This is a genomic window from Streptomyces sp. NPDC001599, assembly GCF_042893535.1.
Classification (GTDB): Bacteria; Actinomycetota; Actinomycetes; order Streptomycetales; family Streptomycetaceae; genus Streptomyces.
This window is the reverse complement of record NZ_JBIAVA010000002.1, coordinates 751,867-806,912: the sequence shown is the minus strand read 5'-3', so window position 1 is coordinate 806,912 and position 55,046 is coordinate 751,867. Positions and strand designations below refer to the sequence as shown.

General features: G+C 72.4%; 55 protein-coding genes (1 of these 55 running past the window's edge). 18 read left to right on the top strand and 37 right to left on the bottom strand.

The window, feature by feature from the left end:
* On the bottom strand, window positions 1–78 hold the start of the coding sequence (locus ACFYZ3_RS08405; protein WP_388514765.1) for an ABC transporter family substrate-binding protein. Its footprint begins 2,175 nt before the window's first position; the window shows 78 of its 2,253 coding nt (coding positions 1–78); it begins with the start codon at window positions 76–78; the stop codon falls past the left edge of the window.
* A gap of 323 nt (window positions 79–401) precedes the next feature.
* Here ACFYZ3_RS08405 and ACFYZ3_RS08400 point away from each other — a divergent pair, with 323 nt between their 5' ends.
* Genes ACFYZ3_RS08400 through ACFYZ3_RS08385 form a run of 4 tightly spaced genes read left to right on the top strand, consistent with a single transcriptional unit; the run spans window position 402 to window position 4,331 of the window.
* Window positions 402–692, top strand: coding sequence for a hypothetical protein (locus tag ACFYZ3_RS08400; protein WP_361003874.1), 291 nt, complete (start codon window positions 402–404; stop codon window positions 690–692).
* Between the two features lie 60 nt (window positions 693–752).
* Entirely contained in the window at window positions 753–1,589 is an 837-nt protein-coding gene (locus ACFYZ3_RS08395) for a hypothetical protein (RefSeq protein WP_388514764.1), read from the top strand.
* Window positions 1,590–1,605: 16 nt separating this feature from the next.
* Window positions 1,606–3,555: a fumarate reductase/succinate dehydrogenase flavoprotein subunit gene (locus ACFYZ3_RS08390; RefSeq protein ID WP_388514762.1), complete on the top strand. Its 1,950-nt coding sequence runs from the start codon at window positions 1,606–1,608 to the stop codon at window positions 3,553–3,555.
* Window positions 3,552–4,331: a succinate dehydrogenase/fumarate reductase iron-sulfur subunit gene (locus tag ACFYZ3_RS08385; protein ID WP_388514761.1), complete on the top strand. Its 780-nt coding sequence runs from the start codon at window positions 3,552–3,554 to the stop codon at window positions 4,329–4,331. Before ACFYZ3_RS08390 ends, ACFYZ3_RS08385 begins: the two co-directional genes overlap by 4 nt.
* Here the strand turns inward: ACFYZ3_RS08385 and ACFYZ3_RS08380 are convergent.
* From ACFYZ3_RS08380 to ACFYZ3_RS08340, 9 genes are all read right to left on the bottom strand, one after another.
* Window positions 4,328–5,494, bottom strand: a complete 1,167-nt coding sequence (locus ACFYZ3_RS08380; protein WP_388514759.1) for a glycosyl hydrolase family 18 protein — start codon at window positions 5,492–5,494, stop codon at window positions 4,328–4,330. The genes ACFYZ3_RS08385 and ACFYZ3_RS08380 overlap by 4 nt on opposite strands.
* Window positions 5,495–5,735: 241 nt before the next feature.
* Complete coding sequence (locus tag ACFYZ3_RS08375) at window positions 5,736–8,363, bottom strand: SpoIIE family protein phosphatase (RefSeq protein ID WP_388514758.1); 2,628 nt, start codon at window positions 8,361–8,363, stop codon at window positions 5,736–5,738.
* A gap of 299 nt (window positions 8,364–8,662) precedes the next feature.
* On the bottom strand, window positions 8,663–9,112 hold the full coding sequence (locus tag ACFYZ3_RS08370) for an ATP-binding protein (protein WP_388514757.1): 450 nt from the start codon (window positions 9,110–9,112) through the stop codon (window positions 8,663–8,665).
* A 38-nt stretch (window positions 9,113–9,150) separates the two neighbouring features.
* Complete coding sequence (locus ACFYZ3_RS08365) at window positions 9,151–9,585, bottom strand: (deoxy)nucleoside triphosphate pyrophosphohydrolase (RefSeq protein ID WP_388514755.1); 435 nt, start codon at window positions 9,583–9,585, stop codon at window positions 9,151–9,153.
* A 39-nt stretch (window positions 9,586–9,624) separates the two neighbouring features.
* Window positions 9,625–9,816 (bottom strand): SPOR domain-containing protein, encoded by a 192-nt coding sequence (locus ACFYZ3_RS08360; protein ID WP_356856442.1) that lies wholly within the window; start codon window positions 9,814–9,816, stop codon window positions 9,625–9,627.
* 456 nt (window positions 9,817–10,272) lie between these two features.
* Complete coding sequence (locus ACFYZ3_RS08355; protein WP_003973878.1) at window positions 10,273–11,025, bottom strand: GntR family transcriptional regulator; 753 nt, start codon at window positions 11,023–11,025, stop codon at window positions 10,273–10,275.
* Between the two features lie 147 nt (window positions 11,026–11,172).
* Entirely contained in the window at window positions 11,173–12,318 is a 1,146-nt protein-coding gene (locus tag ACFYZ3_RS08350; protein ID WP_388514754.1) for a DUF4190 domain-containing protein, read from the bottom strand.
* 108 nt (window positions 12,319–12,426) lie between these two features.
* A complete protein-coding gene (locus tag ACFYZ3_RS08345) occupies window positions 12,427–12,768 on the bottom strand; it encodes a YrdB family protein (RefSeq protein ID WP_388514753.1) in 342 nt (113 codons plus the stop codon).
* Between the two features lie 76 nt (window positions 12,769–12,844).
* Entirely contained in the window at window positions 12,845–13,675 is an 831-nt protein-coding gene (locus ACFYZ3_RS08340) for an oxidoreductase (RefSeq protein WP_388514752.1), read from the bottom strand.
* A 95-nt stretch (window positions 13,676–13,770) separates the two neighbouring features.
* Here ACFYZ3_RS08340 and ACFYZ3_RS08335 point away from each other — a divergent pair, with 95 nt between their 5' ends.
* On the top strand, window positions 13,771–14,700 hold the full coding sequence (locus ACFYZ3_RS08335; protein ID WP_388514750.1) for a LysR substrate-binding domain-containing protein: 930 nt from the start codon (window positions 13,771–13,773) through the stop codon (window positions 14,698–14,700).
* A 38-nt stretch (window positions 14,701–14,738) separates the two neighbouring features.
* Here ACFYZ3_RS08335 and ACFYZ3_RS08330 read toward each other — a convergent pair whose 3' ends face one another.
* Window positions 14,739–15,314: a helix-turn-helix domain-containing protein gene (locus ACFYZ3_RS08330; RefSeq protein WP_388514748.1), complete on the bottom strand. Its 576-nt coding sequence runs from the start codon at window positions 15,312–15,314 to the stop codon at window positions 14,739–14,741.
* A 135-nt stretch (window positions 15,315–15,449) separates the two neighbouring features.
* Here ACFYZ3_RS08330 and ACFYZ3_RS08325 point away from each other — a divergent pair, with 135 nt between their 5' ends.
* Window positions 15,450–16,076 (top strand): class I SAM-dependent methyltransferase, encoded by a 627-nt coding sequence (locus ACFYZ3_RS08325; protein ID WP_388514746.1) that lies wholly within the window; start codon window positions 15,450–15,452, stop codon window positions 16,074–16,076.
* Window positions 16,077–16,129: 53 nt separating this feature from the next.
* Window positions 16,130–16,627: a DinB family protein gene (locus ACFYZ3_RS08320; protein WP_388514745.1), complete on the top strand. Its 498-nt coding sequence runs from the start codon at window positions 16,130–16,132 to the stop codon at window positions 16,625–16,627.
* Window positions 16,628–16,645: 18 nt separating this feature from the next.
* On the opposite strand, the gene actVB is transcribed toward ACFYZ3_RS08320, so the two are convergent.
* From actVB to ACFYZ3_RS08290, 6 genes are read right to left on the bottom strand one after another with little or no spacing between them, the layout of a single operon-like run.
* Window positions 16,646–17,179, bottom strand: coding sequence for an actinorhodin polyketide dimerase ActVB (gene actVB, locus ACFYZ3_RS08315; RefSeq protein WP_388514744.1), 534 nt, complete (start codon window positions 17,177–17,179; stop codon window positions 16,646–16,648).
* A 10-nt stretch (window positions 17,180–17,189) separates the two neighbouring features.
* Complete coding sequence (locus ACFYZ3_RS08310) at window positions 17,190–18,083, bottom strand: MBL fold metallo-hydrolase (RefSeq protein ID WP_388514743.1); 894 nt, start codon at window positions 18,081–18,083, stop codon at window positions 17,190–17,192.
* Window positions 18,080–19,030: an SRPBCC family protein gene (locus ACFYZ3_RS08305; protein ID WP_388514741.1), complete on the bottom strand. Its 951-nt coding sequence runs from the start codon at window positions 19,028–19,030 to the stop codon at window positions 18,080–18,082. The genes ACFYZ3_RS08310 and ACFYZ3_RS08305 overlap by 4 nt, the downstream gene beginning before the upstream one ends.
* Window positions 19,027–19,287: an acyl carrier protein gene (locus ACFYZ3_RS08300; protein ID WP_361003820.1), complete on the bottom strand. Its 261-nt coding sequence runs from the start codon at window positions 19,285–19,287 to the stop codon at window positions 19,027–19,029. Before ACFYZ3_RS08300 ends, ACFYZ3_RS08305 begins: the two co-directional genes overlap by 4 nt.
* Before the next feature lie 24 nt (window positions 19,288–19,311).
* Window positions 19,312–20,535: a ketosynthase chain-length factor gene (locus ACFYZ3_RS08295; RefSeq protein ID WP_388514739.1), complete on the bottom strand. Its 1,224-nt coding sequence runs from the start codon at window positions 20,533–20,535 to the stop codon at window positions 19,312–19,314.
* Entirely contained in the window at window positions 20,532–21,935 is a 1,404-nt protein-coding gene (locus ACFYZ3_RS08290) for a beta-ketoacyl-[acyl-carrier-protein] synthase family protein (protein ID WP_388514738.1), read from the bottom strand. Before ACFYZ3_RS08290 ends, ACFYZ3_RS08295 begins: the two co-directional genes overlap by 4 nt.
* 80 nt (window positions 21,936–22,015) lie before the next feature.
* On the opposite strand from ACFYZ3_RS08290, the gene ACFYZ3_RS08285 reads away from it, so the two are divergent.
* Entirely contained in the window at window positions 22,016–22,810 is a 795-nt protein-coding gene (locus ACFYZ3_RS08285; protein ID WP_388514736.1) for a 3-oxoacyl-ACP reductase, read from the top strand.
* 74 nt (window positions 22,811–22,884) lie between these two features.
* On the opposite strand, the gene ACFYZ3_RS08280 is transcribed toward ACFYZ3_RS08285, so the two are convergent.
* From ACFYZ3_RS08280 to ACFYZ3_RS08270, 3 genes are all read right to left on the bottom strand, one after another.
* On the bottom strand, window positions 22,885–23,652 hold the full coding sequence (locus ACFYZ3_RS08280) for a BTAD domain-containing putative transcriptional regulator (RefSeq protein WP_388514734.1): 768 nt from the start codon (window positions 23,650–23,652) through the stop codon (window positions 22,885–22,887).
* 149 nt (window positions 23,653–23,801) lie between these two features.
* Window positions 23,802–25,937: an MMPL family transporter gene (locus ACFYZ3_RS08275; protein ID WP_388514733.1), complete on the bottom strand. Its 2,136-nt coding sequence runs from the start codon at window positions 25,935–25,937 to the stop codon at window positions 23,802–23,804.
* On the bottom strand, window positions 25,937–27,673 hold the full coding sequence (locus ACFYZ3_RS08270; RefSeq protein WP_388514732.1) for an MFS transporter: 1,737 nt from the start codon (window positions 27,671–27,673) through the stop codon (window positions 25,937–25,939). Before ACFYZ3_RS08270 ends, ACFYZ3_RS08275 begins: the two co-directional genes overlap by 1 nt.
* Window positions 27,674–27,783: 110 nt before the next feature.
* Here ACFYZ3_RS08270 and actII point away from each other — a divergent pair, with 110 nt between their 5' ends.
* The gene (actII, locus tag ACFYZ3_RS08265) at window positions 27,784–28,563 is read left to right on the top strand and encodes a TetR family transcriptional regulator ActII (RefSeq protein WP_361003802.1); all 780 of its coding nucleotides are present in this window, start codon (window positions 27,784–27,786) and stop codon (window positions 28,561–28,563) included.
* Here the strand turns inward: actII and ACFYZ3_RS08260 are convergent.
* The 10 genes from ACFYZ3_RS08260 to ACFYZ3_RS08215 form a co-directional block, all read right to left on the bottom strand.
* A complete protein-coding gene (locus ACFYZ3_RS08260) occupies window positions 28,529–28,870 on the bottom strand; it encodes an antibiotic biosynthesis monooxygenase (RefSeq protein ID WP_361003799.1) in 342 nt (113 codons plus the stop codon). The genes actII and ACFYZ3_RS08260 overlap by 35 nt on opposite strands.
* The gene (gene actVA / locus ACFYZ3_RS08255; protein WP_388514730.1) at window positions 28,863–30,008 is read right to left on the bottom strand and encodes an actinorhodin polyketide dimerase ActVA; all 1,146 of its coding nucleotides are present in this window, start codon (window positions 30,006–30,008) and stop codon (window positions 28,863–28,865) included. Before actVA ends, ACFYZ3_RS08260 begins: the two co-directional genes overlap by 8 nt.
* A complete protein-coding gene (locus ACFYZ3_RS08250; protein ID WP_388514728.1) occupies window positions 30,005–30,889 on the bottom strand; it encodes an NmrA/HSCARG family protein in 885 nt (294 codons plus the stop codon). Before ACFYZ3_RS08250 ends, actVA begins: the two co-directional genes overlap by 4 nt.
* 24 nt (window positions 30,890–30,913) lie before the next feature.
* Complete coding sequence (locus tag ACFYZ3_RS08245) at window positions 30,914–31,747, bottom strand: DUF6081 family protein (protein WP_388514727.1); 834 nt, start codon at window positions 31,745–31,747, stop codon at window positions 30,914–30,916.
* A gap of 94 nt (window positions 31,748–31,841) precedes the next feature.
* Window positions 31,842–32,237, bottom strand: a complete 396-nt coding sequence (locus tag ACFYZ3_RS08240; RefSeq protein ID WP_003973901.1) for a PPOX class F420-dependent oxidoreductase — start codon at window positions 32,235–32,237, stop codon at window positions 31,842–31,844.
* Window position 32,238: 1 nt separating this feature from the next.
* Window positions 32,239–33,840, bottom strand: coding sequence for an MFS transporter (locus tag ACFYZ3_RS08235; RefSeq protein ID WP_388514726.1), 1,602 nt, complete (start codon window positions 33,838–33,840; stop codon window positions 32,239–32,241).
* Window positions 33,837–34,757, bottom strand: coding sequence for an NADP-dependent oxidoreductase (locus ACFYZ3_RS08230; protein WP_388514725.1), 921 nt, complete (start codon window positions 34,755–34,757; stop codon window positions 33,837–33,839). Before ACFYZ3_RS08230 ends, ACFYZ3_RS08235 begins: the two co-directional genes overlap by 4 nt.
* Window positions 34,758–34,791: 34 nt before the next feature.
* Complete coding sequence (locus ACFYZ3_RS08225; RefSeq protein WP_388514724.1) at window positions 34,792–35,436, bottom strand: hypothetical protein; 645 nt, start codon at window positions 35,434–35,436, stop codon at window positions 34,792–34,794.
* 66 nt (window positions 35,437–35,502) lie between these two features.
* On the bottom strand, window positions 35,503–36,489 hold the full coding sequence (locus tag ACFYZ3_RS08220; protein WP_388514722.1) for a zinc-binding alcohol dehydrogenase family protein: 987 nt from the start codon (window positions 36,487–36,489) through the stop codon (window positions 35,503–35,505).
* On the bottom strand, window positions 36,489–37,412 hold the full coding sequence (locus ACFYZ3_RS08215) for a 3-hydroxyacyl-CoA dehydrogenase NAD-binding domain-containing protein (RefSeq protein WP_388514720.1): 924 nt from the start codon (window positions 37,410–37,412) through the stop codon (window positions 36,489–36,491). The genes ACFYZ3_RS08220 and ACFYZ3_RS08215 overlap by 1 nt, the downstream gene beginning before the upstream one ends.
* Window positions 37,413–37,485: 73 nt before the next feature.
* Between ACFYZ3_RS08215 and ACFYZ3_RS08210 the strand changes: the two genes are divergently transcribed.
* Entirely contained in the window at window positions 37,486–37,926 is a 441-nt protein-coding gene (locus ACFYZ3_RS08210) for a nuclear transport factor 2 family protein (protein WP_388514718.1), read from the top strand.
* Window positions 37,927–38,141: 215 nt separating this feature from the next.
* On the top strand, window positions 38,142–39,446 hold the full coding sequence (locus tag ACFYZ3_RS08205) for a M14 family zinc carboxypeptidase (RefSeq protein WP_388514717.1): 1,305 nt from the start codon (window positions 38,142–38,144) through the stop codon (window positions 39,444–39,446).
* Between the two features lie 29 nt (window positions 39,447–39,475).
* Here ACFYZ3_RS08205 and ACFYZ3_RS08200 read toward each other — a convergent pair whose 3' ends face one another.
* Window positions 39,476–40,966 carry a carboxylesterase/lipase family protein gene (locus ACFYZ3_RS08200; protein WP_388514716.1) on the bottom strand — a complete coding sequence of 497 codons (1,491 nt, stop codon included), beginning with the start codon at window positions 40,964–40,966 and terminating at the stop codon, window positions 39,476–39,478.
* A gap of 22 nt (window positions 40,967–40,988) precedes the next feature.
* Complete coding sequence (locus tag ACFYZ3_RS08195; RefSeq protein ID WP_388514714.1) at window positions 40,989–41,903, bottom strand: MBL fold metallo-hydrolase; 915 nt, start codon at window positions 41,901–41,903, stop codon at window positions 40,989–40,991.
* 207 nt (window positions 41,904–42,110) lie between these two features.
* Here ACFYZ3_RS08195 and ACFYZ3_RS08190 point away from each other — a divergent pair, with 207 nt between their 5' ends.
* On the top strand, window positions 42,111–44,927 hold the full coding sequence (locus ACFYZ3_RS08190; RefSeq protein ID WP_388514713.1) for an AAA family ATPase: 2,817 nt from the start codon (window positions 42,111–42,113) through the stop codon (window positions 44,925–44,927).
* On the opposite strand, the gene ychF is transcribed toward ACFYZ3_RS08190, so the two are convergent.
* The gene (gene ychF, locus ACFYZ3_RS08185) at window positions 44,917–46,005 is read right to left on the bottom strand and encodes a redox-regulated ATPase YchF (RefSeq protein ID WP_388514711.1); all 1,089 of its coding nucleotides are present in this window, start codon (window positions 46,003–46,005) and stop codon (window positions 44,917–44,919) included. The two genes, ACFYZ3_RS08190 and ychF, sit on opposite strands and share 11 nt — an antisense overlap.
* Before the next feature lie 185 nt (window positions 46,006–46,190).
* Between ychF and ACFYZ3_RS08180 the strand changes: the two genes are divergently transcribed.
* Window positions 46,191–46,793, top strand: a complete 603-nt coding sequence (locus ACFYZ3_RS08180; protein ID WP_388514710.1) for a DUF6542 domain-containing protein — start codon at window positions 46,191–46,193, stop codon at window positions 46,791–46,793.
* Between the two features lie 10 nt (window positions 46,794–46,803).
* Here ACFYZ3_RS08180 and ppgK read toward each other — a convergent pair whose 3' ends face one another.
* Window positions 46,804–47,544, bottom strand: coding sequence for a polyphosphate--glucose phosphotransferase (gene ppgK / locus ACFYZ3_RS08175; protein WP_388514708.1), 741 nt, complete (start codon window positions 47,542–47,544; stop codon window positions 46,804–46,806).
* 51 nt (window positions 47,545–47,595) lie between these two features.
* On the bottom strand, window positions 47,596–48,612 hold the full coding sequence (locus tag ACFYZ3_RS08170) for a 4-hydroxy-3-methylbut-2-enyl diphosphate reductase (RefSeq protein ID WP_388514706.1): 1,017 nt from the start codon (window positions 48,610–48,612) through the stop codon (window positions 47,596–47,598).
* Window positions 48,613–48,741: 129 nt separating this feature from the next.
* Here ACFYZ3_RS08170 and ACFYZ3_RS08165 point away from each other — a divergent pair, with 129 nt between their 5' ends.
* From ACFYZ3_RS08165 to ACFYZ3_RS08155, 3 genes are all read left to right on the top strand, one after another.
* Complete coding sequence (locus ACFYZ3_RS08165; RefSeq protein WP_388514704.1) at window positions 48,742–50,124, top strand: APC family permease; 1,383 nt, start codon at window positions 48,742–48,744, stop codon at window positions 50,122–50,124.
* A gap of 479 nt (window positions 50,125–50,603) precedes the next feature.
* Complete coding sequence (gene xseA, locus ACFYZ3_RS08160) at window positions 50,604–51,812, top strand: exodeoxyribonuclease VII large subunit (RefSeq protein WP_388514703.1); 1,209 nt, start codon at window positions 50,604–50,606, stop codon at window positions 51,810–51,812.
* A gap of 9 nt (window positions 51,813–51,821) precedes the next feature.
* Window positions 51,822–52,097 (top strand): exodeoxyribonuclease VII small subunit, encoded by a 276-nt coding sequence (locus ACFYZ3_RS08155; RefSeq protein ID WP_388514702.1) that lies wholly within the window; start codon window positions 51,822–51,824, stop codon window positions 52,095–52,097.
* On the opposite strand, the gene ACFYZ3_RS08150 is transcribed toward ACFYZ3_RS08155, so the two are convergent.
* Entirely contained in the window at window positions 52,098–52,316 is a 219-nt protein-coding gene (locus ACFYZ3_RS08150) for a DUF4287 domain-containing protein (RefSeq protein WP_361003701.1), read from the bottom strand.
* A 240-nt stretch (window positions 52,317–52,556) separates the two neighbouring features.
* On the opposite strand from ACFYZ3_RS08150, the gene ACFYZ3_RS08145 reads away from it, so the two are divergent.
* On the top strand, window positions 52,557–53,147 hold the full coding sequence (locus ACFYZ3_RS08145) for a malonic semialdehyde reductase (RefSeq protein ID WP_003973928.1): 591 nt from the start codon (window positions 52,557–52,559) through the stop codon (window positions 53,145–53,147).
* Window positions 53,148–53,242: 95 nt separating this feature from the next.
* On the opposite strand, the gene ACFYZ3_RS08140 is transcribed toward ACFYZ3_RS08145, so the two are convergent.
* Window positions 53,243–53,767, bottom strand: coding sequence for a DUF4245 domain-containing protein (locus ACFYZ3_RS08140; RefSeq protein WP_388514868.1), 525 nt, complete (start codon window positions 53,765–53,767; stop codon window positions 53,243–53,245).
* A gap of 135 nt (window positions 53,768–53,902) precedes the next feature.
* Here ACFYZ3_RS08140 and glpX point away from each other — a divergent pair, with 135 nt between their 5' ends.
* Window positions 53,903–54,934, top strand: coding sequence for a class II fructose-bisphosphatase (glpX, locus tag ACFYZ3_RS08135; RefSeq protein WP_087807460.1), 1,032 nt, complete (start codon window positions 53,903–53,905; stop codon window positions 54,932–54,934).
* Window positions 54,935–55,046 lie beyond the last annotated feature (112 nt).

Genomic DNA, 55,046 nt, shown 5'->3' with positions numbered 1-55,046 from the left:
GGGGACCGCGAGGACACCCGCGGTGAGGAAGGCGACCGAACGCATGACCGCGCGCGGTCCGACGCCGACGTGGGACATCTCTGCTACCTCCGGAAGGCCGCGTTCGCTGCGTTGTGCCGCATTTGCCGTATGTGCGGTATTCAAGTTGATCATTTGTAATCCGGACGGGGATGCGGCCACTGAAGGGGAAACGGTTCCGCCACGCTCGGAGACACGGCGACGACGGTGCGTAAGGTCACCCGTGCGGCGCAATGCCGCCCGCGGTGCACCGACGCGCCCCGGCCAATCGCTGCACATCCCTTCCCAGCGACTGGTGTGACGCGCGACACTCTCAGGCGCATGAACGTAACCCCCCAAGGCCGGCGGCCCCCTGCCGTGTCCGACGGAAGCGAGGTCACGTCTTGTCCGTGCACGACGATCTGTCATCGGTGCAGCGCAGCCTGGACGAGCTGTCCCGGACGGTGACCCGGCTGGAACAGCAGCTGGGCAGCGGTGACCTGGAAGTCCGCCGGGTCCGTACCGACGCCGACCACCTGCGCGAGAGCGTCGCGCTGCTGCGGGCGGCGGCCGCCGCGCCGGACGCGCCCAGGCGTCCGGACCTCGTCCCGATCCCCGACACGCCGTACGACGGCTCCCTGTGGACGGACTCGGACGACGAGGGTCTCGGCGCCCGCGACCGCCGCGCCCCCTAGGGCCTGTTCCGGGGACTCGAGAACGGCCCGCAACCCGACCCGACCGACCGGAGCCGCCCAGTGGCCACTGGTACCGAACCGCCAGCCACCGAAGACCGTCCCCCGGGCGGTGGCGTCCACACCCCGACGCGCGCCGCCATCCGCGCCCCGCACCTGCGCACCGACCGCTGGTGGCTGGCACCGGCCGCCACCGCCGCGGGCCTGCTGGCCTTCGTCGTCTACTCGACCTGGCGGGCCTTCGCGAACGCCGACTACTACGCGGCCCCCTACGTCTCGCCCTTCTACTCCCCCTGTCTGGCGGAGAACTGCGAGCCGATGCGCTCGGGACCCAACTGGGAACTCTTCGGCACCTGGTGGGGCATCTCCCCCGCGATCGTCATCCTGATCTTCCCGCTCGGCTTCCGCCTGACCTGCTACTACTACCGCAAGGCCTACTACCGGGGCTTCTGGGCCTCCCCACCGGCCTGCGCGGTGGCCGAGCCGCACCGGAAGTACACCGGCGAGACCCGCTTCCCGCTGATCCTCCAGAACGTCCACCGGTACTTCTTCTACGCGGCCCTCCTGGTCGCGCTGATCCTCACCTACGACACCGTGCTCGCCTTCCGCGACGAGCACTACGCGTGGGGCCACATGGGTCTCGGCACCCTGGTGTTCCTCGCCAACATCGCGCTGATCTGGGCGTACACCCTCTCCTGCCACTCCTGCCGGCACATCGTCGGCGGCAAGCTCAGGCACTTCTCCCGGCATCCCGTGCGCTACCGGATGTGGCAGTGGGTCGGGAAGCTCAACGCCCGCCACATGCAGCTGGCCTGGGCGTCGCTGGTGAGCGTGGCGCTCGCCGACTTCTACGTGTACCTGGTCGCGTCCGGTGTCTTCGACGATCCGCGCTTCTTCTGATGAGTGAGGCTTTCTGATGTCCGTGGTCGACCGGCAGGAATGGGACGTCGTCGTGGTGGGCGCGGGCGGTGCCGGGCTGCGCGCCGCCGTCGAGGCCCGAGAGCGCGGCGCCCGTACGGCCGTGATCTGCAAGTCGCTGTTCGGCAAGGCGCACACCGTGATGGCGGAGGGCGGGATCGCCGCCTCCATGGGCAACGTCAACTCGGGCGACAACTGGCAGGTCCACTTCCGCGACACCATGCGCGGCGGCAAGTTCCTCAACCAGTGGCGGATGGCCGAGCTGCACGCCCAGGAGGCCCCGCAGCGGGTGTGGGAGCTGGAGACCTGGGGCGCGCTGTTCGACCGGACGAAGGACGGCCGGATCTCGCAGCGCAACTTCGGCGGCCACGAGTACCCGCGCCTCGCCCACGTCGGCGACCGCACGGGTCTGGAGCTGATCCGCACCCTCCAGCAGAAGATCGTCTCGCTCCAGCAGGAGGACTTCCGCGAGACCGGGGACCACGAGTCCCGGCTGAAGGTCTTCCAGGAGTGCACGGTCACCCGCGTGCTCCAGGAGGGCCGGAAGGTCTCGGGCGTCTTCGGCTACGAGCGCGAGAGCGGCCGCTTCTTCGTCCTCCAGGCGCCCTCGGTGGTGATCGCCACCGGCGGCATCGGCAAGTCGTTCAAGGTGACCTCGAACTCGTGGGAGTACACCGGCGACGGCCACGCCCTGGCGCTGCTGGCCGGGGCGCCGCTGCTGAACATGGAGTTCGTGCAGTTCCACCCGACGGGCATGGTCTGGCCGCCGTCGGTGAAGGGCATCCTGGTCACCGAGTCGGTGCGCGGCGACGGCGGGGTGCTGAGGAACTCCGAGGGCAAGCGGTTCATGTTCGACTACGTCCCGGACGTCTTCAAGGAGAAGTACGCCGAGTCGGAGGCGGAGGGCGACCGCTGGTACGACGACCCGGACCACAACCGGCGTCCGCCCGAGCTGCTCCCCCGCGACGAGGTCGCCCGCGCGATCAACGCCGAGGTGAAGGAGGGCCGGGGCTCACCGCACGGCGGCGTCTTCCTCGACGTGTCGACCCGGATGTCCGCCGAGGTGATCAGGCGCCGGCTGCCCTCGATGTACCACCAGTTCAAGGAGCTGGCGGACGTGGACATCACGGCGGAGGCGATGGAGGTCGGGCCCACCTGCCACTACGTGATGGGCGGCATCGCCGTCGACTCCGACACCGCCGCCGCCCGCGGGGTGCCGGGGCTGTTCGCGGCCGGTGAGGTGGCCGGCGGCATGCACGGCTCCAACCGGCTGGGCGGCAACTCGCTGTCCGACCTGCTGGTGTTCGGGCGCCGGGCGGGCCGGTACGCGGCCGAGTACGCGGCGGGGCGGACGGACGACGGCGCCCGCGCCCGGGTCGACGACGCCCAGGTCGACGCGGCCGCCGCGGAGGCCCTGCGGCCCTTCTCCGCCGAGGCGCAGGAGCCCGACGCGGGCCCGCCGGAGAACCCGTACACCCTCCACCAGGAACTCCAGCAGACCATGAACGACCTGGTGGGGATCATCCGCCGGGAGGCGGAGATGAAGCAGGCCCTGGAGAAGCTGGCGGAGCTGCGGGTGCGCGCCCGCCGGGCCGGGGTGGAGGGGCACCGGCAGTTCAACCCGGGCTGGCACCTCGCCCTGGACCTGCGCAACATGCTGCTGGTCAGCGAGTGCGTGGCACGGGCCGCGCTGGAGCGCACCGAGTCGCGCGGCGGGCACACCCGCGAGGACCACCCGTCGATGGACCGGCGCTGGCGCCCGGCCAACCTGCTCTGCTCGCTGGCCGACCCGGCGGGCGACCTCGCGGCGACGGACCCGGAGCGCGGCCGGATCGCCCTGGAGCGGCAGACCACCGAGCCCATCCGGCCCGACCTGCTCGCCCTCTTCGACAAGGAGGAGCTGGTGAAGTACCTCGCCGACGAGGAACTGGAGGGCCGGTCCGAATGAGCGGCTACGAGGCCCGCTTCAAGGTGTGGCGCGGTGACGTGGAGGGCGGCGGCCTGGCGGACTTCACCGTCGAGGTGAACGAGGGCGAGGTGGTCCTCGACATCATCCACCGCCTCCAGGCCACCCAGGCCCCCGATCTCGCGGTGCGCTGGAACTGCAAGGCGGGCAAGTGCGGTTCGTGCTCGGCGGAGATCAACGGGCGGCCGCGGCTGCTGTGCATGACGCGCATGTCCGTGTTCACCCGCGAGGAGACGATCACCGTCACGCCGTTGCGCGCCTTCCCGGTGATCCGGGACCTGGTGACGGACGTCGGCTTCAACTACACCAAGGCCCGCGAGGTCCCGGCCTTCGTACCGCCCGCCGACCTCGGTCCCGGCGAGTACCGGATGATGCAGGAGGACGTGGACCGCTCGCAGGAGTTCCGCAAGTGCATCGAGTGCTTCCTGTGCCAGGACACCTGCCACGTGGTCCGCGACCACGAGGAGAACAAGCCCGCCTTCGCGGGCCCGCGCTTCCTCATGCGCGTCGCCGAGCTGGACATGCACCCGCTGGACGCCGCCGGTGACACCGGCCTGGACCGGTCACGCGCCGCCCAGGACGAGCACGGCCTCGGCTACTGCAACATCACCAAGTGCTGCACGGAGGTCTGCCCGGAGGGCATCAGGATCACGGACAACGCGCTGATCCCGCTGAAGGAACGGGCCGTGGACCGCAAGTACGACCCGCTGGTCTGGCTGGGTTCGAAGATCGGCCGCCGGTCCCGGGACGGGTCCTAGCGCACCCAGCCGTCCCGGTATTCCTTCCAGTTCGTGTCCGTCGCCGCGAAGTCGATGTACGGGGCGACGCCGAAGAGCTCGCGGTCGGCGTCCGTCCGGGACAGGCCGAGGCGGACGCCGCGCACGGCGGCTGCGACGGTCTCGGCGTGGCCCCAGTGGTCGAAGTTGCTCTCGTAGTAGAAGGGCAGGCCCATCAGCAGGTGGGTCGTGGGCGGGGTGACCTCGAGGGCGAGGGAGGTCTGCTGGGCCACGTAGCCGCCGTAGGTGCTCTCCAGCGGCTGCGCGGTGTCGTAGGACATCACGGCGATCTGGTCGACGCGGCGTGCGACCTGGCCGAAGAACTCCTGCGACCACCACTTGGGGTGCTTGGTGAAGAGACCGAAGACGGAGTGCAGGGCGGGCAGCGGGTCGATCTGGTGGGCGGCGACGGAGAGCTGCGCGTCCCGGGCGCGGGTGACGGCGCGTACGTCGTCCAGGAGCGAGAGGTAGTTCCGGTCGTCCGAGTGCAGCGGTTCCAGGTCCAGGTGGACTCCGTCGTAGCCCACGTCCAGGACCTGGCGGGCGGAGTCGACGACGGCGGCGCGGGTGGCGGCCTTGTCCAGCCGCATGCCGTCGGGGCCCTCCGTGGCGAGGACGTCGCCGAGGAAGGCCTGGACGCGGACGCCGGGGAGTTCCCGGTGCACGGCGTCGATCAGCCAGCGGGCCTTGGGGTAGAGCGACTCGGGCAGCGTGCCGTCGTGTTCCATCGGGCCGGTGTGGACGTACAGGTCGCGGATTCCGGTGGTCTTGAGGCTGCGGGCCAGGGCGGTGAGGTCCGCGTCCTTCTTCCGGCCGTCGACCCAGGCGTGGCCGAGCCACATCGCGTCGCGGTTCCTGGTGTAGGTGCCGTCGGCGGGGTCGCCCGTGTAGTTGATGCGGAGGGCCGTCTCGGCGGTGAGGAGGGGGAGGAGCAGGACGAGGAGCACGGCGAGGGCCGTCCGGCGGATGCGGCGGAGCCGCTTCTTCTTTTTTGTGTGCCCACCCGTACCACCCGTGCTGCTTTCGTCGTCGGGTGCGGGTGGCCCCTGCGGGGGCTGATCGCCGTCGGCGGCTGCCGGTCCGGCCGTCGATTCGGCCGTCGGAGCGGCTTTCGGTTCGGTGTTTCTCGGCTCCGTGTCCTCCACGGTGTCCCCTCCCTGTGGCCCGTTTCCGGTCGCGGTGGCCGGATTCCGTGCGTACGCTCCTCGCGTGTTGCCAGCGGGGACGACTCGAACCGGTGTTCCGGTTGCGGTCAGGGGTGCGTGGCGGTGATCTCCGTCGATCTGGTGCCGCCCCTGGTCACGGCCGGGGCAGCCCTGCTGCTGGCCGGGTACGGGCATGTGCGCCGCACCCGGCGGACCCGGACCCGTACGACGCCGGGCCGGGTCAGAACAGGCTCAGCAAGGCCTCCGCGGGGTCCGTGAGCTGGGTGTCGGCGCCCGGCAGGGGCAGTTCGAACCAGACCGTCTTGCCGCGCGGCGTACGGCGTGAGCCCCAGGCCGCGCTGAGCAGGCCGACCAGTTGCAGGCCGCGGCCGCCCTCGTCGGTGTCCCGGGCCCGGCGCCGGCGCGGCTGGACCAGGCCGGAGTCCCAGACCTCGCAGACCAGGGTGCGGTCGAGGAGGAGGCGGAGCCTGATCTCGCCCTCGCCGTACCTGAGCGCGTTGGTGACCAGTTCGCTGACGAGCAGTTCCGTGGTGTCGACCAGCGGCTCCATGTCCCAGGCCAGCAGCTGGGCGCGGGCGTACTCGCGGGCCCGGCCGACGCTGCGCGGCTCGCGCGGCAGGGTCCAGTCGCCGACGCTGTCGCTGGGCAGGCCCTGGACGCGGGCCATCAGCAGCGCGATGTCGTCCTCGCCGTGGTGGCTGTCGAGGGTGTTGAGGACCTGGTCGCAGACGTCCTCCAGGGGCTGGGTGGGGTCCGTGAGGGCGCCCACGAAGGCCTGGAGGCCCTCGTCGAGAGGGTGGTCGCGGCTCTCGACCAGTCCGTCGGTGTAGAGGGCGAGCAGGGCGCCCTCGGGCAGTTCGACCTCCACCTCCTCGAAGGGCTCCCCGCCGACGCCGAGCGGCAGACCGGGCGGCACGTCCAGCATCAGCGCGGACTCGCCGGGCTCGACCAGGACGGGCGGCAGGTGGCCCGCGTTGGCGAAGGTGCAGCGCCTGGTCACCGAGTCGTATACGGCGTACACGCAGGTCGCCAGGTAGACCTCGGACAGGTCGGCCTCGCGGGGGCGGCGGGCGGCCCGGGTGGCCTGCTGGACGCCCCCGGGAGCGCCGAGGCCGCACGCGATCTCGTCCAGTTGGGAGAGGACCTCGGCCGGTTCGATGTCGAGCTGGGCCAGGGTGCGTACGGCGGTGCGCAGTTCGCCCATCGCGACGGCGGCGCGCAGACCGCGGCCCATGACGTCGCCGACGACCAGCGCGGTGCGGTGCCCGGGGAGTTCGATCACGTCGAACCAGTCGCCGCCGACCTCGCTGGCCCGGCCGGTGGCCGCCTCGCCCGGCAGGTAGCGGCAGGCGATGTCGAGCCCGGAGGCCTCCGGGTCGCCGGGCGGGAGCAGGGAGCGTTGCAGTATCAGCGCGCGTTCGTGCTCGCGCCGGTAGAGCCGGGCGTTGTCGATGCAGACGGCGGCCCGTGCGGCCAGTTCCACGGCGAGGTCGCGGTCGCGGTCGCCGAACGGCTCGCTGCCCTTGGTGCGGGCGAACTGGACGAGTCCGACGACCGTGTCGTGGGCGACCATCGGCACGGCGAGCGTGGACTGCACGAGGCCCCCGTCCTCGGCGGGGACGCTGCGCGGCCGGGCGGTGCGCAGGGCGTCGGCGCAGGGCGAGTTGAACGGGTAGTGGTGGACGGCGCCGAGCTTGACCCGCTCGCCGGTGCCGAGGAACGGGGCGTCGGAGACGGCGCTGGAGAAGGCGACGCGGCGCAGTTCCGCGCTGCCGTCGGCGAGTCCCGGCGGGGTCTCGTCGCCGACCAGCAGACCCTGGTAGAGGTCGACGGTGGCCAGGTCGCAGAAGCCGGGGACGACGACGTCGAGGAGTTCGCGGGCGGTGGTCTCCAGGTCGAGGGAGTTGCCGATGCGGGCGCCGGCCTCGTTGAGGAGGGCGAGGTTGCGCCGGGCGTTGGCGGCCTCGCGGGCGGCCTGGCGGCGGGCGGTGATGTCGGTGCCGAGCCAGGCGACACCGATGGGCCGGCCGGAACCGCTGTGCACGCGGTAGAGGTTGACGGACCAGTGGCGGCGCTCCTCGGAGCCCGGCACGAAGCCCGTGACGTGCATGTCCGTGATGGAGTCGCCGGTCTCCAGGACCCGGCGCAGGGTCGCGGTGACCCGGTCGGCCTCGGCGCGCGGCAGGTAGTCGTGGACGCCCTTGCCGCGGTGGTCGTCGGGGCTGCCGCCGAAGATGGAGGCGAACCGCTGGTTGGCGCGACGCACCGTCAGGTCGGGGTCGATGAGCAGGAACCCGAACGGAGACTGGCCGAATATGGCCTGCGACGCGGCGAGATCGGTCTCGATGCTGCGCAGGACGCGGACGTCGACGACGATGCAGACGGCGGCCTTCTCCCCGTCCTCCGTGCGCGTCGGCATGACGTACACCTCGGCGAGTCCGCGCCGCCCGGGCCGGCCGCCGGTGTGCCGGCCGCCCGCCTGCCGTGCCGTCCCGTCGGCCTCGTCCGGTGCCCGGAAGGGGACCACTCCGGTCCATTCCCGGCCGTCGAGGATCTCGGTCATCTTGCGCTGGCCGCGCTCCCGCAGGTCGGGGTCGATGAAGGCCTCGATGGGGTCGGTGCCCACGGCGTCCTCGGCCCTGATGCCGAGCAGTTGCTCCGCACGCAGGCTCCACTGGTCGACGAGCCCGTCGGGGCCGATGGAGAAGGAGGCGACCTTGATGTAGTCGTAGATGGAGCCGGGCGGGCTGCTCTGCCACACCGCGTCACCGAGTGGCGCGTCTGCCGACGGGCCCTCGGACTCCGTGGACTCCGTGGGCTCCTTGGCCCTCGCTGGTATCTCGCTCACGCGAACCGTCCCCTCCAGCTCACCGCATCCGGCACCGGTCACCGGAGGCGGCTGCCCGCAGTATCCAGCACTACGGCGCCGCACGACACGGTGTTCACGATCACAGCACGGTCCCGATGGTTTTCGGTCCGGACCGCGACAACACTTCCAGTCTTCTAACCAGCGGACACGGCATCGAATCACGCAGTTCCACAACTGCCACTGGCCTGAACCTGTGGGCGACCCGAACCAGGGACGATACAAGGACATTTCGGGCGTCGTCCGACGGGTCGGCGACGGTGCGTCACGAGATCGTCGCGCTAGCGCGGCAGGGCCAGTTCGAACCACACGGTTTTGCCCGCCTCCCCGGGACGGGTGCCCCAGCGCCGCGCGGCGGAGGCCACCAACTGCAGACCCCGGCCGTCCTCGTCGTCGGGGCGGGCGACGCGCTCGCGGGGCGGGTCCGGCAGCGGGTCGGAGACCTCCACCAGCAGGACCCCGTCGACCCCGGCGGCTGCGGCGGCTGCGGCGGGGCTGCGCACCAGGCGGACGCCGATGGGGCCGGTGGCGTGCCGCAACGCGTTGGTGACCAGCTCGCTGACCAACAGGGCGGCGATGTCCGCGACGCCGTCGAGCCGCCACTCGCCCAGGGTGCGGCGGACCAGGGAGCGGGCGGTGCGCACGGCGTCCGGCGCCGCGGGAAAGACCCACTCGGCACAGTCGCCCTCGCCGTCACTCACGCCGATCACTTCCCCGGCCGACGACCCCACTGCTGTCCGGTTTCGTGGGGTTAATGGGCACATACCCTTTATCCGGGCCCGGTACCGTTCCTCGCGGTGTCCGCCTGGAGTCCCAGGTGTGCCAGCACCCGCTCGACGGCCGGCACGTCCTGGTCCAGCCAGGGCACGTCCCAGATCTGGCCGGGGGTCAGCCAGCGCAGCTCGTCGTGGTCCTCCAGGGGCGCGGGGGCCGCGGACCCGGGGCGCAGGCGGGCGGTCCACACCTGGAGGACGAAGGGGGCCCGCAGGGGCCACTGCCCCGGGACGCGCTCACCGGCCTCGGCCGCCACCCCGAGTTCCTCGCGCAGTTCGCGCACGAGCGCCGCCTCGGGCGTCTCGCCCGCCTCGATCTTGCCGCCGGGCAGCTCCCACCGTCCGGCCAGTTCGGCGGGTGCGCTGCGGCGCGCGGCGAGCAGGCGCCCGCCGTCGAGCAGGGCGGCGCCCACCACGATCCGTTCCGTCATGCGCCGGAGCCTACGGCCTGCCCGGCCCGCCGCCGTGGGTCAGTCCGCCGCGCCCGCGCCGGGCGCGGCGAGCTTCTCGACCCAGTAGAGCTGCTTGTGCCCGCGACCGTCGAGGGTGTCCGCGATCTGCTGGGCCTCCGCCCGCGTCGCGTACCTGCCCACGCGGTAGCGATTGCCGTTGTCGTCCTGCCGGAAGACCAGCCAGGGAAGAGTGACCGTGCTGTCGTTCATCGCGCCCCTCCACTTCCCGTTCCCGCCGCCCGCGGCACCCGCCGCGCCCCGCCCGCCAAGGAAACCGCAATCCGCATATGCCCGAGCCTACGCCCAACCTTCACGGAGCGAACACGGCTTTGCACAAAGAGGTACGCAACCAGCCAGAACGCAGGGGGCGCACGATGCGGAACGCGCCGTCTCCGCACACCGATGCCTCCGGTCACAGGCATGACGGGACCGGGGGAGGCGACCTGGGGGAACGACCGGATTCCGGCGCCGGGCGAAGGGCGCCGCCGGGCCCCGGCGGATGCGTGAGCGGGGGGACGGGACACGGGAGCGCACGACAGGCGTGCGCCATCTCACACCGCCATCTCGCACCGTCGGCTCACACCGCCGGCCAGCACCGTCGACGGCACCGCGGCAGGGCGCGCGAACTCGCCCGGCCACGGCGCTGCTTGAGGGCTGCCTGACGGGCTACCTGACAGGCAGGTGGTACGCCACCCGGTAGCGGTCGGCCGGGACGACCACGTCGGCGGTCTCCACGGCACGCCCCGAGGCGTAGAACGTGCGCTGGACGACCAGCACCACGTGCCCCGGAACACCGCCCAGGGCGAGCAACTCCTCGGCGAGGCCGGGGCGGGCGCCGACCTCCTCGGTGACGTTGTCGACGACGACGTCGATGGCGGCCATCCGCTCGACGACGCCCATGCCGCCGAGCGGCCCCTCCTCGGGCAGCATCACCGGGGTGCGGCCGGTCAGGTCCAGCGGCTCCCAGGAGGTGGAGAGCATGACCGCCTCACCGGCCTCCCGGAAGACGTACCGCGTGCACATCACCCGGTCACCGGGCTTGATCCCGAGCCGCTCGGCCACGGCACCGCTCGCCTCGGCCTGCTCGCTGCGCGACTCCCAGGTGCCGCGCGCGTCCCCGTCGGCCTGCTCCTGGCGGAACGGCGTGGCCCCGCCGGCCGGCCGGTATCCGGAGCGGGCGACGCGCCGCGGGACGGGCCGCTCGCGCACGTAGGTGCCGGAGCCGGAGCGGCCCTCGACCAGACCCTCGGCCATCAGCACCTTGCGGGCCTCCAGGGCGACGGTGTCCGAGACGCCGTACTCCTCGCGGATCCGCGCCTGGGACGGGAGGCGGGTATGGGGCGGCAGCAGGCCGTCGGCGATCTTCTTGCGGAGATCACCCGCGACACGCAGATACGCCGGCTGCTCACCGAATGTCACTGGCCGCTCCCATCAGGTTGTACAGACAGCAACAGCGTGGCAACCGTAGGTTGGCCCAGGCAAGCAAAGGCCAAAGAATCACTCGATGTGATGACTTGTGCCGCCCGAGGGCTTTACGCAGGCACTTTCTCCCCGCTATGGCCGCTCTCACACCTCCACGCCGGGGTCGTCTCCCCCGCCGTCGCCGCCCTCGTAGTCCGGCGGCGTGGTGGCCAGGCCCAGAGCCTTGCGGGCGGTGACCGTGCTGTCGGCGGCGACGAGGTCGTAGCCCTTGCCGTAATGCTCGTAGTACGCGTCGAGGTCGGCGGCCTTCGCCGCCAGGCCCCACTCCTCCTGCGCCGACCGCAGGTCGTCGGTCAGCGCGGCGACCGGGCGCTCGGCGCCGGCGGGCCAGTCGTGCCCGTCCAGCATCGCGACCTCGCCCCTGAGCGCCTCCGAGACCTGCCCGGCCCAGATCCGGTAGCCCGCGAGGTCGTCCTCGACCGCCTCCGCCGCGGGCACCTCGTCCATGGCCCGGTTCAGGTAGCCCTCCGCGAGCAGGTACGTGTGCTGGTCCGGGTCGAGCCGCGCGCCGTCGTTGCGCAGCGAGCCGGTCAGTGTGCCCCGCTCGTCCGTGTTGCCGAACAGGCAGGTGATCTCGCGGTCGCCGGTCCGCCAACTCGCCGAGGTCGGGGTCAGGTAGTACACGTCGACGTCGGTCGGCAGCGCCCACCGGTCCATCGCGTAGGCGTCCTGGAGGGCGTAGCACCGGTCGTCGGCGGCCCGCGTGATCTCCCCGTCGCCCGGGTAGGAACCGTCCGGCAGGTCGAAGGAGGCGAAGACCTCGCCGTCGTGCTCCCGCGCGCAGGGCACCTCGTCGACGTCGTACGTCACCCCCTGGAGGGAGCCGCTGGGGGTGGTGAAGCACTGGCCCTTCTCCAGGGAGTAGGCGGTGCCCTCGCCGCGCGCGGCGTCCCGGAAGCCGTCCCAGAAGTCGCCGGCGGCGCCCGTGGACAGCGTCAGCGTCCACAGGGCCAGTCCCACGGAGGACAGCACGCAGCCGGCCACCGCGAACCCCTTGCCGCGTTGGCCCCGCTTGCGGATCCGGGCCAGCGCGACCAGCCCGAGGACCAGTCCGACCGCCGGCACGAAGCACAGGACACCGAGCACGAACGCCGCGATGGCGAGCCCGCTGACGGGAGCCTGCCGGGGGTACGGCGCGAGGGGGTGCCCCCACTGCGGAGCGTACGGACCCTGGGGGTACTGCCCCTGGGGGTACTGCCCCTGGGGCCCCGGCGGTGGCGGTATCGACACGGGTACCGTGCTCCTGTTCGAGAGGGTGGTGCGGCGACGGTGCGGCCTCGCGCATCGTAAGCGCGGTCCGCGCGGGAGCCGGTGCGCGGGTCGCGGGCGCGCCGGGCGTCACTGCCTCCACAGCCGTCTGAGCGCCGCGTTGACCAGGTAGACGCCGGCCAGGACGGCCGCCCACCACGGTCTCCCGGAGGCGGCCAGGGCGGCGGCACCGGCACCGAACCACAGCACCTCCAGGACGACCCGCCGGCCGCCGCGCGCCGGGTGGCGGGCGCGCGGCGATCCGAACAGCGCCCACGCCGTCATCATCACGGCCGGCGCGCCCACCCCCAGGGCCACCGCGGCCGGCCACGCGTCGCCGACGGCCACCCCCCAGAGCACGACCGCGGCGTACACCGCGAGTTCCAGCAGGAACATCACCAGCAGGTTGAGGGCCTTCAGGGACGAGAGCATGACGGGACTCCTGGTTCGGCACGGGCACGGTCGGGTGCGCGAGCCAAAGGTGCCAGCAACGGCCCCGCGGCGCGCCTCAGTTGTCGAATGCGGTGGCCCGGGTCTGCTTCTCCCAGGCCTCGACCTCCTCGCGGACCCGGTCGAGGTGGCCGAGGACCGCGGTGACGCCGTCGTCGCCCAGCGGCAGATGCAGCGGGGTGTGCTCGGCCGCGAGTGCCGCACGGATGACGGCGGCCGCCTTGGCGGGGTCGCCGGGCTGGCTGCCGTCGCCCGCGGCGATCATCCCCCGGGTCTCGCCGACCTTGGCGTACACGCCGCTGTCCGCGCTGATCCCGGCGTTCCCGGCCTCGAACAGGCCGGTGCGGAAGGAGCCCGGCTCGACGATCAGCACCTTGATGCCGAAGTCCCGGACCTCGTCCGCGAGCCCCTCGGACATGCCCTCCAGGGCGAACTTCGTGCCGCTGTACGCCGAGAAGCCCGCGAAGGACATCTGCCCGCCCATGCTGCTCATCTGCACGATGGCGCCCGAACGCCGCTCCCGCATGGACGGCAGCACCGCGCGCGTCAGCGCGGCCGGGCCGAAGACGTGCACGTCGAACAGCGCGCGCAGTTCGTCCTCGCCGGTCTCCTCCAGGGCGCCCACGTGCGTGCGGCCCGCGTTGTTGACGAGCACGTCGATCCGCCCGTGCCGCGCCAGCACGTCCCGTACGGCGTCCCCGGCGGCGGTCGTGTCGGCGACGTCCAGGCGCAGCGCCTCCATCTGGTCCGGCTGCGCGGCCACGAGGTCGTCCAGCGCCTCGGGGCGCCGGGCCGCGCCGACCACGACGTCGCCGTCGGCCAGGGCCGCCTCGGCGATCGCCCGCCCGAAGCCGCTGCTCGCCCCGGTGATCAGCCACACCTTGTTCATCCCGACTCCCTCGGTTCCCTCGGTTTCCTTTGTTCCGACGCCAACCACCCTCGCCCGCAAGCCGGTTGCCGGTCCAAGACCCGCGGTGATAGCCAATGGGCATGACGACGGACGTGCATGTGCGGGAGCTGCGCTACTTCGCGACGGTGGCCGAGGAGCTGCACTTCACGCGGGCGGCCGAGCTTCTGTACGTGTCACAGCCCGCGCTGAGCAAGCAGATCCGGGCCCTGGAACGGCAGCTGGGCGCCGAGCTGTTCCACCGCGGTCCGCGGGGCGTGACCCTCACCGAGGCGGGCACGGCCCTGCTGCCGCACGCCCGGCGTGTGCTGGCCGACTGGACCGAGGGCGCGGCGGCGGTGGAGGCGGCCCGTGCGGCCCGGCGCGGCACCCTGGTCGTCGGCATGAGCACCAGCCCCGGCCGCGGCGGTCTGCTCCCGGCGATCCGCTCCCGCTTCACCGCGGCCCACCCGGAGGCGGTCCTGCGGCTGCGGCAGATGAGCTGGGAGGACCCGACCGCGGGCCTGGCCGACGGCACGGCCGACGTCGCGTACGTCTGGCTGCCGCTGCCCGACGCCGAGCGCTACGCCTGGACGGTGGTCGCCGAGGAGCCCCGCCTGGTCGCCCTCCCCGACTCCCACCCCCTCGCCGCCCGGGAGGAGATCGACTTCGCCGACCTGGCCGACGAGCCGTTCCTCGCCCTGCCCCCGGAGGCGGGGGTGCTGCGCGACTTCTGGCTGGCGCTGGACGAACGGCGCGCCCTCGACGGCCCCGCCGCCCGCCCGCCGCGCGTCGGCGCCGAGATCTCCGGCACGGAGGAGACGTACGAGGCCCTGGTCGCCGGGCTCGGCATCTGCCTGGTGGCCACGGGCAACGCCCCGCTGATCACCCTGGGCGGCGTCACCACCCGCCCGGTCCGCGGCCTGTCCCCCAGCCGCTACGCGCTGGCGCGGCGCCGCGAGGACGAGGGGCGGGCACTGGTGCGCGGGTACGTGGCGGCGTGCCGCAGGGTGACGGACCGGGCGTGACACTCCCTCAGGACGGCTGAGCGGGCGTCGAACGGCCCTCAGCCGCTGTGCACATGGGCCCGCACCCCCTGCAGTCCGAACAGGACGAGGAGTTCGACCGCGCCGCCGTCGGCGCTGCCCAGCCAGTGCGGCAGGGACGTGTCGAACTCGGCCGCCTCACCGGGCGACAGCGTCAGGTCGCGCTCGCCGACCAGCAACCGCAGACGGCCGCTGAGCACGTACAGCCACTCGGAGCCCTCGTGGGTCTGCGGGGTCGGTTCGAGCGGCGCCGGGCGGCTCGGGATGATCATTTTGAAGGCCTGGGTGCCGCCCGGCCGCCGGGACAACGGCACGAAGACCATCCCGAAGCGCTTGACCGGCTTGAGGTGGATGCGCGGGTCGCCCGTGCGCGGGGCGCCGACGAGGTCGTCCAGGGGGACGTCGTAGATCCGGGCGAGCGGCAGCAGCAGCTCCAGGGTCGCGCGGCGCTGCCCGCTCTCCAGCCGGGACAGGGTGCTCTCCGACACGCCGGTCGCCGCCGAGAGGTGGGCGAGGGTGATGCCGCGCTCGCGGCGCAGCGCGCGCAGGCGTGGGCCCACGGCGTCGAGTACGTCGTCGTCCGTTCCGGCATCCATCGGGCCACCTTGCCACAACCGCAAGTTTTCGTGCCGGTTCGGGCGGGGGTGCCGAGACTGGTCGCAGCGACGGCTCGCGGTGCGTTGTCCGCGATTCGTTGCCCGCCGCCGACCGAACCCACTGAAGGAGTTCCGATGAGCGCCACCGACGCGGTCACGTTCTGGGACGGCGTGTACGCCGCCCGCCCGGCGCCCGACGCGCCACGCCCGAACGTCCGTCTGGTCGAGACGGTCACCGGCCTGCCGCCCGGCGACGCGCTCGACCTGGGGTGCGGCAGCGGCGGCGACGCGCTGTGGCTCGCCCGGCGGGGCTGGCGGGTCACGGCCGTGGACATCTCCGCTGTCGCGGCCGAGCGGCTCGCGGAACACGCCCGGACCCACGGCCTCGGCGACCGGGTCGACGCCGTACGGCACGACCTGCGCGCGTCCTTCCCCGGGGGCCGGTTCGACCTGGTCTGCGCGCACTACCTCCACACGCCCTTCGACCTGGACCGCGCGTCGGTCCTGCGCGGGGCGGCGCACGCGCTGCGCCCGGGCGGGCGGCTGCTGGTCGTCGACCACGGATCGACCGCGCCGTGGTCGTGGGACCAGGACCCCGACGCGCGCCACCCGGCCCCGGAGGAGGTCGCGGCGGACCTCGCCCTGGACCCGGCGACGTGGCGGGTCGAACGGGCCGAGGCACCGCGCCGGACCGCGACCGGCCCGGGCGGGCGCACCGCCGAGGTCGTCGACCACGTCCTGCTCGTCCGCCGCGCGGGCTGACGGGCCCCGTGCCCGCGGCCCGCCCGCCCCACACCCTCCGGAGGCCGGTCATCATGCCCACCACCCCCCGCACCCACCGCCGGGACACCCCGCCGCCCCGAACCGGCAGCGGTGAGGCCGAGACCCTGCGCGGGTTCCTCGACTACCTGCGGACCTCGATCGCCGGCAAGGTCGAGGGCGCCCCCGAACCGCAGGTCCGTACGGCAGCGGTGCCGTCCGGCACCAATCTGCTCGGGCTGCTCAACCACCTGACCCACGTCGAGCGCGCGCTCTTCCTCGGCGAGGAGGTGCGGAACTGGCCCGCGACGTTCCGGGCCGCATCCGAGGACGGCGTCGCCGAGGTCGTCGCCCGCTACCGGGAGGCCGTCGAACGCGCGAACCGCGTGCTCGACACCTGCACCGACCTCGGCGCACCGCTCCCCCGGCCGCGACCGGGCCGCCCCGCGCCCAGTGTCCGCTGGGCCCTCACCCACATGGTCGAGGAGACCGGCCGCCACGCCGGTCACGCGGACATCCTCCGCGAGCTGATCGACGGCGCCACGGGCCGCTGACGGCGTTCCCGGCCGTCCTCAGCCGACGTGCGCCGGCACGCCCCGCCCGGTGGCGGACAGGCAGGCGCCCGTCCCCGAGCACAGGGCGGCGAACCCGCGGTCCACGTAGACCGCCGGTACCCCCTTCTCCTCGACGTGCACGGACTGGACCTCGCCGAGCAGGATGATGTGGTCGCCCGCCGGGTAGCGCTCGTGGACCGTGCACTCGACGACCGCGACCGCTCCGTCGAGCACGGTCGATCCCCGCGCGGTACGGACGAACTCCCCGCCCGCGAACTTGTCCGCGGACTTGCGCGCGAAGCGCATGGCCAGGTCCGTGTGGTCCTCGCGCAGCACGCTCACCGCGAACTCGCCACAACTGTCGAACACCGGAAAGGAACGGGCCGTACGGGCCAGGCAGACCAGTGCGAGTGGCGGCTCCATCGAGACGGACACGAACGAACTGGCGGTGAAGCCGTGCGGGACTCCCCCGCGGTCATGGGCGGTGACGAGCGCCACCCCGGCCGGCACCCGGGCCATGGCGTCCCGGAGCATTCCCTGGTCGGCTGCCATCTTCGACTCCCTAGGCGAGGCAGGTGGGCAGCTGCCCACCGTTGTAGGCGACCAGCTCCGCGAAGATCTCCATGGCGTCACGCACGTGCCCGCCCAGCAGCTCCTCATGGGCCCGGTGCAGGTTCGCGACGAGGCGCTCCGCGTCCAGCAGGCCGGCGAAGGCGCCGAGGTCCGCCCGGCGCGCGGCCTCCAGCGGCGTCAGCCTGCGGTCGGCCGCCTCGGCGGCAAGGCGCTGGACCCAGCGCAGATAGTCCCGGTTGGCGTCGATCACCTCGGGTCCGGCCACCGGGCCGTGCCCGCCGACGACCACCTCGGGCTCCAGCTCCGCCAGCCGGTCGAGCGCGGCCAGCGTGCCGGCCACCGAACCGAAGAGCGCGAACGGGGTGACGCCCGACATGACGACGTCCCCCGCGAACAGCACCCGCTCCTCGGGCAGCCAGACCACCACGTCGTGATCGGTGTGCGCGGGGCCGACACAGATCAGTTCGACCCGTCGCTCGCCGACGTGCACGGTCAACCGGTCGCGGAAGGTCACGTTCGGCGGCCTCAGCTCGATCTCGCCCCAGTCGACCCGCGGCCAGAGCCCGGTGAGGGCCAGGCCGGTCGTCACCATGGCGGACCGCATGTCCTCGTGCGCGATGATCCGCGTCCCCGGCGGGAAGACCTGGTTGCCGAACGCGTGGTCGCCGTGGAAGTGGGTGTTGACCACGGTGCGGCCGGGGCCCGCGGCGAGCTTGTCGACCCACTCCGCCAGCCGCCGCGCCCTCGGGATCGTCGACAGCGTGTCGACGACGAGCGCGCCGTCGCCGCCCACCACGATGCCCGCGTTGCTGACACACCAGCCGCCGGGGGCCTGCTCGTAGGCGTAGACCCCCTCGGCGACCTCACGGACCTCGACCGTCATGACGCCGGCCCGGCGGCGGCCGCCGCGTGGCGGAGCGTGGCCCGGCTGTTGGCACCGAGGACCTCACGCAGATGGGCGCGGGCGTCCGCGACGGTTCCGCCCCGGCCCAGGACCTCCTCCACGCGGGCCGGGTCGATGGCCACGGTGTGGCGGGCGGTGACCGTGTCCTCGCCGAAGAGCCAGGCGCCGCAGTGCCCGGAGAGCAGGGCGGGCGGGACGAGCTGCTTGTACACGATGCTCTTTCCCGGGACGCAGAGCCGGATCGAACGGGTGGTGTGGGTACCGCCGTCGGTCGTCACCGTCTCCATGGTCATGTCCTGGACGGTCATGTCCTGCGTCTCGGAAGGGCCGGTACCCGCCGCCTCCTCGGTGAGCGTCACCTTCCGCACGTGCGGCAGCCGTTCCTGCCACAGGTCACTGCGCTCGATGAAGGCGTACGCCTCGTCCCCGGACGGCACCCGGAGCGTGTCCTCGAACGTGAAGACGAGCTCCTCCGGCGGTTGCCGGCGCTCCGCCAGCGTGGCGAGCGCGGCCAGCTCCTTCTCGCTGTTCGCGTCCAGCGCCTCGCGCAGTCCCGGCAGGGCGGCTTCGTCGACGGCGGCGAAGTCATGGGTCAGCACGACTTCGGTGCCGTCGCCGTCGCCCCGGAATTCCCAGCTCCCGCCCATCGAGGCGATGGGCGGCTGAGTGAGTTCCTGGCGGAACGTCACCCGCAGCGCGTCGGGGTCCAGCGTCCGACGGGATGTCCAGGTCTTCACCCGACCGCCCACGCGCGCCCAGATCCGGAAGCGTTCCGTGCCCCGGCCGCGTTCCAGGACCTGTACGTGCACGGTCGGTTCGAAGACGGCCGGCCAGTGCTCGACGCGTGCGACCAGGTCGTAGAGCCGCCGCGCCGGGGCGGTGGTCCTCAGAGTGTGGGCCACCCGGTGTTCTCCCGGCCGGCTCATGCCGCCTCGGCCAGTGCGCCGTTGACCAGGTCGAGCAGCTCTCGCGGCGTGTCGACGCGGCCGGCGACGTCATCGGGTATGGACACGCCGTACCGGCTCTCGAGTCGCGCCGCGGTCTCCATCAGGGCGAGCGAGTCGTACCCGATGGTCTCGAAGCGGACATCGAGGAAGTCGCCGGACAGGTCCGTACCGTCCGTCTCACCGGCGCACTCCACGAGGACGCGGCGCAGATCGTCGGTGGTCAGCAGGGTTGCCATTGCTGTCTCCAGTTCTCGGTGTCTTTACGGGGTCGGTGCGAAACGGCGCAGGACTACCGCCGAGTTGAAGCCCCAGCGGCCCCTGGCCAGGACCAGTGCGGTGCGCGGGGACGTGTCGCGGGGTGCGCCGAGCACCAGGTCGATGCCGTACTCCCGGGGTACGGACGTCACGCCCGAGGTCGGCGCGATCACCCCTTCGCGCAGGGACATCAGGGCGGTGACCACGTCGAGCGGGCCGCCGCCGGAGTAGAGGCGGCCCGTCGTCGTCTTCGGGACGGTGACGGGCACCCCTTCGCGGCCGAACACCTGGCCGAGCGCCCTGGCCTCCGCGGCGTCCAGTTCGGGTACGCCCGCGCCGTCCGCGAACACGACGTCGACGTCCTCGGGACCCATCCCGGCGTCGGTCAGCGCCAGCCGGATCGCGCGTTCCAGACCCGCGGGCCGTCCGGATCCGGGGGCGGGGTCGAAGGTCGAGGCGCAGCCGGCGAGTTCGCCGTACGCGTCGTGCCGGCCGCGGGCCTCGGCCGCGGCGCTGTCCTCCAGGACGAGGATGGCGCCGCCCTCGCCCGGAACGTAACCGGCCGCCCGCTCGTCGAAGGGCAGATACGCCCGGGCCGGGTCGGTGGCCGTGCTGATCCGGCCGCTCGCGATCTGCGAGACCCAGCCCCACGGGTCGAGTGCCGAGTCGACCCCGCCGGAGACCACCAGCGGCGTGCCGCGGCGGATCGTACGGCGGGCGTGGCCCAGCGCGTCCAGGCCCCCGGCCTGCTCGGCGACCAGGGCACTGCTCGGACCGCGCATACCGTGCCGGATGGAGATCTGGCCGGAGTTCACCGCGTAGAACCATGCGAAGGACTCGTACACGCTGACCGACTTGGGGCCTTCGGACCACAGCTTGCGGAACTCCCGGTGCGTGAAGTCGAATCCGCCGCAGGCGTTGGCCGTGACCACGCCCATGTCGTAGTCGGTCAGCGACTCCGGGTCGGCCTTCGCGTCCTGGAGGGCCCAGTCCGCGGCGGTCAGCGCGAGCCGGGTGGAGGGGTCCGTCTGCGGCAGCAACCGGCCGGGGATGTGGTCGGGCGCGTGGAAGTCGTCGATCTGGCCGGCGAGGGTCGCCTCGTACCGGCTCACGTCGAAGCGGGTGACCGGGCCGAGGCCGTGGCGGCCGTCCAGCACCGCCGACCAGTACGGCTCCAGGCCGAGGCCGTTGGGTGCGACGACGCCGACTCCGGTGATGAGGACGCTCATGCGACGGCCCCCGCGGTCTCGGCGTCGCGCAGCACCATCGCGCTCTGGAAGCCGCCGAAGCCGCTGCCCACGGTGAGTACGGACTTCAGCTTGCGCTCCCTGGCCTCGAGCGGGACGTAGTCGAGGTCGCACTCGGGGTCGTTCGTGCGCAGGTTCGCGGTCGGGGGCACCACGCCGTGTTCGAGGGCGAGCACGCAGGCCGCGATCTCCAGCGATCCGATCGCGCCGAGCGAGTGGCCGACCATCGACTTGATCGAGCTGACCGGAGTGCGCCGGGCGTGATCACCGAGTGCGCGCTTGTACGCCGCTGTCTCGTGGCGGTCGTTCTGCCGGGTGCCGGAGCCGTGGGCGTTGATGTAGTCGAGGTCCGTCGCGTCCGTGCGGGACTCGTCGAGGGCGACCCGGATGGCCTCGGCCATCTCGCGGCCGTCGGCTTTCAGTCCCGTCATGTGGTAGGCGTTGCAGCGCGTCGCGTACCCCGAGATCTCGGCGTGGACGCGGGCGCCGCGGGCCAGCGCGCTGTCGTAGTCCTCCAGGACGAACATCGCGGCTCCCTCGGCCAGCACGAAGCCGTCGCGCGTACCGTCGAACGGCCGCGAGGCGTGCTCCGGGTCGTCGTTGCGCGCGGTCGTGGCGCGGATCGCGTCGAAGCAGGCGACGACGATCGGGGTGATCGGGGTGTCGGCGGCTCCCGCCAGCATCACGTCGGCGCTGCCCTCCTCGATGGCCCGTACCGCGTTGCCGACGGAGTCCAGGCCCGAGGTGCAGCCGGTGGAGACCATCGCGACCGGGCCCTCGGCGCCGACCGCCCAGGCGACTTCGGCCGGCATGACGCTGGGTACCAGGTAGTCGAACATGTGCCGGGACAGCCAGGCCGCGTCGACCTCCCAGTCACGGCCGGAGTCCGACAGCAGCAGATACTCGCGCTCCAGGCTGGTCGCCGCGGCCACCGCGCTGCCCAGACTGACCCCGACCCGGGCGGGGTCGAGGGTGTCCAGGTCGAGCCCGCTGGCGGCGAGGGCCTCCCGGGCACAGGCCACGGCGAACTGCGAGGCCCGGTCCATCCGGTCGAGCTCCCGCGGGCCGAAGCCCTCGGCGACCGGGTCGAAGTCGGCTTCCGCCGCGACCTGCGAACGGTAGGGCGAGGGGTCGAAGAACGAGATCCGGCGCGTCGCCGTCCGCCCCGAAGTGAGCAGTTCCCAGAACTGCCGGGTGCCATTCCCGCCGGGGGCGCGGACGCCGACGCCCGTGATGACGACTCTGCGCTTCAATCCGAACAGCTCCTTCGATGGGTTCGTCCGGTGGTCGTCGTCATCGTCGGCCCCGTGGCTCGAAGGAGCCTCGAAGGCCGATACGGGACCCCTCGACGCCGGATCCACCGTCGCCGCGTCCAGCGGCACCCCACCTCCCTTCGACCGCCGCTCGAGCCGGGCGGCCAAAGCTGAGCGGTCGAGGAACCACGAGGCAGGGAGAGGAACACATGGCCACGCAGGACTCCGAAGTCGCACAAGTCGCGCTGGTGACAGGTGCAACCAGCGGAATCGGGCTGGAGATCGCCCGCAGACTCGGTAAGGAGGGGTTGCGCGTCTTCGTCTGCGCGCGCGGCGAAGAGGGACTGCGGACGACGCTGAAGGAGTTGCGGGAGGCGGGCGTGGAGGCGGACGGCCGGACCTGCGACGTCCGCTCGGTCCCGGAGATCGAGGCTCTCGTGGCGGCGGTGGTCGAGCGTTACGGTCCGGTCGACGTGCTGGTGAACAACGCGGGCCGGCCCGGCGGCGGCGCGACGGCCGAGCTCACCGACGAACTCTGGCTCGATGTCGTGGAGACCAACCTCACCGGCGTGTTCCGGGTGACCCGGCAGGTCCTCAAGGCGGGCGGCATGCTCGAACGGGGGACGGGCCGGATCGTCAACATCGCCTCGACCGGCGGAAAGCAGGGTGTGGTGCACGCCGCCCCCTACTCCGCCTCGAAGCACGGGGTGGTCGGTTTCACCAAGGCGCTCGGTCTCGAACTGGCGAGGACCGGCATCACGGTGAACGCCGTATGCCCCGGATTCGTCGAGACGCCGATGGCCGCGTCCGTGCGCGAGCACTACTCGGGCATCTGGGAGGTGTCGACCGAGGAGGCCTTCGACCGGATCACCGCGCGGGTGCCGATCGGCCGGTATGTGCAGCCGTCCGAGGTGGCGGAGATGGTGGCGTACCTGATCGGGCCCGGTGCGGCCGCGGTCACCGCGCAGGCGCTGAACGTCTGCGGCGGGCTGGGGAACTACTGACGTCGGCCGGTCCGTGAACGCGGTGGAGCCCCTCGCAGCCTGCGAGGGGCTCCACCGCGTTCACGGACCGATGGCTACACGAGCACCTGCTCGCCGTTGAGAATTTCCATGTGCATACGCTGGATTTCCGGCGTCGGATCCACCCCCAGTTCGTCGGACAGAATCCGCCGGAGATTCCGATACGATTCCAGCGCCTCGGCACGCCGGCCCATCTGGCAGAGCGCACCCATCAGTTTGGCGTGCAGGGTCTCGTTCAGCGGATGCGAAATTACCAGGGACCGGAGTTCCGGAATCATCGGCCCTATTCTGCCCAGCCGCCAATTCGCGTCGATACGGAGCTGCATTCCAAAAAGCCGCAGCTCTTCCAGGTGTGCGATGTTGCTTTCGAGTACCCGGCCGCACGGTACGGTGGACAGCGCCGGGCCTCGCCAGAGATCCAGTCCCGCGTCCAAGGAGGCGAGTGCCTCTTCCAGCCGGTTCTCCTCGAGCAGCCGGCCGCCGGCCCGGATCAGGCGTTCGGCGACCGCGACATCGAGTTCGTCCTCGTCGATCAGGGCGAAGTAACCGGGCGGCTGGGTCAGGACCAACTCCCGTTCGTCACTCGTCACCCGTTGCTCCTCGAGCAGCCGGCGGGTGTGGTAGACGTACGTCTGCAGCGTCGTCATGGCGCTGCGGGGCGGGTCGTCCGCCCACAACTCCTCGATGAGCACCCCCGCCCCCACCACCTCGTGCCGCCTGAGGAGCAGCAGCACGAGGAGCTGGGTCGCCTTCGAGGATTTAAGCGGAATCACGCACCCCGCATCGGTGATTACATGAACACGTCCCAGTAAGTTGAATCTCATCTGCGCCCCCGTCGAGATTCTCCATCTCCTGGGGGCGACAATAACAGGCCCGCTCAACAGATTTCAATGTGCTCGCCGTCACAAGCGAAAACCTATTGATCAAAAATTAATCAGTGCAGCGAGCCGCACTGATTAATTTTTACTGGATTTTACCGAGAGGCAGGAGCCGATGCCTCCGAATTAATAGAATCAGGCATTCCTGATACGGCTCCGTCCTCGGAAGGGTCCTCGCGTCGGGAGAGCCGGTGCGGCCACCACATCCACCGGCCGACATCGAGAGTGAGCGCGGTGACCAGGACCGATCGCACGATCATGGTGTCGAGCAGGACGCCCACCGCGACCGTGAAACCCAGCTCGGCGATGAAGACCAGCGGCAGCGTGGCCAGCGCGGCGAAGGTCCCGGCCAGCACCAGCCCGGCCGCGGTGATCACGCCGCCGGTCGAGGTGAGGCCCTTGAGCGCGCCCTGCCGGGTGCCGAGCCGGTCGCTCTCCTCCTTGATGCGGGTGACGAGGAAGATGTTGTAGTCGACGCCCAGGGCGACCAGGAAGACGAAGACCCACAGGGGGAAGGCCGAATCGGCTCCCGCGAAGTCGAAGACGTGGTTGAAGAAGAGCGCGGCGAGGCCGAGCGCCGTGAAGAAGGACAACACCACGCTCGCGATCAGCAGCAGCGGCGCCACCAGTGCTCGCAGCAGCAGCGCGAGGATGCAGAACACCACGGCGAGGATCACCGGAATGATCAGACCGCGGTCGCGGCTGGACGCCTCCCGCATGTCGTGCACGACGGCGCTGCTGCCGCCCACCCGTGCCTCCGCACCGTCCAGCCGGGCGAGGGTCTCGCGGGCCGCGGTGACCGCACCCATGGCCGCCGGCGAGTCCGCCCCGGCGCTGAGCGTCGCCTCGACGTAGGCGAGGCCGTCCTTCACCTGTGGGCGCGCGACCTCGATGACGCCGGGCACGGTCTCCAGTGCGGCGTGCACCTCGTCCGCCGCGGAGCCCTTGGCGATGACGACCATGGGTTCACCGGAGCCGGCCGGGAAGTGCCGGGTCAGGATCTCCTCGCCCACCACCGACTCCGGCTTGGTCCTGAATCCGTCCTTCTGCTGGAGGCCGTCGGCGTTCAGGGTGACGGCCAGCGTGGCCACCGCCCCCAGCACCAGGCCGGTGCTGACCCAGACGGCACGCGGACGGCGGGACACCAGCCGGGCGATCCGCGACCACAGGCCCCGGGTGACATCGGGCTCCGTACCGTGCTTCGGCCGGGCCGGCCAGAAGACCCAGCGTCCGAAGATCACCAGCAGAGCGGGCAGCAACGTCATCATCGACAGCAGGCCGACCAGCACGCCGACGGCGCAGACCGGGCCGAGACCCTTGGTGGAGTTCAGAGCGGCCAGCAGCAGGACGAGCATGCTGACGGCGACGGTGGCGGCGCTGGCCACGATGGCGGGCCCGGCCCGGCGCAGCGCCACGGCCATGGCCTCGTGCCGGTCCTCGTGCCGCCGCAGCTCCTCTCGGTAGCGGGCGACGAGCAGCAGCGCGTAGTCGGTGGCCGCGCCGAGCACCAGGACCGTGAGGATCATCGCCGTCTGGGCGTTGACCGTGAGTCCCGCGTTCTTGGCCAGCAGGTAGACGATGGCCTGCGAGATGACCAGGGACATGCCCGCGGAGATCATCGGCAGCAGCCAGAGCAGTGGACTGCGGTAGGTGACGACGAGGATCGTCACGACGATGAGGAGGGTGACCAGCGTGAGTTTGAAGTCGGCGCTGCTGAAGGACTCGGCGGAGTCGGCGGCATAGCCGGTCGGGCCCGTGACGTGGACGCCGAGACCGTCCGGGGCGCTCGGCCGCGCGATCGCCCGCATGTCTTTCGCGGCCGCGTTGAGCCCCTCCCAGCCGTCCTTGCCGAGGTGGACGTTGACGACGGTGCGCAGGGCCTTGCCGTCGTCCGAGCGCACCGGACCGTAGGGCTCGCCCACCACGCCGGTGCCGTCAGCGAAGTGCACGGCGTCGGCCCGGGCCTTCGCCTCGTCGGCGGCCGTGATCCCGGACGGGCGGTCGTAGACGATGACGGTCGGGCTGGTGTCGGCCGGCTGGAACTTCTCGGACAGCTCGAGCACTTCGGTCGACTCCGCGTTGCCGGGGAGCCAGGCGGCGGCGTCGTTGGACTCGACGTCGCCGAGCTTCCCGGCCAGCGGCTGGAGCACGATCAGCAGACCGATCCAGGCCGCGAGCACCAGCCACTTGAGCCGGCGCCCGCCGGGCCAGGACAGCAGTGTGCGTGTCATCAGAAGCCCTCTTCCTCACGGGGCTTGGGCGGCAGCCGGAAGGCCAGCGCGAAGGAGACCGCGAGCAGTGCGATCACCACCCAGAGGGTGCGGACCATCGCGGTGCTGAAGTTCTCGGTGTGGGCCGTCCGCCAGACCCGCGCCGTGGCCTCGGCCACGGCCGGCCGGGCCTGCTGGAGGCTTCGGCAGCTGTCCGGCGTCCGTTCGGAGTCCTGCTGACTCGCCGACTCCCGCAGGCACACCCGCAGATCGGCCAGGAGCCGGTCCTGCTCGGTCGTGCTCGCCCCGGCGGCAGCGAGTTCGGCGCGGGCCCGGCTCGCGCCGTCGTCGACGCTCGCCGTGGCCTGTGAGCCGAGCAGCCCGAAGAACAGGGTCCCGAGCACCGCGACGCCCACGGTGAAGCCGAGCTGCTGGACCGCGGTGAGGACGCCGGAGGCGGTACCGGCCTCCTGCTTGTCGACGTCGGCCAGGGCGATGTCGAAGAGCAGTCCGATCATGATGCCCATGCCGAGCCCGGCCACGGCGATACCGGGGACGAGCTCCCAGCTGGTCAGCCCGCCGGCCTGGTCGCCGATCGTGAGCAGCATGATCAGCACGCCCAGTGCCAGCACCACGAGCCCGCCGTGCAGAGCCTTGCGGCCGAACTTCGATCCCAGCACCGCCCCGGTCAGGATCGCGCCGACGACGAGGAACACCGACCAGGGCGTCATGGTCAGCGCGGCCCTGGTGGGGCTGAAGCCCAGGCCGATCTGCAGATGCAGGGCGAGCAGCAGCGACATTCCGGAGACGCCGGTGAAGAACACCAGCGCCACCGCCAGTCCCGCGGCGTAGCGGGACCTGCGCAGCAGGCTGAGCTCGATGAGCGTGGCGCCGCCGCGCCTCTCCTGGCGCAGTTCGTGGGCGACGAAGCCGACGAGCACGGCCGCTCCGCCCAGCATCAGCACGAACGCCCATGCGGGCCAGCCGCGTTCGCGCCCCTGGACGAGCGGGAAGATGAGCAGGGTCAGCCCGGCCGTCACCAGCACCATGCCGACGACGTCGAACTTCGGCCGGACGGGCGCCTTGCCCTCGGGCAGCAGCAGGACCGCGCCGACGATCACGGCCGCGCCGATCGGCAGATTGATCAGGAAGACGGACCGCCAGCCCGTGCCGAACAGGTCGGCGTCGACCAGGAACCCGGCGACGATCGGGCCGAGAACGGCGCCCAGCCCGATGGCGGGTCCGAACGCGCCGAACGCCGCCGCCGTCTCCTTGGGCGGGAACATCTGCTTGATGAGACCGAGCCCCTGCGGAATCATCAGCGCGCCGAGCCCGCCCTGAAGGAAGCGCGCGGCGGTGAGCATCTCGGGGCCGGCCGCCACCGAGCACAGCACGGAGGCCAGGGTGAAGCCGACGGCGCCGACGACGAACATGCGCTTGCGGCCGTAGATGTCGCCCAGCCGGCCGCCGACCACGAGCAGGACGGCGAACGCGAGCGTGTACCCGACGGTGATCCACTGGATGACGCTGAGGCTGCCGCCCAGGTCCGCGCGGACCGCGGGCGCGGCCACGTTCATCACCGTGCCGTCGAGCAGGTCCATGATCTCGGCGCCGAGGATGACTCCCAGCGCGGCCCAACGGCGCGCGTAGGGCGGGGGTCCGGCCGCGGTTCCGTCCGGTCCGGGATCACCCTCCGGCAGTAACGCCGATGGCGGGGCCGTGGCCCTGTCCGGCTCGTCGGCTTCAACGGAACTCATGGCGTCCCCCGGGTCCTCGACTATTGGTCCATGAACGACCACCGTTCTACAATGGAACGGTGGTCGCGTCAAGAAACGGTGGCCCGTCCATGCCATACGATGAGGAGCACGTGTCGCGAAGCGAGGAAGGGAGGCCCATGCCCGAGGAGATTCCCGTGCCTCCGTGGCGCCGGCCGAAGAAGGCGCCGCCGCGCATGCCCCTGACCCAGGACCGGATCGTCGTCACGGCGCTCGGCATCCTCGACGCCGAGGGCCTCGACGCCCTGAGCATGCGGCGGCTCGCGCAGGAGCTGAAGACCGGGCACGCCTCGCTGTACGCGCACGTGGGGAACCGGGACGAGCTGCTCGACCTCGTCTTCGACATGGTGCTGACCGAGGTGGACGTCCCGGAACCGGAACCCGGCCGCTGGGCGGAGCAGGTCAAGGAGATGTGCCGGTCGCTGCGGAGGATGTTCCTGGCCCACCGGGACCTGGCACGGATCGCGATCGACCGGGTGCCGCTGGGCCCCAACGGGATCGTGGGGATGGAGCGCACCATGAACCTGCTGCGCTCCGGGGGCCTGCACGACGAACTCGCCGCCTACGGGGGCGACCTGCTGTCGACCTTCGTCACGGCGGAGGCCCTGGAGCAGTCGTCCCGCAATCCCGGAACGGAACAGGGCCGGGAGCAGGCCGGCATGTTCGCCGACCAGCTCCACGGCTACCTGAAGTCACTGCCGGCCACCAGTTTCCCGAACCTGGTCCACCTGGCCGGCCCGATCACCTCGCTCGACTCCGACCGCCGGTTCGAGCTCGGCCTCGAGATCATCATCGCCGGCCTGGTGGCCGGAGCCGGCGAGGCCGCGGGCGACCGGGTCAGGACGGCAGGATCGCCCCCCGGGGAGTCATGAACACGGCCTTCGGCGGCCCCGTGAGCCCGGGCAGCGAGCTCAGCGCCTCCCGCAGCCTTGCCGAGCGCGGGTCGGCGCCGAAGTTCTCCCGGTAGGCCTGCTCGCTCTCCCACTGGGCGTAGTTGACGACCGCGGTCCCGTCCGTGCTCGCGTGATACGTGGCCGACAGGAAGCCGGGCACCTCGCGGATCCACTCCTGCACCCCGCCGGTGGCCAGCTCCACCAGCTTGTGCTGGGTGGCGGGGCCGTCCACCGGGAAGGTGACGACCGCGACGAAGCCCACCCGGGGATCGTTGACTTCAGCCATCGTTGCTCCTCCTCAACAGCTCTCCGGCGTACAGCGCCGCCCCGGGCCCGAACTGCAGCCCGATGTGGCTGCCCGCCGCGTGCACATCACGCCACAGGCGCTGCATCGGGCTGTCCTGCGCCTGTGCCCTGGTGCCCGCCGAGGCGAACAGCCGGTCGGTCGCGGCGGTCAGCAGCTCGGCCGCCAGGGCGCAGTCCCGCGCCCCGCGGCCGACCAGTTCGCCGGTCACCGAGCCGGCGTCGGCGACCGCAGCGACCCGCTCCAGCAGCAGCTGGGCCGCGTCGATCTCGCCGGTGGCCCGGGCCAGCGTGTGCTCGTACACCACCCGGTCCTGGGACGAGACGGCGTTCTGCCCGGTCGGCCCGGCCAGTTTCCCGGCCGTCCACGAGGTCCACACGGCCGCGGCCCCGCGGGCCGCGCCGAGCATCGGCAGCGCGAAGGCCAGCCCGTTGACCGCCCGCATGGGCACGGTGTGACAGATCGCCTCGGCCTCCGGAACGAGACCGGCCGCGATGGCCGCACGGGTGCAGGCCCGCGCGTCGGGCACGAACACCCCGTCGAGGACGAGCGTGTTGCTGCCCGTTCCGCGCATACCCATCGGGTACCAGCTGTCGACGATCCCGTACGCCTCTCGCGGCACCGCGAAGAACCACGGCTCGTCGCCCGCCTTGGCGCAGATCAGCGCCCAGTCGGAGTGATCCACGACGCTGACGAACGGCCAGGTGCCCGTTACGTGCCAGCCGCCCGGCCTCCTCTCGGCCCGGCCCAGCGGCATCAGGGCGCCGACGATCAGGGCGTCGGGGCCGTCGGACCACAGCTCGGCCCGGCCCTCGTCCGGCAGGTAGGCGGCCATCCGGCCGAGGCTCGCGGTGAGCGAGGCGTACCAGGCGGTCGAGGCACAGGCCTCGCCCAGCACCGCGACAGGCTCCACCAGCTCCCCGAACGTCGCGGCGCGGCCGCCGTGCGCCGCCGGAACGAAGTGGGCGGCGAAGCCGGCTTGAAGGACCGCGCCGACGACGTCGGTACCCAGTCGGCGCCGCTGCTCGGCGTCGGCCGCCCGCTTCCCGGCGAGTTCGGCTATCCGGTGGGCGTGTGCCGTCAGGGACGGCCGTTCCTGGGTCATCGTGTCCTCGCTCATGCCGGATCCCTCGGGCTCCAGCCGGTCTTGGCCAGCCACTGGTCGAGGGTGAGCAGCTGCGGGAACCGGGCGCGCAGCGTGGGGATGTCGGCGTGATAGCCGATGCCGTTGAGCCAGGTGTACGAGATCGCCTGCCACTCGAATCCCGTGCGGTGCAGCTCCGGTATCGGCACCGACACGAAGCGGGCGGGCAGCCCGGTGTGCCGGCCGAACGCGGCCGCGATCTGCTCGCCGGTCAGCTCGTCCCCGGCCAGCTCGATCTTGGCGCCGCCGAAAGTGTCGGGGTCGTCGAAGGCGTCGGCCGCGAAGTACCCGATGTCGGGGCCGCTGATCATCTGCAGGGTGCTGTCCGGTCCGAGGCCGCGCCGGAAGGTCAGCACGCCGTCCTCCATGACGAGGGGCGACATGTCGTGGTTCAGGTTCTCCATGAAGTACGACGGCCGCAGAAAGGTGAATTGGAGCGCGTTCTCCTGGATCCGCTGCTCGATCGCGAGCTTGGACAGCCGCCAGTTCACGCCCTCCGGCCGTTCCGCGCCGCCCACGGAGCTGTGGACGTAGTGCTGGACGCCCAGGTCGCGGGCGGCGTCGGCGCAGATCTTGCCCTGCCGCTCCTCGCCCGCCACGCCCGCCGGTGTCATCGGCGTCTGGATGCTGAACACGCCGTAGGCGCCCTTCATCGCGGCGCGCACCGACTCGGCGTCCTCCAGGTCGCCGGTGTGCAGGCTCGCGCCCAGTTCACGCAGCTCCTTGGCCTTGGGCGCGCCGGGGTCCCGGACGAAGGCCCGGACGGTCCAGCCGCGTTCCAGCAGGTACCGGGCCGCGGAGCCGCCTTGCTTGCCGGTGGCGCCGAGGACCAGTACGGGCTTGTTCTCATCGGGCATCGCAGTGCCTTTCGTTGGTCGTCGTCACGAGTCGCGGGAGCCGGCGGGCGAGGTGAGCACCGACAGCCTTCGCACCGACAGCCGCACCCCCTGGCCGAAGTGGCGCTCCAGGAAGAGCCCGAGGCCGAAGCTGAGTCCGCGCGGCCGTACGGCCTCCTCCCGGCCGCCGTTGTCCCGCCGGAGCCAGCGCGCGTCCAGTGCGCGGAAGCCGATCCGGTCCACGGACAGGACCTCCTGCCCGTCGGCCGTCCAGTGGGCGGTTCCGGCCGCGGCGTCGTACCCGACCTCGAGCCGGTGGAGCGTGCCGGGGGTGCGGTCCGCGACCGGGACGCAGTAGGTGAAGGCCGCGAACTCGGCGTCGGGCCGCAGCGCGAGCCGCTCGTAGACCGCGTAGAGCCGGCTGTGCGTGAGGAAGAAGTCGAAGATGATCCCGGACTCCAGATCGACCGAGATCAGGCCGCCCGCGCCGAGCCGGGCGTCCGCGTCGGGTTCGGTCACGTCGTCGTACGGATGGGAGCGCAGACCGAAGCCTCGCAGTCCCATCTCGGCCCTGACCGAGAGCCGTTCGCCGGGCACGGCGGTGAACGCCGCGCGCGCGCCGGCGGTGCCGCCGGTGGTGAAGGCACCCCACCGCAGATGCAGCGGGGTGCCGTCCGGCCCGGGCTTGGGCTCGGTGAACGCCGGCCGCCGGGTCCCCGGGTGGGCGGCGCTCGGCACGACCACCAGGCCGTCCGGTCCGCCGCGGACCAGCCCGTCTCCCGCCTCGAGACCGTCGACCGGGCGAAGCCGCCACGGCGCGCCCGGTCCCTCGGTCACCAGCCCCCCGGCGAACTCCTCATGGAAGATCTCTGTGCTCATCCGGCCGCCCTCCCCGTGGTGTACCCGTCCTACGGGCTCCACCTTGGCAAGAGGGCGTCGAGGTCCGCTCGAAGCGGAGTCGAAGGGTGCTGGGTCAGACGTCGCGGCCGCGCTGGGCGGCGTCGCCGCCGAGGCCCCAGGTGATGATGCGCTTGGGGTGGATACGGATCATCGCGGTACCGAAGTAGGGGTGCGGCGGCTGCGCGTCGGTCAGCGCCTCGGCCCGGCCGCGCACTTCGATACCGCGTACGTTCCACGGCTGCGTGGAGATCAGGTCGTCGACGACGAAGGCGACCTGGTCGTGCTTGGTGACATTGCGGAACTTCTTGCTGGCGGTCAGGTTGTGCCCGCCGATGTCGATCGTGCCGGTCTCGGTGTTGACGCGGAACGAGACCGGGTTGGCCTGCGGCTGGCCGTCGGGCGCCACGGTGGCCAGCCGGCCGAGGTTCTGGGAGGCGTAGTACTCGAGCTCGTCAGGAGTGAAAGGCATGTCAGCTTCCTTGGACCTTGATGTGATCGGAATGCTCCCGGCCGGGCACGGCCCCTGCCGGGGGCGTCGGAGTCGTGACGGAGGAGGGCAGCCAGCGGAGCACGGCAAGGGCGCCCACGAGCGCCACCGCGGCAGCCGCCCCGGCGGCCAGGTGCATGGCGTCCAGGAACGCCTGGCGCGCGGGGCCGACAAGTCCGCTCTCCCCCAACCTAGTCGCGGCCAGGAGGGTGGCATCCAGGGACTCGCCGGCCTGGTGCCGCGCGGAGGGCGGCAGTACGGCGAGCTCGTCCTCGATGCCGCGGCGGTACGCGGCGCCCATGAGGGAACCGAGCACCGCGACGCCCAGGGCGCCGCCCAGCTGGCGCACGGTGTTGTTCATCGCCGAGGCGACGCCCGCCTTCTCGCGTGGGATCGCGTTCATGATGGACACGGCCGCGGTCGGCATGACGCATGCTACGCCCGCCCCCAGCGCGGCGAACAGGACGAGGATCAGCCATACGGGTGCGTGCTGGGTCACGAAGGTGACCCCGCAGAGCGAGGCGGTGACGGCCAGCATGCCCGCCGCGCACACGTTCCGGGGGCCGATCGAACGCACCAGGACCGTGCTGAGCGGGCCGCAGACCACGTTCGCGACGGCCAGTGCCACGGTGCACCCCCCGGCCTGAAGGGGGGTGTAGCCACGCACGCTCTGCAGGTAGAAGGCGCTGAAGAAGAGGAAGCCCATCATCGCGAAGCTGACGAAGCCGACGGCCGCGACGGCGGTGGAGAAGGCCTTCATCCGGAAGAAGCCGAGCTCCAGCGAGGGTTCCGGGGTACGCCGCTCGTGCCACAGGAAGACGAGGAGCAGGCCGAGACCCGCCAGGCCGGCCGCCCAGACCGCGGGCCGGGTGACCCCGCCGCTCCGGCCGGCCTCGATGATCGCGTAGACGAGCGGCACGACACCGGCGATCGAGAGCAGCAGTCCGGCCGCGTCGACACGCCGGCCCGCCACGCCCCGGGTCTCGGGCACCACCAGCACCACCGCGACCAGGCACCCGGCCATGAGGGGCACGTTCACCAGCAGGACCGAGCCCCACCAGAAGTGCGCGAGCAGCAGCCCGCCGGTGACGGGCCCGATGCCGAGGGCGAAGCCGACCGAGGCCGCCCAGATCCCGAGGGCCTTGGGCCGCTCGCGCAGCGGGAAGACGGCGGCGATGGTGGCGAGCGTGCTCGGCAGCACCGCCGCGCCGCTCACCCCCATGCAGGCACGGGCGGCGATGAGCTGCTCCGGCGACCCGGCGTAGGCCCCGGCCAGGGACGACAGTCCGAACAGGCCGAGGCCCAGCAGGAGTACCCGCCTGCGGCCCAGTCGGTCACCCAGCACACCCCAGGTGAACAGTGTCGCCGCGAAGGCCAGGGTGTAGGCGCTGAGCACCCATTCCACCTGGCTGTGCGAGGCGCCCAGGCCCTGGTCCGGGTCGGTGAGGGTGCGCAGCGTCACGTTGAGCACGGTGTTGTCGAGGATGATGCCCACCAGGCTGACGACCAGCACCCCGAGGACGGCCCAGCGGCGCGGATGGCCCTCGTCCGCCGGGCCGCCCGGACGGCCGGGGTTCGGTGTCACAGCTCCGGCACCAGGACGAGCTTGCCCCGCACATGGCCCTGCTCCAGCCGGTGATGGGCCTCGGCCGCCTTGGCGAAGGGGAGGACGGCCTCGACGTGCGGCCGCAGCCGGCCCTCGGCGCAGAGCGCGGCCAGCGCGGCGAGCCGCTCGGCGGACCGCACCACCTGCGGCATGACGATGCCCTCCTGGGCCGCGGCACGGAAGTTGGCGAGGGTGGCGATCCGGGCCCGGTCCGCGACGAGTTCGAGCGACACGGCGAGCGCTTCAGGACCTCCGTGGCAGTCGAGGGCGGCGTCGACGCCGTTCGGGGCCAGGGCCCGCACCCGGTCGGCGAAGCCCGGCCCGTAGGCGACGGGCAGTGCGCCCAGCGACCGCAGGTAGTCGTGGTTGTGCTCGCCGGCGCTGCCGATCGCCGTGCCGCCCCGCTCCCGGACGAGCTGGACGGCGAGGCTGCCGACACCGCCGGCCGCGGCGTGCACGAGCACGGTGTCCCCGGGGCCGACCCGCAGTTCGCCCAGCGCGATGTCGGCGGTCTGTCCGACGGCCGACAGGGACCCCGCGACCTCCCACGACAGCTCCGGCGGCTTCGCGGTGATCTGGTCCGCGCCGACGGCGAGCACCTCGGTGCCGGACCGCAGTACGGCGAACCCGAGCACCTCGTCACCGGGCGCGAACCCGGTCGCCTCCGGCCCGGTCCGCTCGACGACCCCGGCGAACTCGTTGCCGATGATCTGCGGAAACTCGACCGGATAGCGACCGCGCATGCCGCCCGAGCGCACCCGGCAGTCGAACCCGTTGACTCCGGCGGCCCGTACGCGGACCGTCACCTGGCCCGGCACCGGCACCGGCTCGGGGACATCGACGAGGCCCAGTACGTCCGGCCCGCCGAACTGGTGAATGGCTACGGCCTTGGGCATGCGTTCTCCCTTGTTCGTCCGAATGCCGCTGCGACTACTTGTGCTTCTTGACCTGTGTGCTGGCCAGGACGGTCTCGGGCTTCGCCGGGTCGGGGAAGCACTCGAAGGGGCCCCACTCGTCCAGGATCGGCTGGTAGCGGTACCAGTAGAAGCCCGGGTCCTCGTAACCCGACCCGCCCGAGACGAAGTTGAGCGTGCCGGTGGTCCTCGGGGCCTTGTAGGTCACCTTCAGCGTCGGCAGGTCGAACTCGACGCCGCCCTGGAACGGGCCGGAGGCGCTGACGACGATGTCCCGGCCCTCGACCTCGACCCTGACGTCGGAGTCGCCGAGGCCGCTGCCTCCGGTCAGCCGTACCTTGTGGACCTTCGCGCCCTCCGGGATCCGGTAGGCGATCCGCACGTCGTTGACGATCTGGTTGTACTCGGCGAAGGCGGTGATCGGGTCGGGGTCGTAGGTGGCGTTGAACTTCTTGCCGGCGCGGACCGAGGCGGGCACGGTGACGTCGAAGCCGCGCTCGTAGTCGTAGACCGGGTGCGTGTTGCCCTGCACCCAGGTGCGGCACTCGTACGGCACGGCGACGCTCGCGGCGTGCGCGCCGGTACCCAGGGTCACGAGTCCCCCCAGGGCGATGGCGGACGCGGTGGTCAGACGTATCGCGTGGTGCAGCGACGAGGTCATGGAACGGTCTCCTTCGGGTTCTTGGATCAGGAATGCTTGGACGCTTCGGAGGAATGCCTGGGCACTTCAGGGGACGAGCACGACCCGGCCCAGCTGGGCCCTGGCCTCGACGACGGCGTGCGCTTCGGCCGCCCGCTCCAGCGGCAGCCGGGCGTGCACCGCGGACGTCACCTGGCCTTCGGCCAGCAGTCGGGTGAGTTCGGCGACGCCCGCCTCGTACTCCCGGGGGCGGCCGTCACGCCAGGCGGACAGGGCGAAGCCGGTGACGTACTTGATGCCGATGAGGTCCATCACCGACACCCTCGGGATCGCCAGCTCGCCGCCGGACGAGCCGTAGAACACCAGCCGGCCGCCCGGAGCGAGCAGGCCGACTCCCTGTTGCAGGACCTCGGCGCCGATGCCGTCCAGAATCAGGTCGGGGCCACGTCCCCCGGTGAGTTCCCGGACCTCGTCGGCCCAGTGCGCGCAGCGGTGGTCGACGACGGCGTCGGCGCCCGTCGCGCGGGCGAACTCGCGTTTGGCGGCCGCGCCCGCGGTGCCGATGATCCGGCCGGCCCCGGCCGCCCGGGCGAGCTGGACCGCGATGTGGCCCACCCCGCCGGCCGCCGCGTGGACCAGCACCGTCTCGCCCTTGCGCAGTTGTCCGGTGCGCAGGATGCCGAGGGCGATCAGTCCGGTGCCCGGGAGGACCGCGGCCTCGGCGGCGTCCAGCTCGTCGGGCACGGGTACGACGGTGACGGCGTCGACGACGACCTGCTCGGCGTAGGCGCCGTAGAGGGTGAACGCACCGACCCGGTCTCCCGGCCGCAGGGCCGTGACGTCGGGACCCACCGCGGCGATCCTGCCGACCACGTCGCCGCCGAGGACGACGGGGAAGACGGGCCGCCACATCGGCGCGGGAAAGGCCTCGCGCCGCATCTGGGTCTGCGCGTGGCCGACGCTCACGGCCTCGACGGCGATTCTCACCTGGCCGGGGCCGGGCTCGGGGACCGGACGCTCGGCGACGTACAGCACGTCGGGGTCCCCGTACCGGTCGAACTGCACGGCACGCATCACGCGCTCTCCTCCTGGGGCTGCTCGGTCCGCCCCAGGGCGGCCAGTACGGCGAGGTGCCGGTCGTCACGGTCCCGGACCAGTTCGGTGTAGGGCCGGTGTCCGTAGGCGGCTTCGGTCTGTGCGACCAGGGCGTCGAGGGCCTGTGGGGTGAGGTCGGGCTGTCCGAGCCCACGCCAGCCCTGTTCGAGGCCGCTGCCCAGGTGCTCGAGCCACTTGCGCAGGCCGCCCGGACCGCCGCCCAGGTGGAACGCGTGGAACGGCCCGATGGTGGACCAGCGCAGGCCGATCGAGTCGGTGACGATCCGGTCGAGCTCCTCGACGGTCACCACGCCTTCGAGGACGAGGTGGATGCTCTCGCGCAGCAGCGCCGACTGGAGCCGGTTCGCCGCGAAGCCGGGCAGCGCCCTGCGCACCACGACGGGGGTCCGCCCGACCGACGCCAGGAAGGCCACCGTCCTTTCGACGGCCTCCGGGTCGGTGCGTTCTCCGCGGACCACCTCGACCAGCGGAACGATGTGCGGTGGATTGAACGGATGCGCGACGACCAGCCGGCCCGGTCCTGGCATGTCCCGGCTCAGCTCGTCGGGGAGCAGTTTCGACGTCGAGGACAGCACGAGGGCCTGGTCCGGGGCGGCCGCGCCGATCTCGGCGAACAACCGCTGCTTGAGCGGCAGGTCGTCGGGGGCGTTCTCGGAGACGACGTCCGCCCCGGCCACCGCCCGGCCGACGTCCGGCTCGTACTCGATGCGCGCCGCCAGCTCGTCCACCCGCCCCGGGGAGAACAGCCCGAGCGCCTCGCGCACGACGCGCCGGACGTCGGGCCGACGGCTGTTGACGCGTACCGTCAGCCCGTGGGCGCTGAACAGATTGATCCATCCCAGGCCGATCGTGCCCGCCCCGATCACTGTCACGGTGCTCATGGCGACGAGCCTGGCAGCGCCCACTCGAACCCGGCTCGAGGGAACTTCGAGGCCGCGGCGCGACCGTGGCCGTATGACCATCACCGCGCTTCCCACCGGCCTGTACGCCGAGGTCCTGTCGTTCTACGGCCACCAGATGCAGAAGCTGGACGGCCGTGACTTCGCCGGCTACGCCGCGACCTTCACCGAGGACGGCGAGTTCAAGCACTCGCCCACGCTGCCCGCCGCCCACACCCGGGCCGGGATCACCGCCGTCCTGGAGGACTTCCACCGCAAGTTCGACGCCCGCAGGATCCAGCGCAGGCACTGGTTCGACCACACGGCGCTGAGCCAGGCGTCCGACGGCTCGATCACGGCGACGAGTTACTGCCTGGTGCTGACCGTCCACGCCGACGTCAAGGCGCCCGAGTTCGGGCCGAGTTGCCTCGTGCACGACGTCCTGGTCCGGGGTGCGGACGGCGAGTTGCTGCTGCGCTCCCGCCACGTCACCCATGACCACGTCTTCCCCGGCTGACCGGCACGGGAACGGCCGCCGCATCGGGTGCACCCTCCTCTTCGCGCCAACCTCGTCGTGTCCGACTCCGCGGGCGGCTTGGGACATTGACAGCGGTGACCCGGTGAACGAACGCTGACAGGGGCACACGACGCGCCTCGCCCACCACAGGCACCACGGGCACGGTCGGAAGGAGACGGCATGGCGACACGGCGGCGCCCGACCGGACACGCCCGATGAACCGATACCCCACGGTCGCGGAGGTCACCGCGGCGGCGCGGCGGCTGGTCTCCCGGTTCCCGGGGGCGGGCCGCCTGCGCCGTGTCGGCACGTCCCGGGCGGGCCGGCCGATCCTGATGCTGTCGGTGGGCCACGGACCGCGCCACGTCCTGGTGGTGGCCCGGCCGCACCCGGACGAGCCGGTGGGCGGCGCGACGGCACTGGCGCTGGCGGAGCGGGTCGCGGGCGGCGACCGGCGCTCCCCGGCGACCGACCCCGACGCCGTCACCTGGGACATCGTCCTGTGCCTCGACCCGGACGGCGCCGCTCTGAGCGAGGGCATCGAGACGGCGACCGCCGGCCCCGCCCCGACCCTGGCGCCCTACTACCGCGCCGCCTTCCGCCCGGTCGCCGCGGAGCAGCCGGAGTGGGCCCCGATCGTCGGCCGGCGACTCCCGGAGAGCCGTGCCCTGTTCGACGTGATCGCCGGCCTGCGCCCCGTCCTCCAGTGCTCCCTGCACAACGTCGACGCGGGCGGCACCTGGGCCCAGCTCACCCGCGGCCTCCCCGGACTCGCCGCCCCCTTCGCGGCGTCCGCCGCCGACCTGGGCGTCCCGGTCCAGCACGGCACGTACGACGCCCTGTACTGGGAGAACCCGGCCCCCGGCATCCATGTCCTGCCGCCGCCGGGCAGCACCGCGCGGGCGGCGGCCGGGTCCGAGGACATCGGCCGGTCCACCTGGTGCGCGCCCCAGCGGTACGGCGGTGCCACGGCGATCGTCGAGGTACCGCTGTGGGCCACCGCCCCGGCGGACGACCTGACCCCGCACGCGGCCCCCGCCCGGGCCCTGCGCGAGCTGTCCGGGCTGGTGCGGGAGGGCGGCCGGCAGGTGACCGCCGTGTTCGAGAAGGCCCGCGGCTTCCTGCCGGCACCCGGGGACAGCCCGCCCGTACGCGTACTGGAGTGGATGGCCGACGACCTGTACGACCTGGTGGCCGACTCCTGGGAACCCCTGGTCCGGCAGGCGGAGGCGGGGCCGCGCACCGACGGCTCCCCCTCGTTGACGGCGGCCGGGATCGGCGCCCTGGAGGTCGTCGCGCGCCGCCAGCCGCTCCGCGCGGCGGGACTCCTGCTGCGGCTCCTGCGCGCGGCCGAGGACCCGGCGGCCGCCGGGCTCCACCACGAGCTGGACGCACGCTTCACCACCTGGTGCACGGAGTTCGAGACGTCCCTGCGGCTGCGCTGGGTACCCGTGCCCGCCCAGGTGGAACTCCAGACCCGCACGGTCGTGGCGGCGGCGGAGTGCGCGCTGACGCCGTGAAGCACCTCGGGTGAACCACCGGCGCAGGGTCAGCTCCACACCTGTCGTTCCAGGCTGCGGGGGTCGTCGACCTGGCTCCACTCGGCGTCGATGCGCATGGTGGCCCGGCGGTCGGTGTCGTACGGGTCCCAGCCGGGGTCGCCGGTCCGGGCGAACCGGATCCAGGTCGCGTGGACCCGGGCGGCGAGGTCGGCGGGGGCCCGGTCCGGGCCGAGCAGGGCGGCGGGGCCGTTGAGTTCGGGCCGGTCCGCGAGGTCGAAGACGAAGGGCAGTTCGACCGTGTGGGTGGCGCCGAGCTCTCCGTCCAGGGCGCGGGACCGCCAGGCGAACTCGTAGGCGTGGGTGGCGGCCCGCGGGTGGGCGGCATGCGCGCTCGCCAGCGCACGGCTGCCCGCGCCGAACAGGGCGTCGGCCATGACGGCGGAGCGCAGCTGGGCGAAGGATGCCCCGGGGCGTGACGCACGGTAGGTCTCGACGAGCCGTGCCGGATCGGGGTGCGAGCGTGCGGCGGCCTCGTCGACGTCTGCGGCGGTCGAGGTGGCGTACTTGCCCACCGGGACCAGGTAGAGGTTGCCCTCCTCGGTGTTGGTGCCGACGAGCAGATCGACGTCGGCGGCGCGGCCGGCGGCCACGGATGCGGCGGGCTGGGTGTCCAGGACCAGGCTGAAGGGGCTGAGGCCGATCAGCGGGTCGCCGTGGGTCTCGGTCCGCAGGTCGATGCCCGCGAGCCCGGAGGCCGCCTCGACGAGCCGCTCGTCGGGGATGCCGGCGAACGCGTCCACGTGCGGCTCGATGCCCAGGGCCTCGGCGGCGGCCCCGGTGACGCGGGCGGCCTGCTCGGGCGTGAACGCCCCCAGGCCGCTGCCGCTCTGCACGATCGCGCGGCGCAACAGCCCGTCGGCCTCGCGGGTGGCGAGGACGCCGCCGACGACGGTCGCCCCGGCCGACTGGCCGAAGAGGGTGACGTTGTGCGGGTCCCCGCCGAAGGCGGAGACGTTCTCCCGCACCCAGCGCAGCGCGGCGACGACGTCGAGCAGGCCGCGGTTGGCGGGCGCCCCGGGGACGTCGAGGAACCCGGCGATCCCGAGCCGGTAGTTGAGGGTGACCAGGACGACGCCGTCACGGGCGAACGCGGAGCCGTCGTACAGGGCGGCCCGCGTCGATCCGGCGACGAAACCGCCGCCGTGGACGAACACCATGACCGGCAGCCCGCCACCACCGGTGGCGGGCGTGAAGACGTTGACGGTGAGGTAGTCCTCGCCGCGGCTCCAGCCGGTGCCGAAGTAGGGGGTCATGTCGATGTCGCCGAGCCTGCGTGCGGACTGCGGGGCGTTGGGTCCCGGCACGGTGGCGTCCCGTACGCCGTCCCACGGCTCGTGCGGCCGCGGCGGGGCGAACCGGGCGGCGCCGCGGGGCGGAGCGGCGTACGGAATGTTCAGGAAGGTGAGGGCGTCGCCCCGGCGCAGGCCGCGGACGGCGCCCTGCTCGGTGGTCACGACGGGTTCGGGGTGGTGGTTCATCTCTCGTGTCCTTCCGCGGGCCTCAGGCCGACTCGGTGTACCTGGCGAAGGGCGCCCAGCCCTTGACGGCGAACTTGCCGCCCTCGCGCACGACCTCGGCGGCGCCGTGGCCGCCGAGGTGCGCGGGGAAGACGAGGGCGTTGCTGTCCACCGCCGAGCCCAGGAGCCGGTGGCGGGTGGCACGGGCTTCGGCGGGGTCCTCGCAGAAGCAGCTGTTGGCGTCGGGCTCGTGGATCTGGATCGGGCTGTGCATCAGGTCGCCGACGAACAGGGCCCGGTCGGAGCCTGACTCCAGCCGCAGCACGGACGAGCCGGGGGTGTGGCCGGGGGCGAGGTCGAGGCGCAGGTTGGCGTCGATCCGGTGGCTGTCCTCCCACAGCAGGGTGAGACCGGCCGCGTGCACGGGGGCGACGCTGTCCTCGAAGACGTTCTGGTTGCCGCGGCCGAGCAGGGTCTTGATCTCGTTGGCCGGGTTCCAGTAGTCGAAGTCCGCCTTGGCCATCAGGTAGGTGGCGTTGGGGAACGTCGGTACCCAGGTCCGGCCGTCGAGGTAGGTGTTCCAGCCGACGTGGTCGACGTGCAGATGGGTGTTGATCACGATGTCGACGTCCTCGGGCCGGACCCCGGCGCGGGCGAGATTGCCCAGGAAGTCGGTGTCCAGGCGGCTCCACACCGGCGCGTACGGCCGGTCCTTGTGGTTGCCGACGCCGGTGTCGACCAGGATGGTCTTGCCCTCGCTGCGCAGGACCCAGGTCTGGATCGCGGTGTTGACGATGCGGGTCTCGGCGTCCAGGAAGTCCGGAACCAGCCAGGAACGGTGCGTGTCCCACGCCTGGGCCGGGCTGTCCGGGACGAACGCCTCGGGCGTCATGCCGACGGGGCCGTAGTACTCCCGGACCCGGGTCACGGTGACATCGCCCAGGGTGATGGTGTCCACGGTGTGCTCCAGTTCAGAAGGTCTTCAGAAGGTCGGGCGTGAACGCCCCTGTTCCGCAAGACTGCGCCGCGGGTGGCGGGCGGCGGTATGCGTCACGTGACTGCACCCGTGTCCGCCCGAGTCCGTCGTGTGCGGCTGTGGACAGCAGGAATACGGCCGAGGCATCGCCGCGTTGCCGTCAGGGCTGTCTCAGTTCCTGGAGCATCCGTGAAGAATGGTGAACGCGCACGACCGGGCCGCGGCTCGCCCGCAGACATCGGTCCGACCGTGGTGGGCCGGGAGGCCGAGATCGCGGAGATCGGGAGTCGCATCGCCGTCGACCGGTCCCCCAGCTCGGTGCTGATCGTCGAAGGCGACCCCGGCGCCGGCAAGAGCGTCCTGCTCGACCTCGCCGTACGGCGGACACGCGGCGTCGGCCACCGGGTACTGAGGGCGGTGGGCAGCGAGTCCGAGGCGCCCCTCGCGTTCGCCGGTCTGCACCAGCTGCTCCGCCCGGTGCTCGGCGACCTGGAAGGCCTCCCGGCACGCCAGCGCTCCGCGCTCCGGACCGCCCTGGGACTGGCCGAGCACACCGAACACGCCGACACCCCCGACGCCCTGCTCGTCGGCCTGGCAGTGCTGACCCTGGTGTCGGACCTGTCCGAACCGGCACCGCTGCTCGTGGTGGTCGACGACGCCCAGTGGATCGACCGCGCGTCCCTGGACGTCCTCTCCTTCCTGGCCCGGCGCATGGACAGCGAGCCCGTGACGCTGCTGATGGGCGTGCGTACCGCGGCCGTGCTGCCCGGGTTCGACAAGGGATACGAGCGCCTGGAGATCGGGCCGTTGAGTGGTGACGCGGCGAACCGGCTGCTGGATGAGCAGCCGAAGCGGCCCACGGGCCGTACCCGGGTCCGGATTCTGCAGGAGGCGGCGGGCAATCCGCTGGCCCTGGTCGAACTCGCCCGCGCCGCGGCGAACAGACAACCGGAGGGCAGCGCGGTGGAGGGCCCGCTGCCCGTCACCGACCGGCTGGAAGGGATCTTCGCCGGCCACCTGCGGAGCCTGCCGGAGACCACCCGCCGCGCCCTGCTGTCGCTCGCCACCGCCGACGCGGCGGACGCTCCGGTGGCCGCACGGGACCTGCCCGAGGCCGACGACACGGTATGGCTGCCCGCCGAGCGGGCCGGTCTCGTACGGCGGGACGGCACCGGGGTCTCCTTCCGCCACCCGCTCGCCCGCTCGGCGGTCTACCACGCCGCGCCCTTCGAGCAGCGCAGGCGTGCCCACCTCGCTCTCGCCCGGCTGCTGGGCGAGGAGCCCGACCGCCGCGCCTGGCACCTCGCCGCCGCGGCCGTACGACCCGACGAGCAGGTGGCGGCGGCACTGCGGGAAACAGCGGGCCGGGCCGGGCGCCGGGGCGGCCACGCGGCCGCTGCCGCCGCTCTGGAGCGCGCCGCGGAACTCAGCCCGCACCGCGCGGACCAGGCGCGACTGCTGGCCGACGCCGCGGAGACGGCCGTCTTCACCGGTCAGCTCGGCTGGGTGGAACGCCTGGCCGCCGGGGTCCGGGAGCGCAGTGACGACCCGGCGCTGATCGGCCGGGCGGCGCTGGCGACGGGACAGCTCATGGCCATGGGTCCGCACCACACGGCCGCCTTCGCGCTGCTGTCGCGCGTCGCCGACGCGGCGGCGGCCACCCGGTCGCCCCACCTGCCGGACGCGCTCGCCGCCGCGGCGGTGGTCCGCTACTACTCGGGCGAGGAGTCCCAGCGGCAGCGCATCGAGACCCTGCTCTCCGAGGTGCCGGACTCCCCCGCGGGCGGTGCGCTGCGCGCCTGGACACTGGCCGTCTCCGATCCCGCCGGCGCGGGAGCGTCCCTCGCGCCGGCGCTGCCCCGGCTGATCGCCGCGGCCAAGGACGAGGCCGGATCACTGACGGCGCTCGCCGTCGTGGCCTGGCTCCTCGACCGGACCCCCCTCGCCGCCGCGACCTTCGACGAGGCGTTCGGCCGTTGGCAGGCCCGAGGCCCGCTGCCGGCCGGTCTGGCCTGCGCCGCCGGCTGGGCGTATCTGGAGCAGGGCCGCTGGGCCGAGGCCCGCTCGGTGGCCGCCGAGATCGCGGAGGTGGCCTCGCAGGCCGGACTGGATCACGCCGAGGCGTGCGCACGAACCCTCGACGCGACCGTGCTGGCCTTGCGCGGCGAACCGGCCGAGGCACGTGGCAACGCCGAGCGGGCGCTGGCCCTCGTCGATCCCCTGGAGAGCCGTTCCGTCGCGGTCTTCGCCCGCCGTGCCCTGGGGCTGGCGGCGGTGGCCGAGGGCGACTACGACAGCGCGTACGCGCAGTTCCGCGCCGCCTTCACCGAGGACGGAGACCCGGTCCACTACCACGTCTCCCCCACCGTCCTGGCCGAACTCGCCGCCGCGGCCGTCCGCCGAGGACAGCGCGAGCACGCCGCGGAGCTGCTGGGGCGCTCGGCGCGGCGCCTGGGCCCCGGCATGTCGGCACGCCTCTCGCTGCTGGTCGAGCGAGGCCGCGCCCTGCTCGCCGAACCGGAGGACGCCGAACGCCACTTCCGGGCGGCGCTGGCGGGGGAGGCGGGCGAGCAGTGGCCCTTCGAGCGGGCACAGACCCGACTGGACTACGGGGAGTGGCTGCGCCGTCAGCGTCGCGTGGCGGAGGCCCGCCCGCTGCTGGCCGGAGCACTCGACACGTTCCGGCGGCTCGGCGCCCGGCCGTGGATCGACCGCACGAAGGCAGAACTGCGAGCCGCCGGCATCGAGGCGGACAGCGCCACGCCCGGTGCCCTCACCGAACTCAGCCCCCAGCAGCAACAGATCGTCCAGCTCGCGGCCCACGGCCTGACGAACCGCGAGATCGGGGAGAAGCTGTTCCTCTCCCCGCGCACGGTCGGCTCGCACCTCTACCGGGTCTTCCCCAAACTGGGCATCACCGCCCGCTCCCAACTGCGCGACCTGCTCGACGGCGCCCTGCCGGGCCCCGGTCCGGCGCAGTGGCTGGGCTCACCGGTCAGACGTTGAAGCGGAACTCCACGACATCCCCGTCCCGCATCACGTACTCCTTGCCCTCCATGCGGGCCTTGCCCTTCGCGCGGGCCTCGGTGACCGAGCCCGTTTCGACCAGGTCGTCGAAGGAGATGACCTCCGCCTTGATGAAGCCCTTCTGGAAGTCGGTGTGGATGACACCGGCGGCCTCGGGGGCGGTGGCGCCCTTCTTGATGGTCCAGGCGCGGGATTCCTTGGGGCCGGCCGTCAGGTAGGTCTGGAGGCCCAGGGTGCGGAAGCCGACGTGGGCGAGGGTGGCGAGGCCGGGCTCGTCCTGGCCGACGGACTGGAGGAGTTCGAGGGCCTCGTCCTCGTCCAGCTCGGCGAGGTCCGCCTCCAGCTTGGCGTTGAGGAAGATCGCCTCGGCGGGGGCGACCAGATCGCGCTGCTCGTTCTTGAAGTCGTCGTCGGTCAGCTCGTCCTCGTCGACGTTGAAGACGTAGAGGAAGGGCTTCGTGGTGAGGAGGTGGAGGTCGTGGAGGAGTTCCGCGCGCTCGCTGCCCTGGAGGATGCCCCGGGAGAAGAGGGTGTCGCCCTTCTCGAGGATTTCCTTGGCCTCCTCGACCGCCTTGACCTTGGGCGCGACGTCCTTCTTGATGCGCGACTCCTTCTGGAGGCGCGGGAGGACCTTCTCGATGGTCTGGAGGTCGGCGAGGATCAGCTCGGTGTTGATCGTCTCGATGTCGTCCTTCGGCGAGACCTTGCCGTCGACGTGCACGACGTTCTCGTCCTTGAAGGCGCGGATGACCTGGCAGATCGCGTCGGACTCGCGGATGTTGGCCAGGAACTTGTTGCCCAGGCCCTCGCCCTCGCTCGCGCCGCGAACGATGCCCGCGATGTCGACGAAGTCGACCGTGGCCGGGAGGATCTTCTCGGAGGAGAAGATCTCGGCCAGCTTCGTCAGGCGGGGGTCGGGGACGCCCACGACGCCGACGTTGGGCTCGATCGTGGCGAACGGGTAGTTGGCCGCGAGCACGTCGTTCTTGGTCAGGGCGTTGAACAGGGTCGACTTGCCGACATTCGGCAGACCGACGATTCCGATCGTGAGCGACACGTTGCGACTTCCCGTACGTGAGATGCGGAGGGGCGGGTTGGGGCGGGGCAGGCCAGGCAGGGCCGATCCACCAGTCTACGGGGTGTGCCGAGCCGGACCCGCTCGGAGTCGAACGCTTGGCCAAGGCACGCCCGACGGCGTGTCTGTCGGGCTATTCGGCACATAAACCGACCTAAGTTGGTCCAGTGGAGCAACACAGGACGCGACCTGCCCAGTACGGACCGCGACGAAGCGGGGCGCCGCTGCCCTCGCAGGGGCGGGGTGGTGCCGTCGCGCGGTCGCCCGCGGGGCGGGTGGGGCGGCCGGCGGGACAGCGCAGGGAACCGGTGCGGCCGGCGCCGGCGGCGGGTTCGCCGGTGGCGAGGCTGGTGCGAGCCCTGCGCGGGATGCCCAATCCCCGGTTGACGGGGCTGGGCAGCGGTCTGTTCTGCGCGGCCGTGATGACCCTGCTGGGCTTCCTCGACGAGCTGCTGTTCGGCGCGTCCCTCACCGCGTACGGCGTGCTGTTCGTGCCGGTCAGTCTGCTCACCGCGCTCTGGGTGCGCCGGGGCGACCTGCTGACCGCCCCCGTCGTCGTGCCGATCGCCTTCGCCGTGGGCCTGGTGCCCGTGGCGGAGAGCGGGGACGGCGGTCTCGGCGGCCGGCTGATGGGGATCGTGACCGCACTGGCCACCGAGGCCGGGTGGCTGTACGGCGGGACGCTGGTCGCCGGATCGACCGTGATCGTCCGCCGGATCCGGCTGATGCGGCGACGGGCCGCCGCCGCTCGGAACCGGCCCCCCACGTGACCGCCTGCGCTCAGCCCGCCGCGTGCATCGCCGCGCCCACGATCCCCGCGTTGTTCTGCAACTGGGCGGGGACGATCTCGGCCCGGACGCCCTTGATGTGGGGCAGGAACTTCTGGGACTTGCGGCTGACGCCGCCGCCGATGATGAAGAGCTCCGGCGAGAACAGCATCTCGACGTGCGCGAGGTACTTCTGGACGCGGTGGGCCCAGTGCTCCCACGACATGTCGTGGTCGTCCTTGACCTTGCTGGAGGCGCGCGTCTCCGCGTCGTGACCGTCCAGCTCCAGGTGGCCCAGCTCGGTGTTGGGGACCAGGAGGCCGTCGGTGAACACCGCGCTGCCGATGCCGGTGCCGAAGGTGAGCAGGACGACCGTGCCCTTGCGGCCGCGGCCGGCTCCGAAGTGCATCTCCGCGACGCCCGCCGCGTCCGCGTCGTTGACGACCGTCACGTCGAGCCCGCCCAGCCGCTCGCCGAACAGGGCGCGCGCGTCGGTGTCGACCCAGCTCTTGTCGACGTTGGCCGCGGTGCGCACCGTCGCGCCGCCCGTCACCACGCCCGGGAAGGTGAGGCCGACCGGTCCGGTCCAGCCGAAGTGCTCGACGACCTGCTTGACCCCGTCGGCGACGCCGTCGGGGGTGGCCGGGTGCGGGGTCAGCACCTTGCAGCGCTCCTGGGCCAGGTCGCCCCTGTCGAGGTCCACAGGGGCGCCCTTGATCCCGGATCCGCCGATGTCCACGCCGAAGATCTGCATGGCCCTACGTTACGACGGACCACTGACGGTCACCCAGGCGGTGCCCGGCGGTCAGGCCCCGGCAGTCCCGGAGCCGCCCCGCTCCGCCACCAGGGAAGCCGCCTCCTCGCGCAGGTCGCGGCGCAGCTCCTTGGGCAGCGAGAAGGTGATCGACTCCTCGGCGGCCTTGACGATCTCCACATCCTCGAAGCCGCGCTGCGACAGCCATTCCAGGACCTGCTCGACCAGCACGTCCGGGACGGAGGCGCCGGAGGTGACGCCGACCGTGGTGACGCCCTCCAGCCAGGTCTCGTCGATCTCGTCGGCGAAGTCCACCAGGTACGCCGCGCGGGATCCGGCCTGCACGGCGACCTCGACCAGGCGCTTGGAGTTGGAGGAGTTGCGGGAGCCGACGACGATCACCAGCTCGGCCTCGGCCCCCATCTGCTTCACCGCGAGCTGGCGGTTCTGCGTGGCGTAGCAGATGTCGTCGCTCGGCGGGGAGATGAGCTGCGGGAACTTGTCCTTGAGGGCGTCGACGGTCTCCATCGTCTCGTCGACGGAGAGGGTGGTCTGGGAGAGCCAGACGACCTTCGACGGATCGCGGACCTCCACCTTGGCGGCGTCTTCGGGACCGTCGACGAGCTGGATGTGGTCGGGGGCCTCGCCGGAGGTGCCGATGACCTCCTCGTGGCCCTCGTGGCCGATCAGCAGGATGTCGTAGTCGTCGTTCGCGAAGCGGACGGCTTCCTTGTGGACCTTGGTGACGAGCGGGCAGGTGGCGTCGATGGTGGCCAGGCGGCCGCGCTCGGCCTCCTCGTGGACGACGGGGGCCACGCCGTGCGCGGAGAACATCACGATGTTCCCCTCGGGGACCTCCTCCGTCCGCTCGACGAAGATCGCGCCCTTCTTCTCCAGGGTCTGGACGACGTACTTGTTGTGGACGATCTCGTGCCGGACGTACACCGGAGCCCCGTACTGCTCCAGGGCTTTCTCGACGGCGATCACGGCGCGGTCCACACCCGCGCAGTAGCCACGGGGGGCGGCGAGCAGGACACGGCGGCCAGGCGAAGCAGTCATGGCACCCATCGTAAGGCCGCGTTCGGCGGGTCAAAGATCGCGTGGGTACGGCGTTGCCGGGGAGACTGGCGGGAACGCTCCGAGGCGGAGCCCCGAGGCGGAAACCGGGGCGGGGACCGAGGCACTGGCGGAGGCACCATGGCGCAGAGCGGTACGACGGCCCCGGGGGCCGGTGAGGAACAGCAGCTGAGGCGCAGTCTGGGCTTCAGGGACCTGGTCGTCTACGGGCTGCTGTTCATCGCGCCCATGGCACCGGTCGGCGTGTTCGGCACGCTGGACGCCAAGTCGCACGGTGCGGTCGCCCTGGTCTATCTCGTCGCCACGGTCGCGATGGCGTTCACCGCATTCAGCTACGCGCAGATGGTGCGGGTGGTCCCCCAGGCGGGCTCGGTGTTCGCCTACGCGCGCGCGGGGCTCGGCAACGGGGCCGGGTTCGTCGCCGGGTGGATGGCGATGCTGGACTACGTCCTCATCCCGGCGGTGGCGTACCTGTTCTCCGGCATCGCGATGGAGGCGCTCGTCCCCGAGGTGTCGCGGTGGGTGTGGACGGCGATCGCGGTGGTCGTCACGACGCTGCTGAACCTGTGGGGGGTGCGGACGGCGGCCCGGGTGGGCTTTCTGGTGCTCGCCATGGAGATCGTCGTACTGGTCGTCTTCGTGGCGACGGCGATCGTGGTCCTGGCGCAGGACGGGGCCGAGCGCGACTGGCTGTCGCCGCTGTCGGGGGACGGCACGCAGGGGGCGTTCGCGCTGTCGGCGGTGGTCGGGGCGGTGTCGGTGGCGGTGCTGTCGTACCTGGGCTTCGACGCGATCGCCACGTTCGCCGAGGAGGTCACGGGCGGGTCGGCGAAGGTCGCGCGGGCGCTGCTGTTCTGTCTGGCGCTGGCGGGCGTGCTGTTCGTGGCGCAGACGTACCTGGTGGCGCTCCTCGAACCGGTGTCGTCGGCGCAGCTGGCGGCGGAGCCGGAGCGGCAGGGGTCGGCGTTCTACGACGCCGTGGACGCGTCGGTGGGCACGTGGCTGCACGACCTGGTGGCGGTGAGCAAGGCGATCGGCGCGGCGTTCGCGGCGCTGGCGGGGCAGGCGGCGGCCGGGCGGCTGCTGTTCGCGATGGGCCGCGACCGGCGGCTGCCGGGGGTGCTGTCGCGGACGGACGCCGGGGTGCCGCGCGTGGCGCTGCTGGTGTCGGCGGTGATCACGATGGCGGCGGCGGTGTGGGCGGCACGCCGGGACGACGGTCTCGACCACCTGGTCTCGGTGGTCGACGTCGGCGCGCTGACCGCGTTCACGCTGCTGCACGCGAGCGTGGTGGGCTGGTTCGTGGTGCGGCGCGGCGGGGGCCGGGTGAGCTGGTGGCGGCATCTGCTGGTGCCGGTGCTCGGCGCGGCGATCACGATCGCGGTGATCGTGGAGGCGTCGGGGGCGGCCCAGGTGGTCGGCGCGATCTGGCTGGCGGTGGGCCTGGTGGTGCTGGCGGCGCAGTGGAGGGGGCGCCGGGACGCGGAGACGACGGGTGCGTGAGGCGTGGGCCGCGCCTGCGCACCGGCTCGGCGCGGGCCGGAAGGCCGGGCCACAGGGGCACGGGCCCGGCACGGCTCAAGGGCCGGGCCCGAGGGACCGACAGACGCGGGGACACGGGCTCGACGCGAGCTGAAGAGCGAGGACCGTGCGGACGACGGACGCGGCGACACGAACCCGGCACGGGCTGAAGGGCCGGCGCCGCAGGGACAGCGGACGTGGGGATACGGACCCTGCGCGAGCCGAAGGGCCACGGCCGCGAGACCCATGGGCGCGGCACAAGCCCGGCACGGGCTGAAAGCCCGCGCCGCAGGGACGACGGGCGCGGCGGCGCAGGCGGATGACGGCGGGGCGGGGAGGCCGGGGCGGGGCGGGGAGGCCGGGGCGGGCCGGGGGCGGGCCGGGGCTGTGGTGCGGTCGGCGGGTGGGGGAACGGGCTCGCAGGGGCCGGATTGTCGGACCCGGCCGTTACGCTCGGGCGCATGGCTGCCAACTCGACCCCCGAAAGTCCGCTGCCCGTGGGCGAGGTGTCCCGGCTGATCGGGGGCTGGATCGACCGGCTCGGCGCGGTCTGGGTCGAGGGGCAGATCACCCAGTTGTCGCGGCGGCCGGGCGCCGGTGTGGTGTTCCTGACACTGCGCGACCCGTCGTACGACATCTCCGTAAGCGTGACCTGCTACCGGCAGGTGTTCGACGCCGTGGCGGACGTGGTCGGCGAGGGCGCACGGGTGGTCGTGCACGCCAAGCCGGAGTGGTACGCGCCGCGGGGTCAGCTGTCGCTGCGGGCCGCCGAGATCAAGCCGGTGGGCGTCGGTGAGCTGCTGGCGCGGCTGGAGCAGCTGAAGAAGGCGCTCGCGCGCGAGGGGCTGTTCGCGGCGGAGCGCAAGCAGCCGCTGCCGTTCCTGCCGCAGCTGATCGGCCTGGTGTGCGGGCGGGCGTCGGCGGCCGAGCGGGACGTCCTGGAGAACGCCCGGCACCGCTGGCCCGCCGTCCGCTTCGAGGTGCGCAACGTCGCGGTGCAGGGCGTGCACGCGGTGCCGCAGGTGGTGCAGGCGGTGAAGGAGCTGGACGCGCGGGACGACGTGGACGTGATCGTCGTCGCGCGGGGCGGCGGCAGCGTGGAGGACCTGCTGCCGTTCTCCGACGAGCAGCTGGTGCGGGCGGTCGCCGCCTGCCGTACGCCGGTCGTCTCGGCGATCGGCCACGAGCCGGACAGCCCGCTGCTCGACCTGGTCGCCGACCTGCGCGCCTCCACCCCGACCGACGCCGCCAAGAAGGTGGTGCCGGACGTGGGCGAGGAGTACGAGCGGGTACGGCTGCTGCGCGACCGCGCCCGGCGGTGTGTGGCGGCGTTCGTCGACCGTGAGGAGCGCGGGCTGGCCCACGCGCTGGCCCGCCCGTCGATACAGGATCCGCACCGGATGATCGAGGAGCGGGCCGAGCAGGTGACGGCGCTGCTGGACCGGGGTCGCCGTTCGCTGCGGCACCACCTCGACCGGGCCGACTCCGAGCTGACGCACACGCACGCGCGCGTGGTGGCCCTCTCCCCCGCCGCGACCCTCAAGCGGGGGTACGCGGTGCTCCAGCGGGCCGACGGCCACGCGGTCCGCGACCCCGGCGAGGTGGAGCCCGGCGAGACGCTGCGGGCCCGGGTCTCCGAGGGCGATTTCTCCGTACGAGTCGACGCATAGGGTGGGTGGATGACCAGCGAGGTGGAGCAGCCGACGGCGATGTCCGAGGCGCTCGGGTACGAGCAGGCGCGGGACGAGCTGATCGAGGTCGTCCGGCGGCTGGAGGCCGGCGGTACGACGCTGGAGGAGTCCCTCGCCCTGTGGGAGCGGGGCGAGGAGCTGGCGAAGGTGTGCCGCCGCCGGCTGGACGGCGCCCGGGCCCGCCTGGACGCGGCGCTGGCCGAGGAGGAGGCGGGCGCGGAGGACGGCGGCGCGGGGGGCGACACCCCCGGGGGCCTGTCCTAGCTAGGCGTCCTTCGCCGTGTCCTCGGCCAGCGTGTGCGCGACGAGCGCGTTGGCGTGCCCGTGGCCCAGGCCGTGCTCGGTCTTGAGCCAGGCGACGAGTTCCATGTGCTTGGTGAGCGGCGAGGTGCGGATGAGGTCCTTCCACTCCGCGACCGGGCGGCCGTACTTCTTCTCGATGGACGGGAAGTAGCTGGCCGGACCCTTGACCGTGTTGCTCATGTCGGTGCTCTCCCTGGTGCGAGTGGCGGTGTACTGCCGTGTAGGACCGCGCTCGCCGGGCGAAGTCATCTCCCAGCGCGCGTGATCCACATCACTCGATCGACCCACCTGTGAAGCGGATCACCACACCCCGCTTTTGGTTGAAGCTTGAACTTCTTTGTCGTAGTGTCGTCGGCGTCAACGGCTCCCGGCCCCCACAGCCGCGCGGAGCCGACGCATCCCCCCGGAGAAAGTTCACGCATGTCTCTCGTTCTTGACCCCGCCGCCCAGGACCTGCTGTTCCGCGAGGCCCGCACCGCGAACACCTTCACCGACGAGCCCGTGACCGACGAGCAGGTGCAGGCCATCTACGACCTGGTCAAGTACGGTCCGACCGCCTTCAACCAGTCGCCGCTGCGCATCACGCTGGTCCGCTCCCCCGAGGCCCGCGAGCGCCTGGTCGCGCACATGGCCGAGGGCAACCGGCCCAAGACCGCCGCCGCCCCGCTGGTCGCGATCCTGTCGGCGGACAACGAGTTCCACGAGGAGCTCCCCGAGCTCTTCCCGCACTTCCCGGCCGCGAAGGACGCCTTCTTCAGCGAGCGCCCGGTCCGCGAGGGCGCGGCCACGCTGAACGCCGCTCTCCAGGCCGCCTACTTCATCGTCGGCGTCCGCGCCGCGGGTCTGGCCGCCGGACCGATGACCGGCCTCGACTTCGAGGGTGTGCGCAAGGAGTTCCTGGACGACGACCACACCCCGCTGATGGTCGTGAACATCGGCCGTCCGGGCCCGGACGCCTGGTTCCCGCGCTCCCCGCGGCTGGCCTACGACCAGGTCGTCACCACGGTCTGAGGCACGCGGCACCGCACCCGCGACGAAGCCCCCGGCATCCCGCCGGGGGCTTCGTCATGACCTCTGGGGGCCGGGCCGCTCGGCCCGGCGGGCGGTCACGTGAGCTTCAGGGCCGCCGCCATCTTGCCGAGCTGCTCGAACGACCCGGTGCCGGCCACGACCGTCGTCGCGCCCTTCATGTCGCCGGTGCCGTCCAGCACCAGCGCGTCGTACCGGCCGCCCGTGTACCGCGTCCAGGTCCGGCCGCCGATCTCCTCGGTCCGCTCGGTCGCCTGACCGCCCTGGCTGGCGTCGTGGATGAACGTGGACGGCTTCTTCGTGGACTGCTCGACCGCCACGTACTCGCCGTCCGGGGCCGTGAACCCCAGGTGCCAGGCGTCGGAGTCGTCGCCGCGGAAGCGGACGGAGGTCGGCTTCCAGTCCTCGGACAGCCCCTCGGGCGCCGCCACCGGGTACGACGCGGCGCGCTGCGCGGTCAGCAGTTCGACCCGGTAGTCGACCCGCTTGAGGTCCGGTTCGCCGTCGTCGTGCGGGATGAAGATCCAGATCACGCCCGCCGCGAGGACGATGACCCCCAGGGACAGAATCATGTCCCGGGCCGACTTCTGCTTGCCTTTCATACCTGCCACGCCCCCTATCGTCGCAGGTGCCCGCTCCGCTCATACGTGGGGTCCCCTGCTCATTTTGTCGGACTGACGATAGAGTCGTGGCCATACCCTCATCCGGCCGTCGTCGTATCAGAAAGGTGCGTTCCGATGACCGAGCATCATCTCCCGTCCGAGCTGGACGTCCCCTCGGAGGCTCCCGACCGCAACCTCGCCATGGAGCTCGTGCGGGTCACCGAGGCCGCGGCGATGGCCGCGGGCCGCTGGGTCGGGCGCGGTGACAAGAACGGCGCCGACGGTGCCGCGGTGCGCGCCATGCGGACCCTCGTCCACACCGTCTCGATGAACGGCGTCGTCGTCATCGGCGAGGGCGAGAAGGACGAGGCCCCGATGCTCTTCAACGGGGAGCGGGTCGGCGACGGCACCGGGGCCGAGGTCGACATCGCCGTCGACCCGATCGACGGCACCACGCTGACCGCCAACGGCATGACCAACGCGATCGCGGTGCTGGCCGCGGCCGAGCGCGGCTCCATGTTCGACCCGTCCGCGGTCTTCTACATGGACAAGCTGGTCACGGGCCCCGAGGCCGCCGACTTCGTCGACATCAACGCGCCCGTCGCCGTGAACATCCGCCGGATCGCCAAGGCCAAGCGGCGCACCCCCGAGGACGTCACCGTCGTGATCCTCGACCGGCCGCGGCACCAGGGCCTCATCAAGGAGGTCCGGGAGACCGGCGCCCGGATCAAGCTGATCTCCGACGGCGACGTGGCCGGCTCCATCCTGGCGCTGCGCGAGGGCACCGGCATCGACCTGCTGCTCGGCATCGGCGGCACGCCGGAGGGCATCATCTCGGCCTGCGCCGTGAAGTGCCTCGGCGGCACCATCCAGGGCAAGCTGTGGCCCAAGGACGACGAGGAGCGGCAGCGCGCGGTCGACGCGGGGCACGACCTGGACCGGGTGCTGACCACCGACGACCTGGTATCCGGGGACAACGTCTTCTTCGTCGCGACCGGCATCACCGACGGCGAGTTGCTGCGCGGGGTGCGGTACCGGTCGGAGACGGCGACGACCGACTCGATCGTGATGCGGTCCAAGTCGGGGACGGTGCGGCGGATCGACTCCGAGCACCGGCTGAGCAAGCTGCGGGCGTACAGCGCGGTGGATTTCGACCGGGCGAAGTGACTCCGTCGGTTTCGCGGGGCGCCTACTGAGTTGGGGGTGCCTGTCGTGGGGCGGGTGCGGGTGCGTCGTGGCTTGTCGCGCAGTTCCCCGCGCCCCTGGGTTGGCCGCGAGC

Bases quoted from the DNA above. Each gene is read 5' to 3' on its own strand.
- ACFYZ3_RS08170 (WP_388514706.1), bottom strand. From the start codon at position 48,612: ATGGGTGCCATGACTGCTTCGCCTGGCCGCCGTGTCCTGCTCGCCGCC.
- ACFYZ3_RS08360 (WP_356856442.1), bottom strand. From the start codon at position 9,816: ATGAACGACAGCACGGTCACTCTTCCCTGGCTGGTCTTCCGGCAGGAC.
- ACFYZ3_RS08145 (WP_003973928.1), top strand. From the start codon at position 52,557: ATGTCTCTCGTTCTTGACCCCGCCGCCCAGGACCTGCTGTTCCGCGAG.
- ACFYZ3_RS08385 (WP_388514761.1), top strand. From the start codon at position 3,552: ATGAGCGGCTACGAGGCCCGCTTCAAGGTGTGGCGCGGTGACGTGGAG.
- ACFYZ3_RS08280 (WP_388514734.1), bottom strand. From the start codon at position 23,652: ATGAGATTCAACTTACTGGGACGTGTTCATGTAATCACCGATGCGGGG.
- ACFYZ3_RS08320 (WP_388514745.1), top strand. From the start codon at position 16,130: ATGCCCACCACCCCCCGCACCCACCGCCGGGACACCCCGCCGCCCCGA.
- xseA (WP_388514703.1), top strand. From the start codon at position 50,604: ATGGCTGCCAACTCGACCCCCGAAAGTCCGCTGCCCGTGGGCGAGGTG.
- ACFYZ3_RS08225 (WP_388514724.1), bottom strand. From the start codon at position 35,436: ATGACCTCGTCGCTGCACCACGCGATACGTCTGACCACCGCGTCCGCC.
- ACFYZ3_RS08155 (WP_388514702.1), top strand. From the start codon at position 51,822: ATGACCAGCGAGGTGGAGCAGCCGACGGCGATGTCCGAGGCGCTCGGG.
- ACFYZ3_RS08215 (WP_388514720.1), bottom strand. From the start codon at position 37,412: ATGAGCACCGTGACAGTGATCGGGGCGGGCACGATCGGCCTGGGATGG.
- ACFYZ3_RS08310 (WP_388514743.1), bottom strand. From the start codon at position 18,083: ATGACGGTCGAGGTCCGTGAGGTCGCCGAGGGGGTCTACGCCTACGAG.
- ACFYZ3_RS08250 (WP_388514728.1), bottom strand. From the start codon at position 30,889: ATGCCCGATGAGAACAAGCCCGTACTGGTCCTCGGCGCCACCGGCAAG.
- ACFYZ3_RS08390 (WP_388514762.1), top strand. From the start codon at position 1,606: ATGTCCGTGGTCGACCGGCAGGAATGGGACGTCGTCGTGGTGGGCGCG.
- ACFYZ3_RS08345 (WP_388514753.1), bottom strand. From the start codon at position 12,768: ATGCTCTCGTCCCTGAAGGCCCTCAACCTGCTGGTGATGTTCCTGCTG.
- actVA (WP_388514730.1), bottom strand. From the start codon at position 30,008: ATGAGCGAGGACACGATGACCCAGGAACGGCCGTCCCTGACGGCACAC.
- ACFYZ3_RS08165 (WP_388514704.1), top strand. From the start codon at position 48,742: ATGGCGCAGAGCGGTACGACGGCCCCGGGGGCCGGTGAGGAACAGCAG.
- ppgK (WP_388514708.1), bottom strand. From the start codon at position 47,544: ATGCAGATCTTCGGCGTGGACATCGGCGGATCCGGGATCAAGGGCGCC.
- ACFYZ3_RS08300 (WP_361003820.1), bottom strand. From the start codon at position 19,287: ATGGCAACCCTGCTGACCACCGACGATCTGCGCCGCGTCCTCGTGGAG.
- ACFYZ3_RS08285 (WP_388514736.1), top strand. From the start codon at position 22,016: ATGGCCACGCAGGACTCCGAAGTCGCACAAGTCGCGCTGGTGACAGGT.
- ACFYZ3_RS08260 (WP_361003799.1), bottom strand. From the start codon at position 28,870: ATGGCTGAAGTCAACGATCCCCGGGTGGGCTTCGTCGCGGTCGTCACC.
- ACFYZ3_RS08230 (WP_388514725.1), bottom strand. From the start codon at position 34,757: ATGCCCAAGGCCGTAGCCATTCACCAGTTCGGCGGGCCGGACGTACTG.
- ACFYZ3_RS08335 (WP_388514750.1), top strand. From the start codon at position 13,771: ATGGGCATGACGACGGACGTGCATGTGCGGGAGCTGCGCTACTTCGCG.
- ACFYZ3_RS08205 (WP_388514717.1), top strand. From the start codon at position 38,142: ATGAACCGATACCCCACGGTCGCGGAGGTCACCGCGGCGGCGCGGCGG.
- ACFYZ3_RS08200 (WP_388514716.1), bottom strand. From the start codon at position 40,966: ATGAACCACCACCCCGAACCCGTCGTGACCACCGAGCAGGGCGCCGTC.
- actVB (WP_388514744.1), bottom strand. From the start codon at position 17,179: ATGGCAGCCGACCAGGGAATGCTCCGGGACGCCATGGCCCGGGTGCCG.
- ACFYZ3_RS08325 (WP_388514746.1), top strand. From the start codon at position 15,450: ATGAGCGCCACCGACGCGGTCACGTTCTGGGACGGCGTGTACGCCGCC.
- glpX (WP_087807460.1), top strand. From the start codon at position 53,903: ATGACCGAGCATCATCTCCCGTCCGAGCTGGACGTCCCCTCGGAGGCT.
- ACFYZ3_RS08365 (WP_388514755.1), bottom strand. From the start codon at position 9,585: ATGACGGAACGGATCGTGGTGGGCGCCGCCCTGCTCGACGGCGGGCGC.
- ACFYZ3_RS08150 (WP_361003701.1), bottom strand. From the start codon at position 52,316: ATGAGCAACACGGTCAAGGGTCCGGCCAGCTACTTCCCGTCCATCGAG.
- ACFYZ3_RS08295 (WP_388514739.1), bottom strand. From the start codon at position 20,535: ATGAGCGTCCTCATCACCGGAGTCGGCGTCGTCGCACCCAACGGCCTC.
- ACFYZ3_RS08220 (WP_388514722.1), bottom strand. From the start codon at position 36,489: ATGCGTGCCGTGCAGTTCGACCGGTACGGGGACCCCGACGTGCTGTAC.
- ACFYZ3_RS08140 (WP_388514868.1), bottom strand. From the start codon at position 53,767: ATGAAAGGCAAGCAGAAGTCGGCCCGGGACATGATTCTGTCCCTGGGG.
- ACFYZ3_RS08275 (WP_388514733.1), bottom strand. From the start codon at position 25,937: ATGACACGCACACTGCTGTCCTGGCCCGGCGGGCGCCGGCTCAAGTGG.
- ACFYZ3_RS08330 (WP_388514748.1), bottom strand. From the start codon at position 15,314: ATGGATGCCGGAACGGACGACGACGTACTCGACGCCGTGGGCCCACGC.
- ACFYZ3_RS08210 (WP_388514718.1), top strand. From the start codon at position 37,486: ATGACCATCACCGCGCTTCCCACCGGCCTGTACGCCGAGGTCCTGTCG.
- ACFYZ3_RS08305 (WP_388514741.1), bottom strand. From the start codon at position 19,030: ATGAGCCGGCCGGGAGAACACCGGGTGGCCCACACTCTGAGGACCACC.
- ACFYZ3_RS08240 (WP_003973901.1), bottom strand. From the start codon at position 32,237: ATGCCTTTCACTCCTGACGAGCTCGAGTACTACGCCTCCCAGAACCTC.
- ACFYZ3_RS08270 (WP_388514732.1), bottom strand. From the start codon at position 27,673: ATGAGTTCCGTTGAAGCCGACGAGCCGGACAGGGCCACGGCCCCGCCA.
- ACFYZ3_RS08340 (WP_388514752.1), bottom strand. From the start codon at position 13,675: ATGAACAAGGTGTGGCTGATCACCGGGGCGAGCAGCGGCTTCGGGCGG.
- ACFYZ3_RS08245 (WP_388514727.1), bottom strand. From the start codon at position 31,747: ATGAGCACAGAGATCTTCCATGAGGAGTTCGCCGGGGGGCTGGTGACC.